The sequence below is a fragment of the Pseudomonas sp. P4_B4 genome (assembly GCF_056402255.1).
Window position 1 is genome coordinate 57672 of record NZ_JBFUHS010000017.1, and the last position, 57671, is coordinate 115342.

A 57671-nucleotide genomic window follows, 5' to 3' on the forward strand; every position below is an offset into this window, starting at 1 on the left:
CATATCGTCGCCGGCAACGCGACCGGGTTGTCCCTGCTGACCATCCTGCGCAACATGGTGCTGCGCAGCGACGCGATCATCAAGGCGCCGTCCAACGACCCGTTCACGGCCCTGGCCATCGCCCGCACCATGGTTGAGATGGCGCCGGACCATCCGCTGACCAAACACCTCAGCGTCGCCTACTGGAAAGGTGGCGACCAGGCCTTCGAAGAACGCCTGTACCAGCCGCAGAACCTGGAGAAGATCGTTGCCTGGGGTGGTTTCAATTCGATGAAGCATGTCACCCGCTACATCCAGCCGGGTCTGGAGCTGATCTCCCTCGACCCGAAACGCAGCGCCAGCATCATCGGCAAGGGTGCCTTCGACAGTGAAGCGACCATGCGCGAGGCCGCCCTGCGCCTGGCCAGCGACATTGGCGCACTGAACCAGAAGGCCTGTGTGTGCGCCCGGGTGGTCTATGTGCAGAGCGGCACCGATGAGGCCGGCCTGGCGAATCTGAACACCTTCGGCCGTTATGTCTACGACGCCATGCAGACCCTGCCCAACACCCTCAGCACCGTGCCCAAACGCTACGACCAGGGCCTCAAGGCCGAAGTCGACGCGCTGCGCCTGGATGATGAGTGGTACCAGGTGATTGGCGGCCAGGACGGTGAAGGCGCCGTCATCTGCTCACAGATTCCGGAGTCGGTGTCGTTTGCCACCCGGCTCGACGACCGCACCGCCAACCTGGTGCCGGTCGATGACCTGACCGAGATGATGGATGCCGTGGATGCCTACACCCAGACCGTCGGCGTCTATCCGGAAAGCATCAAGGAAGATCTCAAGGACATTCTGCCCCTGTATGGCGCTCAGCGAATCGTCTCGCTGGGCTACGCGGCGGGGCTGAAATGGGCGGGTCCGCAAGATTCCATCGAGCCACTGCGGCGCATGGGCAAGTGGATCGTCAACCAGATCGCCTCGCCGGAAACGACCCCGGCGCCATGGTTGCGCCCGTCGATCTAACCCCTCCTGTACCCCTGGCCATTGCCGGGGGTACGCGTTGATTCTTACAGGACTTACCCATGACCACTTGCCTGGGATTTGCCGCCTTCGAGCCCCACTCCGCCCTCACGCCGTTTCGTTTCGAGCGTCGCGACTTGCGTGCCGATGACGTTGCTATCGATATCGCCTATTGCGGCGTCTGCCACTCCGACGCCCATCAGGTGCACAATGACTGGAACAACACGGTCTACCCCATCGTGCCAGGCCACGAGATCGTCGGGCATGTCACTGCCGTCGGCAGTAACGTCAGCCGCTTCAAAGTCGGCGACCGGGTCGCCGTCGGTTGCCAGGTCGATAGCTGCCTGCAGTGCGCCCCCTGCCACGAGCATCAGGAACAACTCTGTGCCCATGGTCCGACGCCCACCTATAACGGCAAGGATCGTCACACCGGCGAGATCACCTATGGCGGTTACTCCGAGCATATTGTCGTGCGTGAACAGTTCGTACTGCGCATGCCCGAAAGCCTCGATCCGCGTTTCGCCGCACCGTTGCTATGCGCCGGCATTACCGTGTGGAACCCGATGCGCCGCTACGGCGTGGGCGAGGACTCGAAAGTCGCGGTGGTCGGCCTCGGCGGGCTCGGGCACATGGCCGTGAAACTGGCCGTGGCGCTCGGTGCCGAGGTGACCGTGATTACCACCTCACCGGGCAAGGCCGACGATGCCCGCGCCCTGGGTGCCAAACACGTACTGCTGTCCAACGATTCGCCGGCCATGACGGCGGCGGCCAATGCCTTCGAATTCATCATCGACACCATTCCCAGCCGGCACAACGTCAACCCCTACCTTATGCTGCTGGGTCGCGAAGGCGTACTGGTGCTGGTCGGCGCCATCGAACCGCTGGAGCCCATCCATGGTGGCTTGCTGATTCGCAACAACCGCAGCATCGCCGGCTCGCTCATCGGTGGCATCCAGGCGATCCAGGAACTGCTGGATTTCTGCGCCGAGCATCAGGTATTGCCCAGCTGCGAAATGATTGATATCAAAGACATCAACACGGCCTTTGACCGCCTGCAGCGCAACGACGTGAAGTACCGCTTCGTGATCGACATGAACAGCATGCGTGACGTTATGCGCTAATCAAGCTCAGGCTGCGGTGCGCATCGCCGCAGCCTCCCCTTGAGGCAAGGTGCTGTAGGTGGGTACGGTTGTCGCAGACGAACAAATTCCAATCCTCCCGTCGCACGGACTGACTCAAGGACCATCATGAAAGCCATTCAACTCCAACACCCCGCTGGCCTGGACAACCTGCGCCTGGTCGACATGGCCGCCCCCGGTGCACCCGCAGCCGGCGAGATCCAGGTACGCATCCATGCCAGCTCGCTCAACTACCACGACCTGGGTGTGGTCACCGGCCACGCCCGTGCAGAGGATGGCCGCATTCCCATGTCCGACGGCGCCGGCGTCGTCACTGCCGTGGGCGAAGGCGTGACGGAATTTGCCGTGGGTGATTGCGTCGTGTCGTGCTTCTTCCCCCACTGGCAATCCGGCCGCGCCGTGCCCACCACCTTCCAGACCGTGCCGGGCGATGGCGTGGACGGATTTGCCCGCGAACGGGTCAACCTGCCCACCGAGGCCTTCACCCTGGCGCCCAAGGGCTACACCCATGAAGAAGCCGCCACGCTGACCACCGCCGGTTTGACTGCCTGGCGTGCATTGGTAGTCGATGGTCACATCCAGGCCGGCGATACCGTACTGATACTGGGCACCGGCGGCGTGTCGATCTTTGCCTTGCAAATGGCCAAGGCGATGGGCGCACGGGTGATTGCCACGACGTCGTCCGAGTCCAAGAAAGAGCGTCTGCTGGCATTGGGGGCCGATCAGGTCATCAACTACAAAGACCAGCCCGAATGGGGCGATGCGGTTCTGGCCGCCACCGATGGCCGCGGTGCCGACATCGTGGTGGAAGTGGGTGGCCCGGGCACGCTGCCGCAGTCCATCCGCGCCTGCGCAGCGGGTGGCCACATTGCGCTGATCGGCGTGCTCACCGGGTTTGCCGGCAGCGTGCCGACCCTGGAGTTGATGCGCAAACAGCAAACCCTGCGCGGTCTGATCGTCGGCAGCCGTGAGCAGCAGCAGGACATGGTGCGTGCGCTGGAGAACTTCAGCTGGCGCCCGGTCATCGACAGCCGCTATCCGCTGGAACAGATTGCCGAGGCCTTTGCCCATCAGCAGACTGCCGGGCATTTTGGCAAGATCTGCCTGCACTATTAACCCTGTAGGAGCGAGCTTGCTCGCGATGGTCTTCAACGATAACGCGTGTTTACTGGTAAAACGCGGCGCTCTTGAGTCCATCGCGAGCAGGGCTCGCTCCTACAGATGCGCCGCTGGCAGGCAGATACTTCAGCGCGAGGTTTTGCGCGGGCTGCGTTCTTCGAGGATGTCGCCCATGCGCACCTCGATCAGGCTCTTGATCTTTTGATGCGGCAAAATGTAGAAGCGGTTTTCCTTCACCGCATCAAGGGTGATGCGCGCGATATCGTTCGCACTGAGCTTGCCGGCCTGGGTCGCCTTGCGCGTCTGTTCTTCGTACTTCTCTTTCAGCGGGTTGGCGACAGCCAATTCGGCCGGCCTATTGCGTCCGGCATCGGCGATGCCCGTCGCTACGAAGGCCGGGCACAGCACCGACACACCGATCGATGCGTTTTCCTCCTGCAATTCAAGCTGCAGGCATTCAGACATCGTCACCACCGCATGCTTGGTCGCACAGTAGATGCCGTTACCCGGCACCGACAGCAAGCCGGCGACCGAGGCGGTATTGACGATGTGGCATCGATCCTTTTGCGCCAGCATCCGCGGCACAAAACTGCGGATGCCATGGGCGACACCCATCACGTTGATGCCGAACATCCACGCCCAATCCTGTTCGGTCGTGGTCCACAGCGGGCCGCCGACCAGTACGCCGGCGTTGTTGAACAGCAGGTGCGCGGCGCCGAAGCGCGCGTAGGTGGCAACCGCCAGCCGCTCGATTTGCTCGGCCTGGGCGACATCACAGGTCATCGTCAGCACCTGCGTGCCCGCCGGCAGTAGCTCAACCGTGCCTTGCAGGTTCTTCTCATCGATATCGGTCAACGCCAGGCGCATGCCTTCGTTGGCGCAGGCTATCGCCAGTTCGCGACCGAAGCCGCTGGCGGCCCCGGTGATCACCGCGACTTTTTCGTGCAGTGGGTTCATGTTGGTTTTCCAGTCCTATCAGTTCAAGGCGTGCGGCATTCGTTAAAAATCCCGCTATAACGTGCTACACAAATGCCCTGCATCCACGACAATTTCACTGCCGGTCATGCCACGGCTGGCATCAGAGGCAAGCAGTAGCAAGGCACCGTCCAGATCGGCCGGCGTGCAAAAACGCCGGGTGGGAATACGGGCGCGCAACTTTTCGCCTGCCTCACTGCGCAGGAAATCGCTGTTGAGTTCAGTCATCACATAGCCAGGGGCGATGGCATTGACCCGGATCTCGTGACGCGCCAGTTCCAGGGCCAGGGAACGGGTCAAATGGCTCAAGCCGGCCTTCGCCGCGACATAGGGGCTCAGGCTGCCGGCAACGCGGCTGGCCAGGATCGACGTCACGTTGATCAGACTGCCGCCGCGCTGCGCCTCGACCATGCGCCGTGCCACTTCCTGGGCGACGATCCAGGCACCCTTGAGGTTGGTGCCGACCACCCGGTCCCAATCATCATCGGTGTACTCCAGCACGTGGAGGCTGTCGCTGACGCCGGCGTTATTCACCAGAATGTCCAACGGACCCAGTTCCTCGGCAATCCGCGCCAGGCAGCTGTTGACCGAGGTCCGGTCGGTCACGTCCAGGGTGAACGCACGGGCGCACCCGCCCTCTCCTTCGATTTCTTCGACCAGGGTTTGCAACTGCTCGACCCGACGCGCCGCCACCGCCACCTCGGCGCCCGCCGCCGCCAGCGTCCGGGCGAAATGCCGGCCAAGCCCGCTAGAGGCGCCAGTGACCAAGGCTCGACGGCCAGTCAGATCGAAAAGCTGAGTGATTGCAGGTTTCATCAGGAAAACTCCTTGTGTCCTTCGAGGATTTTTTTCGCCAGGCTCATGCGGTGCACCTCGCTTGGGCCGTCGTAGATACGGAACGGGCGGATGTCGCGGAAGATGCGCTCGACCACGGTTTCCCCGGTCACACCGCGTCCCCCCAGAATCTGTACGCAGCGATCGACCACGTGCCACAAGGCTTCAGCACTCAGCACCTTGGTCATGCTCGACTCGACATTGCCCCGACCGCCTTCATCCAGGACCCAGGCGCAATGCCAGATGGCCAGGCGAGTGCTGTGCAGCGCCATCTGGTTGTCCGCCAGCATGAAACCGACACCCTGGTGCTCTCCCAGGGTTTTACCGAACGAATCGCGGGTCCTCGCGTAGTCGCAGGCGATATCGTGGGCACGGCGGGCAGCGCCCAGCCAGCGCATGCAGTGGGTCAGCCGCGCAGGCGCGAGGCGCACTTGCGCATAACGAAAACCCTTGCCGATTTCGCCCAGCACATCGGTGGCCGGAATCCGCACATTTTCGAAACGCAGTATTGAATGGCCGCCTGCGAAGCAGCTGTCCAGGGTCTTGAGTTGCCGTTCATGGATAATTCCGTGCGTGTTCATGTCCGCCAGGAACATGGTTGCCGAGCCATCCTCCATGCGCGCCATGATGATCGCGAACCCGGCCCCGTCGGCCCCGGTAATCAGCCATTTACGACCGTTGATGACGTAGTGGTCGCCGTCGCGCACGGCGACAGTCTGCATCATCGACGGATCGGAACCTGCACCCGGCGCTGGCTCGGTCATGGCAAAACAGGAGCGGATCCGGCCACTGACCAAGGGACGCAACCAGCGGTCTTTCTGCGCCGCGGTGGCCACCTCGTCCATCAGGTGAATGTTGCCTTCGTCCGGTGCATGGATGTTCAACGCAATCGGACCTAGCGGCGAATAACCGGCTTCTTCGAAGACGATTGCCTTGGCAAAGTGGCTCAAGCCTGCACCGCCCATTTCACGACTGGCGTGCGGGCACAACAGACCGGCGCGACGGGCCATGTCCAGCAGCTCCTGGCGCAACGCTTCGCTGGGACCGTGTGCTGTGAGGCGCGGATCGGTCTCCATGGGGATCACCTGTTCGGCGATAAAGGCGCGAGTCTTTTCGCGCAGGTCCAGCAACTCTTGGGGGATGGTGAAGTTCATGGTGGTCCTGGTTTCTGTTCGACTAGGGTCGTTGTTCGGCAAGAGGCGCAAGCTGCGCGTAGATGCGCTCCATCACGGTTTGTCGCTGGCGGGTCTTGGGGAGGTCGTAGGGCGTCAGGTTCACGACACGCACGTAGCAGCGCAGGACGCGACCGGCCTGCATGTCGATATCGATGATGTTCAGGCAGGCGTTGTCCTGTTCCAGGGCCGCGGCGCAACCGCTCGGGCCACCCAGAGCCCAACCCAGCAGCAGGCGATTGACGGCGTCATGACTGACCAGCAGCAAGCTCTGCCAGTCGGGCTCGGCCAGGACCTCTTCGAAGCGGGCCATGATGCGGCGGTCGAAATCGCTCCAGCGCTCCCCACCCATGAAGCTGCCCTCAGGATCGGCAAAGCTGTCGTAGGCGTAGCTGACCTGCTGTCGCAGTTGCTGCGGGGCAATCTCGCGCAGACGGCCGGCACGCACTTCCCGTAGCTGCGCGCACGCCTGCAGTTCGATCTGGCGATCGCCCAGCAGCCCTTCAGCGGTCTGCCGCGCACGTGGGTAATCGGAGCACAGCGCACGGTCGAAACTGATCGACTTCATCACCTGCGCCAGCTGCCGCACCTGATCTTCTCCCAGGTCGGAAAGCGGCACGCTGCGCGGATCCAGCGGCTGGCCTTCGGGGGAGAAATAATCCACATGGCCATGGCGTACCAGGTAGCAACGACGTCGCAAAACCGCTGGAGCACTCATTGGCCAAGCGCCTTCGGATTGCTGATGGACAGCCGTGCACGGGTGATCGCCGAGAGCGCCAATAACAGGTGATCCTGTTCACTCCCGGGCTCATCGAAACGGCCCAGGCGAATAGCCCGGCACAGCGCCTGGCGGGCATCCGTCAGTGACGCCTGGTCATCGTCCAGCAGTCCCGCGAGCAGTCGAGCCTCGGTAGCCTGCGCGGTCTCGCCCTCAAGGTATTCGCGCCCGGCAATGGCCATGGCATTGGCGACCATCAGCGCCTGGTAGCGCAGCCTGCCTGGTAGCTGCGGCAACAACTCGTCGAGCAGGGTCTGGCGGGCTATCGCCAACAGTTCATTCGCGTCGGGCCGGATATTCATCAGCGCAGCCCTCCGGTCAACCGCAATATGTCCAGTTCCAGTTCGGGGACCCGCGTTCCCGTCAGGGCCAGTTCCAGCGAAGGCTCCTCACCGGACAAATGCCGCTGGGCCTGCTGCTGGGCGATGATCGCCCAACGCAACGTGGCCATGACCTGCCAGAAGACCAATTCTTCAGGCTCGATATTGAGGGGAGACACCTCGGTGTAACCGCGCATGAAGTGCTCCAGCGTGCCGATGCCGCCGGCCTCCAGGTCAGGCCGGGCGAACCGCCAGCAGCGGGCGGTGAACCAGCCAATGTCCTGGCGCGGATCGCCCCAGCCGGTGAATTCCCAATCCAGTACCGCCTGCAACCTGCCGGATTCGGCCAGGTAATTGCCGGTGCGGAAGTCACCATGGAGCAAACACCGGGCGGTGCTTTTTGGCGCGTTGGACTCACACCAACGCAGGCCCCACTCCAGCACAGGCTGAACCGCCCCGAGGCGGTCCAATACGGCACGCAGGGCATCAATCGACGCTTGCACCGAGACCCGCTGCGGATCACCAAGGAAATCCAGGCCGGCCTCGCCAGGCGCGATGCAATGGATACGTGCCAGGTTGGCGCCCAGGTCGGACACCAACTGCATATCGCCTTGCGCTCCCAGCTGACTGGTGAGCCGATGGCCGGCCGTGATACCGGACACCCACTCCATGATGAAAAAGGCCCGCCCATGCACCGCGGTGTCTTCACACAACCAGAGTGGTCTGGGCACCTTCACCCCGACACGGTGGACCGTGCTCAACACCGCGAATTCCTGGGCGCGGCTCAGGCTCTCCTGCACGGCCGATTGAGCGTCGCTGCGCAGGACCCAGCGCTGGCGGCCGGCATACGCGCCGCCCTCCACATTCACGTCGAGCAACCAGTTTTCCTGGATGGCGCCACCAGACAGGCGCTGCTGATTGTCGACGGTCACCCGTTGCGCGCCGGCCTGGGCGCACAGGAAGGTTTCAAGCCTGGTTTTTTTCAGTTGTGCTTCGGGCTGCGGCACTGTCACCGCTGCTACGTTCGGATCACTCATTAGACGCCGCACCTGACCTGTTGGAATTGTTGTTGAAGAGGATGGCTTCACTTCAATCATCGACGGAGCAATTGCCGGGCCAGCTTTTGCAGCACGTCCTGATCGTCTGCTGGACGCCAGGCAGCGCAGGCGCTGCAGCCATTTCAGCGGGCGGCGGCGAGGCTTTATAGCGCCGACAAACGTTGCATTTCTGCAACACCTGCATTCAACTATGAAACCCTCTTGAAACACTCATCAGAGCTCGCTCGCCATGCAGCCCCGCCAACCCCAGATCATCGTTCTCATCAGCCACCTGGAATGCCCGTTGCAACAAAGCCGCCTGGCGCGCGTGGTGAACAGCGTGATGGCTGACTATTCGGCCGAAACCAGCATCCGCGTGCTGGACACCACCGTCGCCGAGTCATTGCAACTGGCCCGCGAGCTGGAGCAGAACAACGAAGTCGAAGTCTTTATTTGCGCAGGCGCTACCGCTGCCTACCTGCGCAGGCACCTGACCCGCCCGGTGCTGTCGATGCGCGTGGGCGGCGCCGATCTCCTGCGCGCCCTGGAACAAGCACGCCTGCGTTCACCGCACATCGCCGTCATCAGTTATGCGCGAATCAACGCCGACCTCGAGTCGATGGCAGCGCTGTTCACGGTGCAGATCCACCAGGCGTGCTACCTCACGTTCGAAGAGGCTCGACAGGCGGTGGAGCACGCCCGCAGCCTGGGTTACCGGACGGTGATTGGCTCATCGACCGTGGTTGAACTGGCGGAACGTGTCGGCTTGCACGGCGTGCTTTCATTGAGCCAGGACACCGTGCGCAAAGCGCTGGAAGAAGCGCTGGGCATCTTGCACAGCCAGCGCATGGAAATTGCCAAACGCCGGCATCTGAACGGTGTGTTGCAGCACATTCCGACAGGCGTTGCAGCCGTGGACAACCGGGGAATCGTGCAATCGGCGAACCCGGCACTGGAAGCCCTGTTGGGCATGCCGGCAAACCTCATGCTGGGCCGTCCCCTGCAGGAGCTCTGTCCGGAACTGGCGCTGGACGAAGTGCTGCGCAGTGGAGTCGGCGAAGAGAACACCGTCATCCGCCTGGGCCAGAACCTGGTCGTCAGCAATATCCTGCCGATTCTGGAAGACGGCCAACGCACCGGGCTGGTGTTGACTTGCCAGGATACGTCCGCGGTACAGCGCGCCGACCAGCGCATCCGCTCGACGCACCGCCCTGGCGGGTTCTTGGCCAAATACCGCCTGGAGCAAATCAACGGCAAAAGCCTGGCGACCCGACAGCTGCTGAAACTGGCCGAACGCTATGCAGCCACCTCCTCTACCGTGCTGATCACCGGCGAAAGCGGTACCGGCAAGGAGTTGCTGGCGCAAGGCATGCACAATGTCAGCAACCGCCAGCGCGGTCCTTTCGTCGCGATCAACTGCGCGGCGTTTCCCGAATCGCTGCTGGAGAGCGAACTGTTCGGCTATCAGGAAGGTGCCTTCAGCGGCTCACGCAAAGGCGGTAAACCCGGGCTGATCGAAGCCGCCCATCGCGGCACGTTGTTCCTCGACGAAATCGGCGACATGCCGGTGTCACTGCAGACCCGCCTGTTGCGCGTCTTGCAAGAGCGTGAAGTCCTGCGCCTGGGCGCAACAGAACCGATCAGCATCGACATCCGAATCATCGCCGCCACCCATCAGGACCTCTCCCGATCCATCGAGGCCGGAGAATTTCGCAGCGACCTTTACTATCGCCTGAACATCCTGCGTCTGCAGACGGTGCCTTTGCGGGAACGCGGTGAAGACATCGCAGACATCGCCCGCGCCATTCTGCTGCGTCTGAATGCAGACAAACGCCCGCCGCGATTGCAGGAACGACTGCTGGATGCATTGCTGCCCAAGCTCATGGCGTATGCCTGGCCAGGTAACATCCGTGAACTGGAAAACATCGTTGAACGTGCGGCGCTTTCGGCACAGGACCTGCTGCAAGGCGCCGCGATCGATGAGTTGAGCCTCGCCCTGGTGATCCCCGAACTGCTGAAAAGCCAAGCCTTGCCCCAGGCACCAGGTCAGGCAACACCGGCAGTCAGTGACTTGAAAAACATCGCCAAGGAAAAGGAAAAGCAATACATACGCGAAACGCTTCTGGCCTGTAACGGCAATCTGGCGCAAACGGCTATTGAACTGGGTATCAGTCGCTCCACGCTGTGGCGGCGCCTGCAATAAAGACACTGCGCACAGGGTGTGAGCCGTGTGCGCAGTGATTGGATTTACCGTCGGCGTTGCCGCGGGCCTGGCACCCAGGTGCTTACTGGAACACCTCGAAGAGTCCCGCCGCGCCCATGCCGCCGCCAACGCACATGGTCACCACCACATACTTCACGCCGCGTCGGCGGCCTTCCAGCAAAGCGTGCCCGACCATACGTGCGCCACTCATGCCGTAAGGGTGGCCGATGGCAATGGAGCCGCCATTGACGTTCAATCGGGCGTCGTCGATGCCCAAGGTGTCGCGGCAATAAAGCACCTGGCAGGCAAACGCCTCGTTGAGCTCCCACAGGCCGATATCGTCGACCTTCAGGCCGTGTTGCTTGAGTAGCTTGGGAACCGCCAGCACCGGGCCGATGCCCATCTCTTCCGGAGCCAGGCCGGCGACCGCGATACCGCGGTACAGGCCCAGCGGCTTGAGGTTGCGCTGCTCGGCCAGACGCGCATCCATCAGCACGCAGGCGCTGGCGCCGTCCGACAGCTGACTGGCGTTACCGGCAGTGATGCAGCCGCCCTCGATCACCGGCTTGAGGTTGATCAGGTCTTCCAACCGGGTCTGCGGACGGTTGCCTTCATCCTGACGCAGGGTGACTTCCTCCAGGCGCGCCTCGCCAGTGGCTTTGTCGATCACCTGCCGAATGCTGCTGACCGGAACGATTTCGCCGTCGAACAGCCCGGCCTGCTGCGCCGCTGCGGTGCGTTGCTGCGATTGCAGGGCGTAGGCGTCCTGCGCCTCGCGACTGATGCCATAGCGTTGAGCAACCAGCTCGGCGGTTTGCAGCATGGGCATGTAGGCGTGGATGGCGTTGCGCTCCACCTGCGGGTCGCGCTCGGCGTAGGCCCATTCCATGTTGCGGTTCTGCACCGCGCTGATGTTTTCTTGACCAGCACCGATCGTGGCCGGCATGCCGTCGACGATAATCTGCTTGGCGGCCGTGGCGATGGCCATCAGGCCCGACGCGCACTGGCGATCCAGGGTCTGCCCGCTGACCGACAACGGCAGGCCCGAGGCCAGTGCCGCCATGCGTGCGAGGTTCAAACCGGCAGTGCCGCTGGTCAGTGCGGTGCCCATGACCAGGTCTTCGATCTCCCCGGCTTCGATACCGGCACGTTCGACCGCCGCACGGATCGCGTGGCTGGCCATGGTCGGTGACTTGATGGTGTTGAACGCGCCGCGGAAAGCCTTGGCGATGGGGGTACGGGCGGTGGAGAGAATGACGGCTTCTTTCATGTTGCAATTCCTTGCGTGACGGGTCGGGGCGGCCAATGTGCAGTGGCCGCCGAAAAGTCAGATGCGTTCGATGCGGGTCTTGCCGCTGGTCACCAGGCGCTCAAGCAGTGCTGCCGGCTGGAACCACATCGCTCCGTATGCGCCGAGTGTCTGGCGGTAATGGCCGATACGTTCCAGCGCCTGTGCCAACCCCAGCCCTTCGGCGTAGTGCAGCGGGCCACCGCGCCAGGCCGGGAAGCCGTAGCCGTTGATCCAGACCAGGTCGATATCGCTGCTGCGCCGGGCGATGCCTTCGTCGAGCAACTGGATGCCTTCGTTGATCAGCATCAACAGGCAACGGTCGTGAATTTCCTGATCGCTGATGACGCGGCGCTGAATGCCCAGTTCGCCTGCGATGCGCTCGGCCAAGGCAACCACTTCAGGGTCATCCTTGCGCTCACGGCCTTCGTAGCGGTAATAGCCGCGACTGCTCTTCTGGCCAAAACGGCCCAGTGCGTAAAGCGCATCGGCAAGCTTGCAGTAGCCGGGATCGTGGGCGATGACGTCACGGCGCGATTCGCGCACCAGGAAACTGACATCGATGCCCGCCAGATCGTGCATGGCCATGACCCCCATCGCCAAACCAAGACCGGTGAGCACCTTGTCAATCTGCGCAGGCGTGGCGCCTTCCAGCAGCAGACGGTGCGCTTCGCGGGAATAGGGTTCGAGCATGCGGTTGCCGATGAAGCCGAAGCACACCCCGGACACCACCGGGATCTTGCCGATGCGCTTGGCGACCTTCAGCGTGGTGGCCAGGACATCAGCGGCCGTGGCCGTGCCGCGCACCACTTCGAGCAGGCGCATGACGTTGGCCGGGCTGAAGAAATGCAGGCCGACGACGTCCTGCGGCCGGCGCGTGACGGCGGCAATGGCGTCGACATCCAGAGTGGAGGTATTGCTGGCGAGAATCGCCCCGACCTTGCACACCTCGTCCAAGGTTCGGAACACCTGCTGCTTGATCGACAGGTTCTCGAAAACGGCTTCGATCACCAGGTCCGAGTCGGCGATATCGGCGTAGTCCAGGGTGCCGTGGATCAGCGCCAGGCGCTCGTCCATCTGCCCGGCCGTGAGCTTGCCGCGCTGGACACTGGTTTCGTAGTTTTTGCGAATCAGCTCAAGGCCACGTGCCAGGGCATCGGCCTTGAGCTCCAGTAGCGTCACCGCCATGCCCGCATTGGCGAAGTTCATGGCAATCCCGCCGCCCATGGTGCCGGCGCCGATCACCGCAACCTGAGTGACAGGACGGATCGGCGTACCAGCATCCAGACCCGGCAATTTGCCGACTTCACGCTCGGCGAAAAACACATGGCGCAGGGCCTCGGACTCGCTGGAAGCCTCGGCCTCCTTGAACAGCTCGCCCTCCCTGGCCAAGCCCTCGGCCAACGGCAGGTTGCAGGCTGCTTCGATCGCCGTCACCACTCGCTGCGGCGCGCTCTGGCCTTTCCAGCGAGACTGATTGGCGGCGCGATAGTCGGCGAAATAATTCACCGGCAGGGCTGCGCCCGGACTCGCCTGCGGCCAGGTCGGACGCGCCGGTGCCTGTGCGGCAATCAGTTCTGCGGCCAACGCCTTGGCCGTGTCGAGCAAGCTGTCAGCGCTTTGTGCCACGCGATCAAGCAGTCCCAGCGCCAGTGCCCGATTAGCATTGATCGGCTGACCGGAGGCAATCATATCCAGCGCCGCCTCGGCACCGATCAGGCGCGGCAGGCGCTGAGTGCCACCGGCACCTGGCAGTAAACCAAGCTTGATTTCCGGCAAGCCCAGGCGCGCCCCGGCTTCAGCCACGCGATAGCCGCAGGCCAGGGCGAGTTCCAGCCCACCACCCAATGCCAGGCCACCAATGGCGGCAATCAGCGGCTTGTCCAATTCAGTCAGACGGGTCAGCAGCCCTGGCAGGTCCGGCCTGGCGAACGACGCGGCGCTACCGAACTCGGAGATGTCCGCACCAGCGCTGAACACCAAGCCCTCGCCGTAGAGCACAATCGCTTTCACGCTGGCATCGGTGGCGGCGCGGTCACAGGCCTCCAGCAATTGTTCGCGCAAAGCCTGGCCCAGGGCGTTGACGGGGGCACGGGCGAGGCCGATCAGGGCCAGAGGACCTTCGTTTTGATAATGGATCAAGTCATTCATGGATGTTTTCTCGTTCGGAAAAAGGAGTGGGTGCCGTGGAATAGCTCGATTCCCTCAGCTCAACTCGCTTTCCCGAATCAGTTTCTTGTTGATCTTGCCGACGCTGGTCTTGGGAATTTCCGCGACGAACTTGAACTGCTTGGGGATTGCCCATTTGTTGATGCGGCCACAGGCCACGAACTGTTGCAGGTGGGCTTCGAGCATCTGTTTGTCGACGAACTGCCCCGGTTCACACACCACCAGAGCCATGGGCCGTTCGCCCCATTGCTCATCGGCAATGCCCACCACGGCAACAGAAGTGACCGACGCGTGCTCGCTGATCAGGTTCTCCAGGTCCAGTGAACTGATCCACTCGCCACCCGTCTTGATCACGTCCTTGATGCGGTCCTTGATTTCCACCCTGCCTTGCGAATCGATGGAAGCCAGGTCGCCGGTGTGCAGCCAGCCGCCGTGCCACAGTTCTGCACCCTTTTCCGGGGCCTTCAGATAGCCTTGGGTCAGCCATGGCGCGCGGACGACAATTTCGCCCAGGGACTCGCCGTCATGGGCGACCGCATGGCCGTTGGCATCAATGATGTTCATGTCGACCATGGGTATCGGCATACCGGTCTTGATGCGAGTGGGTAACTGCGCCGGCATGGACTGTTCAAGTTCCTCGCCCCGCAGGAAGCTCAGGCAAAGCATCGGACAGGTCTCGGACAGGCCGTAGCCACTGTGGACCTGAATGCCTTTGGCACTTGCCTGACTGGCGATGCCCAACGTCAACGCACTGCCGCCCAGGAGCATTTTCCAGCCGTCGAACCGGGTCGCCTTGCCTTCCTCACAGTTGAGGACCATTTGCAGGACGGTCGGTACGCAATGAGAAAAGGTGACCTTCTCTTCACGAAAAAGCCGCACCAGGCTATTGGGCTCGTAACGGCCGGGGTACACCTGCTTGATGCCCATCAGGGTCGCGACATAGGGCACGCCCCAGGCATGCACGTGGAACATCGGCGTGATCGGCATGTACACATCATTCGAACGCAGCAATGGCAGGCTTTGGTAAACGCCCAGGGTACCCACGGCATTCAAGGTATGCAGCACCAACTGACGGTGAGTGAAATACACCCCTTTCGGCGTGCCGGTGGTCCCCGTGGTGTAAAACAGGGTCGCCACCGAGTTTTCATCAAAGTCGGGGAAGTCGTAATGGTCCGATGCCTGGGCCAGCAGTTGCTCGTATTCGCCCAGCACTGCCAGCGACGTGCTGGCTGCGGTGTCGTCAGTGAGCTGGAGGAAGCCTTTGACGGTGGTGAGTTGCCCCTGAATCTGCTCGATCATGGGCACGAAATCATCATGCACCAGCACCAGGTCATCCTCGGCGTGGTTCATGGTGTAGAGCACCTGCTCCTGCGACAGGCGAATATTCACCGTGTGCAGCACCGCGCCGATCATTGGCACGGCGAAGAAACATTCCAGGTAGCGATGGCTGTCCCAGTCGAGCATGGCCACCGTGTCCCCGGCCTTGACCCCGGCCGCCGTCAGCGCATTGGCCAGCCGATGGATTCGTTCGATGAGGGTCCTGTAGCTATATCGGAGCTTGTCGGCGTAGATGATTTCATTGGCAGGTTCGTATCGCACCCCTGACAGCAACAAGCTCTTGATCAACAGCGGGTAGGTGTATGCGCCTTGTGCCGGTGGAATTATTTTTGTCTTCAGCATGGTTATACCTTCCTGATTCAGAACTGCGCCGCATCCAGCGAGTAGAGGCTGTCGCTACCGGCTTTGACCGAAGTGCTCAGTGAGTGGATACGCGGTAGCAGGCGGGCGAAGTAGAAGCGTGCGGTGCCCAGTTTGCTGGCGTAAAAGTCATCGTCGGTCTGTTTGCCCAGGGCCGCTTTGGCCATCAGGGCCCACATGTAGGCATAGGTGGTGTAGCCGAATACCTGCAGGTACTCGACTGAGGCCGCGCCGATTTCATTCGGGTTGCCCTGGGCCCGGTCGAGCAGCCACGCCGTCAGTTCGTCGAGGGTGTCCATGGCGGCGTTCAACGGTTGGGTGAACTCGCCAAGCTCTGCGCTGGCGTTGGCGGTGAAGTGGCGAACTTCAGCGGCAAACAAACGGTAGAGCGCCCCGCCGCTGCCGACGATCTTGCGCCCGGCCAGGTCCAGGGACTGGATACCATTGGTGCCTTCGTAAATCTGGGTAATGCGCACATCGCGCACCAACTGCTCCTGGCCCCACTCGCGGATGTAGCCATGGCCGCCGAAAATCATCTGCCCGTGCAGGGTGGTTTCCAGGCCCATGTCGGTAAGAAACGCCTTGGCGATCGGGGTCAGCAAGGCCACCAACTCTTGGGCGCGGGTACGCGCCGTCGGGTCTTCACTGTACTTGGCGGTGTCCAGTTGCAGGGCCACGTAGCTGGAAAACGCCCGCCCGCCCTCGTTCAAGGCTTTCATGGTCAACAGCATGCGCCGCACGTCCGGATGCACGATGATCGGGTCGGCGGCCTGATCCTGGTGCTGCGCACCGGTTGGCGCACGGCTCTGCAGACGATCACGGGCATACTCGACGGCGCTCTGGTACGAGCGTTCGCCCTGCGCCAGGCCCTGGATACCCACGCCCAGGCGTTCGTAGTTCATCATGGTGAACATCGCCGCCAGGCCCTTGTTCGGTGCGTCGACGATCCAGCCCGTCGCCCCGTCAAAGTTCATCACGCAGGTGGCGGACGCCTTGATGCCCATCTTGTGTTCGATGGAACCGCAGGACAGCGAATTACGCTCGCCCAGCGAACCGTCGTCATTGACCAGCACTTTCGGCACCAGGAACAGCGAAATGCCTTTGGGCCCCGCGGGTGCATCCGGCAGTCGCGCCAGCACCAGGTGGATGATGTTCCCGGTCAGATCGTGTTCGCCACCGGTGATGAAAATCTTGCTCCCGCTGACCTTGTAGCTACCGTCGGACTGGGGCTCGGCCCGGGTGCGAATCAGCCCCAGGTCAGTGCCGGCATGGGCCTCGGTCAGGCACATGGAGCCGCTCCAGACCCCGGCATACATATTGGGCAGGTACTTCTTTTTCAGGCCTTCGCTGGCATGCGCATCGAGCGACAGGCAGGCACCGGCGGTCAGCATCGGGTACTGGCCGAACGACAGGTTGGCCGAGGTGACCATTTCCTCGACCTGGGCGCAGATCACCTTGGGCATGCCCATGCCACCGAACTGCAGGTTGCCACCGACACCGACCCAACCGCCGTCGGCGAAGGCTTGATAGGCCTCGGCAAAACCCTCCGGGACTTTCACTGTGCCATTGTTCCAGGAGCAACCTTGCTCGTCGCCACTGCGGCGCAGCGGTGCGATGCTGCCAGCACTGATCTTGCCGGCCTCTTCGAGGATGGCGGCAGCCGTTGCTTCGTCGACTGCCTCGGCCAGACCGGGCAGTTGTGCCCAGAGCCTGGACACCTCGAGGACTTCATTGAGTACGAAGCGCATGTCGCGCAATGGGGCTTTGTAATCAGACATGGTGGGCTTGCTCGGTCAATGTGAGGGCATGAGGCATGCCTGTTTTTTGCGGATGGCCGGTCTCACTGACGGGCAGCAGCGACTCATGCACCACTGGCTCATCCGAGGCCGTACGACGGTTCAGCGAGGGCCCGCGCAACAGGAAGTACGACAGAGCGGGAATGAGGATCAGCGCGCCGAGCATGTTCCACAGGAACATGAAGGTCAGCAGGATACCCATGTCGGCCTGGAACTTGATCGGCGACCAGACCCAGCACACCACCCCGGCAGCCAGGGTGATGCCCACCAGCCCGACCACCCGACCGGTGAACGACACCGCTTTTCGGTAGGCATCCGCCAGCGACAGACCCTGGCGCTGGTGGTACAGCTGAACGCTGAGCAAATACAGCGCGTAATCCACACCGATCCCGACGCCGAGGGCGATCACCGGCAGGGTCGCGACTTTCACGCCGATGCCCATCACCACCATCAAGGCTTCGCAGAGGATCGAGGTCAGCACCAGCGGCAACAGGGCCACCAGCGTGGCGCGCCAGCTACGGAAGGTGATCAGGCAGAACAGCGTCACCGCGGCATACACGTAAAACAGCATGGTGCGGTTGGCTTCGCGCACCACGATGTTGGTCGCGGCCTCGATGCCGGCACTACCGGCGGCCAGCAGAAACTGACGATCCTTGGTGCTGTTTTCCTTGGCGAACTTGTCGGCAATCGCCACCACCGCGTCCAGCGTCTCAGCCTTGTGGTCAGTGAGAAAGGCAATCACCGGCATCAGCGAGCAGTCGTTGTTGAACAACTCAGGCGAGTTGACCGAGGCTTGTTGCGCGGCATAGTTCAGCACGTCCTGGTTGCGCTGGATGCTGTTGAGCTTGGGATTGCCTTCATAGGTGCCGGCCGTAATCTGGCGCACCGCGTTGACCAGCGAAGACGTCGCCTGCACGCCCGGATACTGTTGCAGCTCCCAGGCCAGACGGTCGGCGAGGACCAGTGTCTGGTAGTTCAGGCAGCCTTCCGGCGCCGTCTTGATCATCACCGCGAACATATCGCTGGACAGTGCGTAGTGGCTGGTGATGTAGGCGTTGTCGCGGTTATAGCGCGAATCGGCACGCAACTCCGGCGCCCCGCTGTCGAGGTCGCCGATTTTCAGTTGCAGGCTGATCATGAAGCCGCCGATGCCCATCAGCGTGGCCACCAATACCGCCCCCGTGGCCCACTTGCGCGTGGTGAAGCGATCGAGCGCGTCCCACAGTTTGCCGAAGCCTTTGTGCTTCTCTGCACGAGTGTCGATTTTCAGCGCACGCTCGGCGGCCTTGGCGCCGACACCGATGTAAGACAGCGCCACCGGCATCAGCAGCAAGGAGGTAAAAATCAGCACCGCGACGCCAATGCTGGCGGTGATCGCCAGATCCTGGATCACCGGGATATCGATCAGCATCAGCACGGCGAAACCCACGGCGTCGGCCAGCAGCGCGGTGACGCCGGCAATGAACAGGCGGCGAAAGGTGTAGCGCGCGGCAATCAGTTTATGGGTGCCACGGGCGATGTCCTGCATGATGCCGTTCATCTTCTGTGCGGCGTGGGACACGCCGATGGCGAAGATCAGGAACGGCACCAGCACCGAGTACGGATCGATGGCATAACCCAGCCAGGCGACGATGCCCAATTGCCAGACCACCGCGATCAGCGAGCAGCCGACCACCAGCAGGGTGCTGCGCACGCAACGGGTGTAGGCATAGATAATCAACAGCGACGTGACGACCGCCAGACCGAAGAACATCATCACCTGGATCAGGCCGTCGATCAGGTCGCCCATCAGTTTGGCGAAACCGATCACCCGCACCTTGTACTGGCCCGTGCCCTCTGCCCCGGCCTTGCGCGCCGCACTGTCACCGGCGAACTCGATCTTGTCGCGCAGCTGTTCTTCGAGTAACCGCGAGAACTGGTGGTAGTTGATGCTCTGGCCAGTGGCCGAGGCCTTGTCCAGCAATGGCACGATCAGCATGCTCGACTTGTAGTCGCTGGCCACCAGGCTGCCGACGATGCCGGCGCGAGAAATGTTCTGGCGCAACTGTTCGATTTGCTCAGGCTTGCCCTGGTAGGCGTCGGGCATCACCGGCCCACCCTGGAAGCCTTCCTGAGTGACTTCGGTCCAGCGCACCCCTGGGCTCCATAGCGACTTCATCCAGGAGCGGTCGACTCCTTCAGTGAGGAACAACTGGTCGTTGACCTGCTTGAGTACGTCCAGGTAACCGGGGTCGAAAATATCGCCCTGGGTGTTTTCGACCACCACCCGCACCGAGTTGCCCAGGCCGCGCAGCGACTGGCGGTTCTCCAGGAAATTCTGGATGTACGGCTGGCTCTGCGGAATCATCTTCTCGAAGCTGGGCCGCAGTTCCAGACGGGTCAGCGCCATGTAGCCCAGCACCACGGTGGCCAGCGCCATCAGCAGCATGAACAGCGGGCGGAAGTTGAACACCAGCCGCTCCAGCCGGTTGCCAGAGCACCGATCGAAGTCACGCAGCTCGCGGATCACCGGCATGGCGTCTTGTTTGATATTGCCCATGTCTGGGTTCTCGCTCTTAAGGTTCGAGGGCTGGGTCGACGGACAACGTCCGCGCACCACGGCTGCCGGCCAGCACCAAGGCACCAGCGGCGGACTGGGTGGCGCCGGCTATCGGCGTCGGTGCCGGTTGCTGCACCAGATGCAGTTGCGCGCCAGTGCCCTGGCTGACCAGCATCTGCCCACCCTGGGTGAACAGGCGGTAATGACCACGGGCATCAATCAGGCCGGCGGTGATGCTGACGTGCAGGCTGGTGTCCAGCGCGGTCCAGTTCTGGCCGCCATCGGTGCTGCGCAGCACATTGCCGCGCAAGCCGTAGACCAGCACTTCGCCAGGCTTGCCGAGCACGCCGAAGAAGCTGCCCTGATAAGGCGTTGGCACGGCGGCGAAGCGTTGGGCGCTGTCGTCCCATTTGAGCAACAGGCCTTGCTCGCCGGCGATGTACAAACCGTCGCCGGTGGAGGCGATGGCGTTGAGGTGGAAACCCTGGGGGTTGTCGGTGCGGTCCTGGAATGGGGTCCAGGTCAGGCCACCATCGTCGGTGCGCAGGATCAGGTTGAACACCCCGACCACATAGCCGGTTTTGTCGTTGGCGAACCACACATCGAGGAACGGCTTGTCGGCGCCCTGCTCGACCAGGCGCTGACCCTCGGCGACCAGCAACGGCCACTGCTCGTTGGCCGGCTGGGCACTGGCCAGCGCTTCATAATGCTTGACCAGCAAGGCGCCGATCTGACGACCATCGAGCTGCTTGTGCCAGGTGGTGCCGGCATCGCTGCTGTGCAGCACGACACCGTCGTTACCGACCGCCCAGCCCTGTTTCGCGGAAGGAAAAAACACCGCTGTCAGATCGCTGCTCAGCGGAACGCTGGCCTGCAGCCACTGCTTGCCAGCGTCATCGGAGTAAAGAATATGGCCACGCTGGCCAACGGTGACCAGGCGCTCACCGGCGCGAGCGATGCCGATCAAGGGGCTACGCACGGCCAAGGGACTCGGCTTGGCTGGCAGATCCAGCACATCGGCATAACCGGCCGCCTGAGCGACACCCTGCGATAACGCCAGCATCGAGCACAGCAGCGCCAGCACGAAATTTTTCAAGGAACCCATACCGCACCTTCTAGGAAAACGGCACCGGAAAGCACACGAGGTACAGCCCGGCGTCGGAGTCGGCAACCCAGGACGAACGACGCTCAGGCCGTCCATCTTCCAGTCACTCTGCCGGGGGATCTCTACCGATCGCCCCGGACTGTTATCGCCTGACGCTTAGCGGATGCCGGACGCTGCCAGCGCATCCGGAGCCCACTGCGCCTTCGACAGAGACTCGATGTACTTGATGCCGCCGTACGCGCCCGTGATGCCGTTGATGTTGTAGGAACCGCCCACCAGGTCGTAGATCATGAAAGGCGAGACATCGGGGATGTTTTTGTCGTAACTCTGGCTGAGGAAGGCGAAGGAGCCACGGTAGAGCTTGCCGCTGGAGTCATACTGGTCAGAAGCCAAAGCGATCCAGCTGTCTTCATCCAGGTACATGCGGCGCTTCTGGTAGATGTGCCGCGCGCCGGATTTGAGCGTGCCTTCCACCACCCAGACGCGGTGTTTCTCCCAGCGCACAAAGTCAGATGCGATGTGGTTGGGGGTCGTCAGTTGCTTGGCGTCCACAGCGTAAGTCAGCTTGTAGGTGTTGTAGGGCACGACCATTTCCTGCTTGCCCACCAGCTTCCAGTCGAAGCGGTCCAACGCGCCGTTGAACACGAACACGTCGTCGTAAGTACCGGCACCGCCCGTACCAGGGTTAGGCGTGTCATAGGCCAAGTCCGGCGCCAGCTTCACTCGACGCTGGCCAGGCAGGTACTGCCAGCTGCGGCGTGGCTGCTCCAATGGGTTGGCAGTGTCCTTGAGCATGATTGCCTCTCCCGCACGGCGCGCGGGACCGGTGTAATACAGCTTCATCTGAAAGAACACGTCAGTGCTCTTGAACGGCTTCGACATGTCGTCGTAGATCGGATAGTTCGAGAACGACAGCGCCGTGGTGGACAGTGTCGGTACACCCGCCGAGTCAACATTCCAGGAGTCATATTTGACATTGCGATTGCCCCCTACGCGCAGCAGGTGGTTCCACATGGCTTCACTGCCCGAGGTCGGGATCGGGAACGGCACGCCGGGCAGCAAGTTATCGATGGACAGACCGCCATTGATGGACTGGGTACCGGTGGCATTTTTCACGCTGTTGTCCAGCACTGCCTGAGGCAGGGCGACAGTGCGATGGGTCGGATACACATTGATGTGGTAAGTGGGATAGCGCCTGGCAAGCTCTGCCGTGGTGGCGGTCAACTGGCTCTTGTACTGGTCAACGTTCTTGCCATCGATGACCAACAGCGGCTTCTCGTCGGCAAACGGGTCCGGACGCATGCCGTCGCCCGCCTTGAAGCCGGCTGGCGGGGTGGTCAGGCCGCCTTTGTAGGCAGGAATCGAACCATCGGCATTAGCTGCCATCTCGGCGCCCACATTGGTCAGGCTGGTGCCCAACCTGGCTGCTTCCTGAGCCGATACAGCCGCTTGGGCCTGACCGGCAATGACAGCCGCCAGGGAAGCTGCCAACACGCTATTTAGCAATTTCATCTGAATTCTCTCCACTTGTTTTTGTGATCTGAGCGTCAATCAGAAGGTGGTTTTGAACGAGGCCGTGAGCATCCCGCGATCCTTCAGCAGCGGCGCCAGGCCTGCCTGCGAAGTGATCTGGCCGGGAATGCAGCGGTACTGCCCACTACTGCCGGGGGTGTTGTTATCGAGCCCGGTTTCACAGGTATTGAAAGGACCAAAAGAATCCACGTACTTCAGGTCGAATTTGTACTTTTGATAGACGTCCGCGGCGATGCCTACGGAGTAGCTGCCGGCGTTCTCGCTGCCACCCAACTGGACAGCCGAGTTGCCCTTGAGGCCGACGTTGTAGGAGACGGGCATGGACATATCGACACCCGGGAATACCTGGAACCAGGTCGGGGTGAAGTTGGTCGCGATGGAGTAGGCATTGGTGTCGACTTTGTCGATGCCCCGGTAGCTGGAATTGCCCTTGAAGGACTGCTCGCCCTTGTCGACGCTGACCAGATGAGTCATGGAACCTTCTACAGCCAGCGAGGACGAGTCCCACAACGGGGTATTGCCGAAACTCACCAGGCCATTGAGTACCACGTGGAAAGTCTTGCCACGGGCCGTTCCGGTGTCACCTCTGCCCGGCACGGCACCGATAAGGTTGTCGCCGTTGACCAGCCCCTGCGCAGCCTGTGCACTCAAGGTCGGGTTGATGGTGGTGAAATTGCTCAGCAGCGGCATGTTCTCGCGATAGTTCACATCAAGCCCGACGCTGACCGGACCCACATTTTTCGACAGGCTGATGCCGTAGATGTCGATGTCATCGGCATAAGCGGCCAGGTATTCGGCACCCGCGAGCCCCGGCAGACCTGGCTGTTGCAGGTTGGGCGCATTGACCAGCACCACTGGCATCGGGTCCGAGGTGTTGCGGTAGTAGAAGCCCAAGGTGCCGTCCAGCCACTCCGGACTCCACTTGGCCATCAGCCCGAAGTCGCCGGAGTTGTTTGGCTTGACGTCATGCCCGCGCGGCGTACCGAAAAAAGCACCGGCCCCGTTCAGCGCCGTCGGTACCGGCAGCCAGAACACCTCCCCACCTTCGCCGAACATGTCGTAGCCGCCCATATAGGTCCCACCCTCAGGCAGACGGGTGTTGCGGAACTCCAGGAAGTACTGCGCGCCCAGGGTCAGTTCTGGATTGACGGTGAACGACATGGAAAGCTGGTTGCGCGGGAGGAACAGTTCCTTGGTTTCGGTGCCCGGCACGTTGTACAACTTGGCCAGGTCCAGGGCCGACTGACCGTAGTTGATGCCGTTGGCCGCGTTGAACAGGGTCTCGCCCCAGAACATGTTGTGCCTGCCGAGCTTGCTGCTGAACATCGACTCCTCGCCGACCTCGGTACTGTAGAACACAAAGGCATCAAGGATCTCACCGGAGGGGCCGTTGTAATAACGGTCGCTGTAGTTGCTCAGCCCATGCTTGCGTGCAACGTGGCCGTTCAGCGAGTCGCCAGGCTGAATAGAGCCGGACTGACGAGCCGCAACCAGGTTACCCGCATTGCCCGCCTGCCCTGGAAAAGGGTTGGAGTTGGAACCGACATCGTCATAGGCATGGTCATACCAGCTCGCGGCGCTGACACGAAAACCCATCTTCCGTTGGTAGACCACATCGAGCTCGGTCAGCAGATCGACCCGCTGGGTCACAGCACTGCCGACGCTGAAGTTTTTGTCGCCGTCGTTATAGTTGGCGGCGTTGGCAATCTTCGAATTCTGACCTTGCACCCGTTGACCGTAACTGGCCTTGAGGGTGTTATCGAAGCGCACGGCCCAATCTTCACTGCCATTGTTCAGTTCAAAGGCATAGGCAGCCGGCATGGAAGCGAGCAGCGTGGCGGTAGCCAGCAGACTGCGACGCAGAGGGTTCTGCCCTGTCGTGGTGTGCATTACGTTGTCTCCGTTTTTTGTTGTTTTTGTTTTTTGGCTCTAACAACGGCCCACATCAGGTCCTGGCGGTGATGCGAGCTTCTTCAGGTGGTTTTATTCAGGTGCTTGCGTCTAGCGATCCAGCGTGCGGATAAAGTCTTCGGCCTGCGGCCACTCGCCGTATCCGGCTGCTGGATTGAGATGGCCTACGGCACCGAGGTTGACCAGTTCGCTGCCCCAGTGACGGGCCATTTGGGTCACCGACTCCAGGCTCGCAAGGTGGTCGTTGGTACTGGCCGCGACGATCGCAGGGAATGGCAGAGGCCCTTTTGGCAGCGGATCCCAGCCATTGGCCCGCAGGCTCTCGGAGGTCGGATAACCTATTGGCCATGTGGCCTCAAGGTCAGGCGGTGCGGCCAACAAGGCGCCCTTGATCGGGCGGTCATGACGGGCGGCCCAGTGCACCACCATCAGCACACCGGCACTGTGAGCCACCAGGATCACCGGGCCGGAAATCTTCTCCAGCTCGTGCTGGATCGCGTCCACTCGTGCCGCCAGACTGAGCTTGTTGTCTTCCAGTGGCGGTACTGAGCGAACCTTGTCCAACCTGGTTGCCAGCAGCGTTTGCCAATGTGCCGGCACATGATCGCGCAAGCCCGGAACTATCAAAATCGTGGTGTCATTCATCGCGCTATTCACCCTTGAACAATCCATCGAGCGGGTCCGCCAATATTTCGAACCCTGCCAGCAGCACAGTAGGATTCGCCTTGTCGGAGCGGGTTACATTTAGCGTCAGCCACTTCCCTTTTGATGACAGCGCCTCAGAATCGACCCGACAGCTTTACGACGCCAAGCGCTTTTCATTTCACGGCCAAGCCTCTATAACTGGCAGGCAACTGCGACAGCGAGATCTCATTTGTCACAACATGGAATGTATCCACGCCATGCCCGTACAAGCACGAACCGCCGTACTGACCAATTACCTGGATGTGGCTCGCCATCTACGGCTGAACGCGATCACCCTGTTAGCCGAAGTGGGCTTGAGCCCTGCGCTTTTGAGTGATCCGAGTCAACGCATCCCGGCCACCGCCAGCATCATCCTGCTGGAGAAGTCGGCGCGCCTGAGTGGTTGTGAAACCCTCGGCCTGCGCATGGCCGAGCTGCGTCAACTCGCGGACTTTGGTGAAGTGAGTCTGCTGCTCAGTCACCAGAACACGCTGCGCGATGCGCTGAATGTGATCGTGCACTATCGTCAGCAGATCAATGAGTCACTGGCGATCTACATTGAGGAAACTGGTAGTACGGTGATCATTCGCGAAGAACTGGTTACCGACATGGGCACCAACAATCGCCAATCCATCGAATTGGCCATCGCCGTGATGCACCGCTTTTGCGCAGCCCTGCTCGGCGCGCACTGGCACCCGATCAATGTCTGTTTCTCCCATGAAGCTCCGACAGACCTGTCCGTGCATCGACGGATCTTCGGCTGCAAGGTGGAGTTCGGCTGCGAGTTCAACGGCATCGTTTGTCATGCCGCCAACCTCGACACCGCCAACCCTCTGGCCAATGCGGCCATGGCCCGTCACGCGCAGCGCTACATGGATTCGCTGCTGGGCAAAAACGACCACTCCGTGGCATTCGACGTGCGCAAATCCATTTACATGTTGCTCCCCATGGGTCGCGCCACCATTGCGCAGATCGCCCAGAGCCTGGGTATGAACGTACGCACCCTGCAGCGCCGCCTGGACGAAGAAGGGGCCAGCTTCAGTGAGTTGATCAGTAGCGTGCGCCGCGACCTGGTGGTTCGCTACCTGGAGAACCCCGGGTACTCGCTGGGACGGATCGCCGACATGCTCGGCTACTCCATGCCCAATTCATTCACGCGCTGGTTCATTTCCCAGTTCAACATGCCGCCAGCCGCCTGGCGCAGTGAGCGCAAGATCGTGCCGCGCAAAGACAGCTGATGCGCCCCGCAGCAAAAAAAAACGGTCATCTGCTGGAACAGACGACCGTAAATGGAGCACTTGCGGGGTACGACACTTGACTCACGTTCGCGCTGTCCAGTGAGTCGCGCAATCCTCGATAGCGCGTAGGTTTACAAACCCCAGCGCATCAGTAACAGCACCAGAGCAATCAGGAAGACCGTCTCCCCCACCATCAGCAGGATGGGCTTGATACCCACCGCGGCAAGCTCCTTGAGCCGGGTCTTCATGCCCAGGGCGCTAATGGCGATGACCAGGCACCAGCGCGACAGTTCGTTGGTCAATCCCTGCACTGCCGGGACGACCCAGCCAGTACTGTTGACGCACGCGAGAATCAGGAAGCCCACGGCGAACCAGGGTAGCAACGGCGGTCGTTTACCCGTCGGATCGACGCCCTGCGTACGGGAAATCATCGCTGCGCAAACGATCACCGGCAGGAGCATGGCCACTCGCATCAACTTGACCACAGTGGCGGTATCGCCAGTCTCGGTAGACATGCTGTAGCCGGCACCCACCACCTGGGCAACGTCGTGAATGGTGGCGCCGAGGAACACCCCGGCCAACTGGGGATTCAGCTCGAGCCAGTTGGCGATCATCGGGTAGACGATCATGGCCAGGGTCGACAGTGCCGACACGCCAATTACGGTGAACAGCGTGGCGCGCTCTTTCTGCGGATGGTTGGGAAAAGACGCCGCCAGCGCTAGCGCCGCGGAGGCACCGCAAATGGCCGTAGCGCCACCGGTGAGCATGCCGAACAGACGCTGGAACCCCATGGCCTTGGCCGCCACCATCGAGACGAGGATGGTCACCACGACCGAGATCACCACCAGGGCCGCCGGTTTCCAGCCCAGCGCGGCGATCTGTTCGAGGGTGATACGCATGCCCAGCAACGCTACGCCGATGCGTAGCACGGTTCGTGAGGTGAACTCGATACCGGCCTTGCACTTGCCGTCGCTGGCGAGAAAATTCAGTGCCATACCGAGCAGCAGCGCGAACAGCATGACCGGCGCACCATAGTGCTCGGATAGAAAACTCGCCGCTGCAGCAACTATCAGGCTGACGATAAAACCGGGGAGCCGTTCTTGTACGCGGCCATGGACATAGGCCAGAGCAATGGCACTCATAACGCGGTCTCCCTGGAAGTGATGACAATGAACACTTGGCCGTCGACCACCTCGACCGGGTAGTTGGCAACCTTCACGCTGTTTGAATTGAGCAGGTAGCCGCTCGCCAGGTCGAAGCGCAGGCCATGGGCACAGCACTGGATCACCCGGCCCTCAAGTCGGCCACCGCACAGTGAAGCCCCCTGATGCGGACAGCTGTCGTCGATGGCGTAGAGCTGGCCGGCGACATTGAACAATGCCAGGCTGCTGCCCGCCGGCTCGAACAGCGTGCGCATGCCAAGTGCCGGGACTTTCTCGGGCGGCACCGCAATGCGCCGGCTCATGCCGATTGACTCCCGGTCACGTCTTGCGCAAGGGCTTGGTGCATGGCCTGCAACAGCACCTCGGCCGACTGCGCACCGGACACCACCTGGCGCCGGTTGAAGATGAAATAAGGCACCCCCCGGGCGCCCATCCCGTCATCATCGAAGGGGCAGCGAGCACCCAGCAGACAGTCGGCCAGGGCCGCGCGCGGATAGCCACAGGACTCGGCGATCGCCAACAGGGTGGCACTGTCTGCGAGGTCCTTGCCGCGATGAAAATAGGCGGCGAACAGCTGCTCCAGCAAGGCGTCACGCTGCGCCACGCTCCCCAGTTCAGTGGCGCACTCCAACAGCCGATGGGCATCGGCGGTATTGGGCATCGTCTTGATGCTACTGAAGTCGATGCTCAAGCCTACGGCGGCTGCGGCCTGCCGGACTTGCGCCTGGCGTGCTTGCACGGCCTCGGCACTGCCCAGGCGCTTTTGGTAGAACTCGACAAAAGGCACACCCTGCGCCGGCAGGTGCGGCAGCAACTGCACGCCATGCCAGACTAGCTCCAACTCGATCTCCGGGTGGCTGGCGCGCAACTTCGCGAGTGCGCGATTGAGCTGACGCTTGCCGATCAGGCACCAGGGGCAAATGAAGTCGAAGAACGCATCAACACGCAATACCCTCGTCACGGCGACACCTCCATCACCGCTTTAGCGGGCGCTTGATCGACCGCCTCACCCTGCACACGGGCCATGTCATCGAGATAGTGACAGCGGATATAGAAGAACACCGCCGCTGCCGCAATGCTCATCAGCGGTACCAGCTGGAAGGCCCCGTGCAGTCCGATAAGATCGGACACCCTGCCGGTGACGAAAGGCCCCGGGGCCAGGCCGAGCATATTATTGACCAGGGTCAGGGTGGCAAAAGCGGTGCCGTGCACCTTGTAGTGAGTCAGGTTCGCAATCGTGGCAATGGTCGGGCCGTTGGTGCCCGTCACGAACAACATGGCCAGGCCGATCAGCCCCAACTGGACAGGACCGACCGACTGAACCAAAGCCAGCGACATCAGCAGGCAACTGCCCAGGCAGAACACCATGGAAATCTCGATCTTGCGCAGCGGCGATTGACGGCACAGGCGATCACTGAGCATGCCGCAGAGAATCGCCCCGGTACCGCAGCACAGCACCATGACGCCTGCCATGGCACCGGCCTTGCCCTCGCTCATCCCGTAGTAGCGGTTGAAATAGCTCGGCATCCACACAATCATGCTACCGGCAACGAATGTCTGCAGGCCGCTGGCGATATACGCGGCAATAACCGAACGGGTGCCGTACAGGGTGCGCAGCGGACGCTTGACCGCCACTTTAGTCTTGCTCCCGACTTCGGCGAGGCGCTGCGGGGCAATTCGCGCTTCCTTGACGATGATCGGGTAAAGCGCCGCCAGCAGCAGGCCAAACAGCGCCATACTGGCGAACGACCAACGCCACCCCAGCTTGACGGCTACCGCCCCGCCGATGGATATGCCCAACACCGAGCCAAACATGGCGCCCGCCATGAAGGCACTGGCGAGGGTCGCACGCATGTTCTTGGGGAACACCGACACCACCACGGCAATGCCGACGCTACCGTAGGCAGCCTCGCCGACACCCACCATGAAGCGCGCAATCAACATCTCCTGATAGTTCTGTGCCAGGGCACAGCCCAGGGTGGCCAGGCTCCACAGCAAGGCCATCAGCGCCAGACTCTTGACCCGGCCAAAGCGGTCGGCCAGCATCGACAGGGGAATAGTGAGCAGGCCAACCATCAGGGCGACAATACCGCTCAGCAGACCGAGTTGGCCGTCGCTCAGCGTCCACTCGTTCTTGAGAATCGGGAACACGGCATTGAGTACCTGCCGTGACATGTAATCGGAAATCAACAAGCCAAAGGTCAGCACAAACACAATCCAGGCGTACCGTCGCGGAATGCCAATCGAAGTATCCATTTCATCGGCCACTGTACTGTGGTGAATCGCCATGCTGCCTCCTCGGTGTCTAGCACCCGTTTTGTTATTGTTTTTGGTCTTGCTCACGCGTTCAGGTGGGTAAGGGCAGAACGCCACTGGCTTCCTGCCCCGCCATCTGGATTACCCGCGCTGTGGTACGCCCTTCTGACTCGGCTTGCGGTTCGGTGCCATGCCGTTGGCCAACAGGGTTTCTTCAACAGTCTTGTATTGCACACCGATACGGTAGATGTCGCGCGCCTCTTTACCGGTGGCGATTTCACGCCCCAGCTCGTGAGCGATACGCACCGTCTGCTTGACCTGCTCTACGGAAGAGAAGCGCTTGCCGTGTTGATCGATAATGGTGTCTTCATTACCGAGCCGTGGGTGCAAGCCCATGGCCAGGGCAATGGTGTTAAGTGGCAGGACGTTCTTGAGCAGCGACTCGGCAGTCAAGGTACAACGATCCGGTACGCGATTGATGAAGTTCATCAGGTTCATCGGGTTCGGGCCGTCGAAACCACCGCCAATGCCGATCCAGGTCAGGTTCAAAGGGCCCTTGTAGATGCCCTTGCGCACCAGGCGCTCGAGGGTTTCGTAGGCATGAATGCCGGTCAGCTGGAAGTGCGGCTGGATATTGCTGGCTTGCAGGCGCTTGAGGTGTTCGGCGACCCAGGCAGGACCTGCCGGTACGGTCATTTCGCTATACGCGGCATTGGTCACCGGATCAAGCAGGGAGGTGCCTTCAATGCCTTGCGGGAACAGCAGCTCCGCGATATTCATCTGAATGGTGTTGATGGCGATGGTGACCTGATCCGGCTTCGGCGTCAGCTCCGCCAGCATGTGCCGGGTATCATCGGAGAGCCACAGGGCTTCCGCGCCTTCGCCTTCAGGGGCAAAGGAAATCGAGCCGCCGACCTGGATGATCATGTCCGGCACGGCTTCACGCACACCGGCGATCAACTCGTTGAACTTGGACAGGCGCTTGGAGCCTTTACCGTCCAGTTCGCGCACATGCAAGTGCAGCACAGTGGCGCCTGCTTCATAGCAGTCGACAGCCGCCTGCACGTGCTCGTCCATGGTCATCGGAATGTCTTCAGGGAAGTCTCCCGGCATCCACTGTGGGGCGTAAGGGGCGACAGTAATCACCACTTTTTCCATGTTTTCCGGGTGCAGGGAATCGTCGAAAAACTGCATGCTTATCTCCTGTTTTTATTGTGGCCCGCCCGACGGACTGTACGGAGCGAGCGCTGGCACGGGTGTCGGTGAGGTTGCTCAGTAGGTCTTTTCGCCAATGATCCCGGCACGCTCCATCTTGCGATGGCAGGGTGGGTAATCCATCACGGCGTAGTGCTGAGTGCTGCGGTTGTCCCAGATGGCGATGCTGTTAGGCTTCCAGCGCCAGCGCACCTGATACTCCGGAATGTGGGCCTGGCTGGTCAGGTGACGCAGTAGCTCGGACGAGCCCTGGGTGAAATCCTGGCCGACACGCACACGTTCGGCCGTGTGGAAGTTGGTGAAGTGAGTCGTGAAGGAATTGACGAACAGCACCTTCTCGCCAGTCTCTGGATGAGTGCGCACCACGGGGTGCTCAGCGTCCGGGTACTGGGCCTTGAGCGCCAGGCGCCGTTCGATCGGCATCGCCGCACCGAAGGTCGCCTCGATGCTATGACGGGCACGAAGGCCTTCGATCTTCGCTTTTATCTCGTCTGGCAGATGCTTGTAAGCCTCCACCATGTTGGCCCACATGGTGTCACCACCAACTGGTGGGCACTCCAGGCATCGCAGCACGCTGCCCATCGGCGGCGCCTCGCGCCAGGTGGCGTCGGTGTGCCAGGAGTTCTCGTAACGGTCGATCGGGCTGTCCGGACTCTTGTAGACCTGGACCAGGCCAGGATAATCCGGGTGGCTGCCGATGACCGGGTGATCCTCCAGTTCGCCGAAGCGTTGGGCAAAGGCCACATGCTCGGCGCGACCGATGTCCTGGTCGCGCAAAAACAGCACGCGATGCTTGAGCAACTGGACGCGGATCTCGGCGAACAGGCCGTCGTCATGGACGGCATCGGCAAGGTTGACGCCCGTCAGCTCTGCGCCAATGCTGCAGGTGAGTTGTTCGACTTGCATGGCGGCAGACCTCCTCAGATGACGAAAATCGATGAGCCAGTGGTCTTGCGCGACTCCAGATCACGGTGAGCCTGCACGGCGTCCTGCAAGCAGTAATGCTGGTTGATCCCGATCTTGATCTTGCCGCTCCCGACCAGGCCGAACAGCTCACCGGCCAGGTCAGCCTTTTCTGCCGGGTCGGCGATGTAATCTGCCAGTGCCGGACGCGTCATGAACAGCGAGCCTTTCATCGCCAGCTGCGCTGGACTGAAGGGAGGAATCGGACCGGATGCAGTACCGACGCAGACCATCAGGCCACGACGCTTGAGAGAGTCCAGCGAGCCCTCGAACGTGCTCTTGCCAACGCTATCGAACACCACGTTGACACCCACGCCGTCGGTCAACTCACGCACGCGCCTGGCCACATCCTCATGACTGTAATTGATCACATGGTCGCAACCATGGGCACGGGCGAGCTCAGCCTTGGCCTCGCTGGACACGGTGCCGATCACCTTCAGGCCTTGCAGCTTGGCCCACTGCGAGACGATCAGGCCGACACCACCGGCGGCAGCGTGCAGCAGGATGCTGTCACCGGCCTTGAAGTCATAGATGCGACGCATCAGATACGCCGAGGTAAGCCCGCGCATGGTCATGGCCGCCGCTGTCTCGAAAGAGATGTTTTCCGGCAGCTTGATCAACGGCGCAGCCGGGATCAGGCGCTCGGTGCTGTAGGCGCCGAGGGTGTTGGTAAAGCCGGTATAGGTGACCCGATCCCCGACCACCACATTGCTCACGCCCTCGCCCACCGTCTCCACCACACCGGCGGCTTCAACGCCGATGCCATTGGGCATCGGGATCGGGTAAGTGCCATTGCGAAAGTAGGTGTCGGCATAGTTGAGGCCGACCGCTACGTGGCGAAGTCGAACCTCACCAGGACCAGGGTCGCCAACCTCGACCTCTTCAAAACGAAGAACCTCGGGACCACCGGTTTCATAAAATCGTACGACTTGAGCCATGCTTTTTTTCTCCAATCAGCGTTCTGGGTGCACTGCGGCGATTACGTTGACTGGAATGTAAGCTGCAGGCTTTCCGAACGCGTCTCATCAAACGACAGCGCCGTCACATTTGATGACAAACGGCGTCATTGGGCACCTTCCTCCCCCGGTGACTTCCCTATCTGCATATTTGACTCAGGCGTGGCGCTCGACAGCGGCGGCTTCACCGACTGGAGGCTGGCCTGACCACCCACCTGTACGCATGCCGCATCAGAACAGGTCGTCGTTCTCATCCAGGGGTGATGATTGACGCGCGCATTCTCGTAGCCAGTTCATGAAAACCAGCAATCGCTTGGGAACAGTACCGAGCGGTGGGTGAACCAGATAATAATCGTAGTGGCCTGAGCGGCTGAATTCAGCGAGCGGCAGAACGAGCTCGCCGCGATCAACTCGCTTCTGCACAAGCTGTTGACGGCCAATCGCAATGCCGGCGTGGTTCATGGCCGCTGTCACACTCAAATCAGAGCGATCGAAGGTCAAGCTACGCTTGGGAAGTGCCGCGAGCAGGTTGTGTTGCTCTGCCCAAAGCGTCCACTCGGCATCATAAGCCGCATGATCCCAGGCCAGGGAGTCATGCAAGGTTGTGCAGTACCTCAGGTTGTCCGGGTTCTCCTCCAGGCGATGGCGTCGCGCATAGTCAGGACTGCACACGGGGGCCAGCCGTTCGCGCATCAACCGATGGCTCGTCAGCCCGGGAAACTCGCCATTGGCGTAGTACAGGGCCAGGTCAATTTTACGGGTTCGAAAATCGACATTGTCATTGCCTGACCGCAGGTCCAGTGACACCAGAGGATAACGCTCAATAAAGTCAGCCAGCCTCGGAACCAGCCAGCATTGGGCGATGGAAGGCCTTACATAGAGCGCGATCGAGCCGGCAATTTCCGCCTGTGACGATTGCTCCAGTGCCTCGGACAACTCTCCCATCGCATTCTGGAGTATTTCGAAGATACGCTCGCCTTCGTCGGTCAGGCTGACCTGCCGGGTCAGACGCTGGAACAGTTTCATCGATAACGCGGCTTCCAGCCGACTTATACGGTGGCTCACGGCGCTTGCAGTCAAACACAGTTCCTGCGCCGCACGGGTGAAGCTCAGATGACGAGCGGCAACCAAAAAGGTGTGAAGGTTCGCGAACTGGCTGCTGTTGAGCCTGGAGCTGATACGAGGAGGAAGGTTGAGCACGACAGTTTCCCTCAAACCCAAAAGCCGCTTTGCGTTGTACGCCTTTGCAGCGGTCAAACGTACCGAATGTGGCAAGACGTTCATCTTGCCACATTCGGTTTACGCTTAAATCGGCGATAACTCTGTCGAGGCTTGGCCATTGCGCTCCATTCAGGCCCGATCAGCCGTTGGCGAGCAATTCACGACCCTTGGCCAGATAAGCGTCCATCTCGTCGCAAGGCACCATATTGCCGCCCGTTGCCCACACCAGATGGGTGGCTTGCGTCATGGCCTGGCTGTCCAGGTGCGCGCGAGCCAGGTAGCCCTGCCGGTCGGCATGGACTCTGGCAATGCCGGGCACACCGGCGAGCGCGGATGGCTCCAGGCGCACACCTTCGCTGCGCTCCATCAGTGCCAGCAAACTGTACATTTCCTCGTCGCTGACCGTGTAGAAACCGTCAAGCAAGCGCTGCATGGCCTTGCCGACAAAACCTGAAGCGCGTCCGACGGCGAGGCCGTCAGCAGCCGTCACGTTGTCAATGCCGAAGTCTTGCACGCTCACTTCGTCGTGCAGGCCGGTATAGACGCCCAGCATCATGCATGGCGAGTGTGTGGGCTCGGCGAAGATGCAATGGACAGCATCGCCAAAGGCCAGCTTCAGGCCGAAGGCCACGCCGCCAGGCGCGCCACCTACCCCACAGGGCAGATAGACAAACAATGGATGTTGCGCATCCACGGTGATGCCAGCCGCTGCCAATTGCTTTTTCAGGCGCTCGGCAGCCACCGAGTAGCCCAGGAACAGGTTGACCGAGTTTTCATCGTCCACAAAATGGCAGGCTGGATCGGACTCCGCTTGTTGGCGGCCTTGCGCAACGGCCACGCTGTAATCGGAGGAGTACTCAACAACGGTAACGCCGTGTGAGCGTAACTTGTCTTTCTTCCATTGCCGCGCATCCGCCGACATATGCACGGTCACCTGGAAACCCAATGCCGCCCCCATGATGCCGATGGACATGCCAAGGTTGCCGGTCGAGCCGACGGCTATTTTGTATTGGCCGAAAAAGGCCCGCGCCTTATCGCTGTCCAGCACGGCGTAGTCGTCGTCAAGCGTCAACAGATTCGCGGCCAACGCCAGGTCTTCGGCATGCTTGAGCACCTCATAGATACCACCGCGCGCCTTGATCGAGCCCGAAATCGGCAGATGGCTGTCCCGCTTGAGCCACAGCGCCCCTTCCAGTGCCTGACCATAGCGCTCGCCAAGCAACTGCTGCAGTTGAGGCACGGGCAGAATGTCCGACTCGATAATGCCGCCACTGCATTGCGTTTCCGGAAACGCTCGCTGCAGGTAAGAAGCAAAACGCGCCAGTCGCGCGCTGGCATCGGCGACGTCTTCGGCCGTCAACCCCACATCGCCAATCGATTCCGCGACCGGCGCCACGGCAGGGTTGAACCAAGTGGTTTCTTGCAGCGCGACCAGATCGCGAATCAAAGGATAACTGGTGTACCAGCTTTCAAGGGGTCTTCCCAAAATCATGACGTGGTCCCTTTAAATAATCAGGATGAAAATACGGGTGAGATCAAACGAATTGCGACAGCAGCAGGGTCAGCCCCAGCGCAATCAATGAAGCCAGTACGGTGGCCGAGGTGAACTTCTTCAACGCATCGGCTAGCGAGACACCCAGGTACTCCTTGACCACCCAGAAGGCAGAGTCCGTCACATGGGTCCAGCCAATGGCGCCGGCACCGATGGCAATGCAGATAATTTCCTTACTCACGGTTGGATGAGCGCTCAGCATCGGCATCACCATGCCGGCGGCACTGATCATTGCCACCGTCGCTGAACCGACGGCGAAGTGCATCAAGCCTGCCACCAACCACGCCAGGACGATGGGATTCATGTTCAATTGCGTCAACGAACCGGACAGCGCGTTACCCACGCCGCTGTCGACCAGGATGCCGTTGAATGCCCCACCGGCACCGATGATCAGCAGAATGCTGGCCAGCGCAGGAAAGCTCTTCTGAGTGTGCTTGAGCAAGTCAGGCATGGATAAGCCGCGGCGCAAACCCAGTGCCCAGTAAGCGAACACCACAGCAATGGACAGTGCTATCAGCGGCGTCCCCAGGAACGAAACGATGCTGAAGAGCACGGAGTCATGGGGCAGTCCGGCTGCAAGACTTTTGCCGACCATCAGCAGAAGTGGCAACAGGATGGTCAGCAGCGTCAAGCCAAGGCCTGGCAAGTCCCGGGTCGCGCTGTCAACGCAATGTTCTTCCAGAAAAGCCTCTTGAGCGTCAGGCGCTTCACTCTTGCAGACCAACTTGATCCACAGCGGCCCGGCAATGATGGCGGTAGGCAGCGCGATAATGAGGCCATACACGATAACCTTGCCGACATCGGCTCCCAGCAGCCCGGTGATGGCCATGGCGGCAGGGTGCGGGGGCAACATGCAATGAACCGCCATCAGCGATACGGCCAAGGGCACGCCCAGGTACAGAAGGTTGATCCGGGTCTCTTTGGCGACCACATAGATCAGGGGAATCAGCAGAACGAATCCAACCTCGAAGAACACAGGTATGCCCGCGATAAACCCTACAAGCATCATGGCCCATGAGGCACGCTCTTTACCCAGGGCGCTCAATAGCGTCTGGGCAATGCGCTCCGCGCCACCGGACTCTTCAAGCATCTTGCCGAGTATGCCGCCAAGGCCAATGATCGTTGCCAGGAACCCGAGTGTTCCACCGACACCTTTTTCATATGAAGAGACAATTTGCGCCAGTGGCATGCCTGAACCGATGCCGACCACAAAGCTCGCTGCGGTCAAGGCCAGGAATGCATGGACACGAACTTTGACGATGAGAAAAACGATCAGAATGATGGCGCAAAACAACACCAGCAAAAGAGTGGGACCACTGTGCATACAATCTCCTGAAGAGCTTTTATTGTTGAAATGAGTGATCTGGGCCACTCAGCTTTTCGGCATTAGAGAGTGCGACACAGGGACCTGACAAAGGATGGATTTTCAAGGGATGGATGACATGAGGTCATCTATGGTGAGTGTGTGGCGTGAAGCGATGAAAGTTCGCGCCTCACCTTCCATGAAGTCGCTTGGGAGTCTTCAAAATGATGCCGTAATAGTGGCATCTCTCGCTAATAGCCAACGCAGACACGTACTCGCCCTCAAAACCCCTCCTGGCCAACGGGATAAGTAGCTAGCTATTTGTTAATGAAAGTCTGAAGTATTCATTTGAACTTTCAGATTCTTTCAGTGCGCGGCCTGTGCCTAACATCGGCTCCACAGCGAACCAGCCTCCTGGCAGCCTGGCGCCGTCGAAGTGCATTTGCAGTAGGCCTTGGGATTTTTGAGGATCACCGATGAAGCTGGAAATTTTCCGCACGCTGTGGGGTTACACCGCCAGTAAGGCTCAGGCGCTCGAGGAGTTGCTGCAAGCGGGCTTTGATGGCATGGAGGCACGCCTGCCACTGGACGCCCGTGAGCGGGCCGAGTTCGGCGCCTTTCTCCAGGCCAATCGCCTGGGCTATATCAGCACAGTCTTCACCGCGTACGACGTGCTGCCGGACCAGTCGGCAACGCCCGTCGTCCACCTCAATGACCTCGACCAGAAACTCGCCTGGGCCGCCGAACTCGGCCCGCGCTTCGTCAACGTGCTGGCGGGCAACGATCGCTGGTCCTTGCCACAACAAGTGGAGTTTTTCGGCCAGGCGCTGGATCTGGCGCGCAAGCACGGCCAGCTCTGCAGTTTCGAAACCCACCGTTCGCGTTCGCTGTTCAACCCCTGGGTGACCCTGGAGTTGATTCGGCAACTGCCCGATCTGTTGTTCACCAGTGACATCAGCCATTGGGTGGTGACCTGCGAGCGCCTGTTGAATGACCCGGCCGATGATCTCAGCGCCTTCATCGAGAGGGTGCACCATATCCAGGCCCGGGTCGGTTATGACCAGGGGCCTCAGGTTCCGCACCCGGCGGCTCCCGAATATGCAAGGGAACTGGCCTTCCATCAGCAGCACTGGGAAAGCATCTGGCGCTCGCAGCAAGCCCGCGGTTACCGGGTCAGCACCCTGACCCCGGAGTTCGGTGCCGACGGCTACCTGCATCATTTGCCCTTCACCAATGTCCCGGTCGCCGACCTGTGGTCATTGAACGTGTGGATGGGCCAGACCGAGCGCGAACACTTCGAGCGTTTCAGCCACTCAAGCAATCCTTAGGGAGCCGATGCGTCATGCCTGACAACAAAAATAACAGCGCCAGCACTGACACACACAAAGCCAACTTCAATAGCATCCCGGTGGTCAACATCGCCGGTCTGTTCAACTTTGAACTGGAACACCGCCTGGCCGTAGCCGAACAATTGGGCCGCGCCGCCAGCGAGGTCGGGTTCCTCTACATCACCCATCACGGTATCGACCCGCAACTGATCGCCAACCTGCGCCAGGCTGCCAAGGACTTTTTCGACCAGCCCCTGGACGCCAAGATGCGCCACTACATCGGCACCTCGCAAACCCACAAGGGCTTTGTGCCCGAAGGCGAAGAGGTCTACTCCAAGGGCAAGCCGGACCACAAGGAAGCCTTCGACGTCGGCTTCGAAGTCCCGGCCGATGACCCGCTGGTGCTGGCCAACACCCCATTGCTGGGGCCCAACGACTGGCCGCAATTGCAAGGTTTCAAGGCGTCGGTACAGGCCTACTATGAAGCCATCTTTGCCTTGGGCCGGCGCTTGTTCGGTGGCTTCGCCCTGACCCTGGGCCTGGAAGAAAACTATTTCGACAGCCTGGTCACCCGTCCGCCGTCCAAGCTGCGCCTTATCCACTACCCCTTCGACGGCGCCGCCCATGACGCACCGGGTCTTGGCGCCCATACTGATTACGAGTGCTTCACCATCCTTTTGGCCGACAAACCGGGCCTTGAGGTGATGAACAATCTTGGCCAATGGATCGATGCACCACCGATTGCCGATGCCTTTGTCGTCAACATCGGCGACATGCTGGAAGTGATGACGGCAGGCGCTTTCGTTGCCACCGCGCACCGGGTGCGTAGCGTGAAGGAGGAGCGCTATTCCTTTCCGCTGTTTTATGCCTGCGACTATCACACCCAGATCAGACCGCTGCCCGGGTTCGCCCAGGCAGGCAACGACTACGAAGAAATCACCATCGGCGAACACATGTATGGCCAGGCGCTGCAGACCTATCAGTATCTGCGCCAAAGGGTGGCCAATGGGGAAGTTCAACTGCCAGGCAAGGCACGCAAGCCCGCCAGTTTCGGACATTTGAAAAATCAGGCTCAACCGTCCTGATTGAAGTTTTCAACTAAACCCCTACCTACGCCGGAGTCAGCACATCATGAAAAACAACAAGAAAAACCTTTTGAGCCTGGCTGTATTGGCAGCCGGTATGTTCGGTGCCTCGGTGAGCATGGCCGCGCCAGACACGCTCAAGGTCGGCATGGAAATCACTTACCCTCCCTTCGAGTCCTATGACAAGGACAAGAATGTGGTGGGTTCGGACCCCGAGCTGGCAGCGGCACTGGCCAAACACATGAACGCCAAGGTGGAGTTCGTCGACACCAAATTCCCGAGCCTGATCCTCGGCTTGAACTCCGGCAAGTACGACGCGGTCATTTCCGGCATGTACATCACGCCGGAGCGCCAGACCCAGGCCCAGACCATCGCGTATGCCAACACTGGTGCCGCGGTCATGGTGCCCAAGGGCAGCGAGATCAATGCAAAGAAGCCTGAAGACCTGTGCGGCTTGAAACTGGGCCTGGAACAGGGCACTACCTGGGTCAAGGAATTCCGCAAGCTGTCCGATGAATACTGCGTGCCGAACAACAAAGGCGCGATCACCGTCAGCGAATACCCCTCGGCACCCGAAGTGACCCAGGCCCTGCTGTCCAAAAACATCCAGGCCCAGGTCGAAATCGCTGGCGCGGCAAAAATGATCGCGGAAAAGACCAACGGCCGGGTAGTGATCACCACCGAGCATCCGATTTATCAGCAAACCCTGGGCATCTTCGTCAAGAAAGGTAACGACGAAACCTTCCAGGTCGTGCAAAAGGCCTTCGAAGAGAGCAAAAAGAGCGGTGAATACGCCGCAATTCTCCAGAAATATGGCTTGGAAGAACCGACTGCCAACTAAGAACCTGTCCTTGTAGTCTGGTCATCTGCCTCCCTGCACCGGGGCGGCAGATCGAGGTGCCCCATGCAATTCGATTGGTCGTATTTCTTATCCCTGTTCTCCCTGCCGGACTTCTGGAAGGCCTGCGTCACGGTGGTCCAGCTCAGCGCCCTGGCCTGGTTCATCGGCATGCTGCTGGGTTTTGTCCTGGCCTCGGCCAAGCTGTCCCAAACGCCCTTGCTGCGCATTCCCGCAGCGGTCTACATCTGGTTCTTCCGCAGCATCCCGTTGCTGGTGCTGGTGGTCTTCGTCTACAACCTGCCGCAATTGTTTCCCGGCAGCGGACCGATTCTGTCCAACCCCTTCTACGCAGGGTTGCTGGCCCTGGTGGTTACGGAAGCTGCGTACATGGCGGAAATCCATCGTGGCGGCCTGATCTCCGTGGCCAAGGGCCAGAAGGAAGCCGGGCGCGCGCTGGGTGTCGGCCTGTTCGGCATGCAACGCCTGATCGTGATCCCCCAGGCTTTCCGTATTTCGCTGCCCACTTTGATCAATGAATACATCACGGTGGTCAAGCTGACATCGCTGGTTTCGGTCATCTCCCTGACCGAAATCCTCACGGTCGGCCAACGCCTCTATGCCACCAACTTCCTGGTCATGGAAACCCTGGCGGCGGTAGGCGTCTATTACGTGTTGATCGTCACCGTGTTCGGTTATTTCCTGCAGCGCCTGGAGCGCTACCTGGACCTGAACTTCCGCAAGCCGCACACACTCGACACGGCCACCATCGACCGGTTCAGGGCTAGCGCCGAAGCGTTGCCCGACACTGCGCGCAAAGCCGCCGGCAACAACGCGACGCCCATCCTGCAACTGAAGAACATCCAGAAGAGCTATGGCACCCACAAGGTGCTGATGGGCATCGACCTGAATGTCGAATATGGCCAGGTGGTCTCGATCATCGGGCCATCCGGCTCCGGCAAGACTTCGTTGATCCGCACTGTCAACGGCCTGGAAACCATCGATACCGGCGACATCCTGTTGTTCGGCGAAAAATTCATCGACGCGTCGGATAAACCCAACAGCTCCCGCCTGCGCAAAGGCGTGCGGCACATCGGCATGGTGTTCCAGAACTTCAACCTGTTCCCGCACCGCACCATTCTCGACAACGTCACGCTCGCACCGCGTTACCACGGCCAGCCGGGCGAGCTGAGTGAACATCGTGCCTATGCACTACTGGACAAGGTCGGCCTGCTGGCCCATGCCCACAAGTACCCGCACCAGCTCTCCGGCGGGCAGCAACAGCGCGTGGCGATCGCTCGAGCCCTGGCGATGGAGCCGCAGATCATGCTGTTCGACGAGCCGACCTCGGCCCTCGACCCGGAACTGGTCAACGACGTGCTGAACGTGATCCGCGACCTGGCCAAAGAAGGCATGACCATGCTGATCGTGACCCACGAAATGGACTTTGCCATGTCGATATCCGACCGGGTCGTATTCATGGAGAACGGTAATATCCAACTGGATGCCGCACCGCAAACCATACGATGCGATGCCATAGGAGAAAGAGTACGGCGCTTCATGGGCATCAGTACTCGATCGCCGAGCCTGTCTACAACGCTGGATCATGCATGAACATGGTGCTGCCATAGGCAACCCCTTACATTGAGCTTCCTTCTTTCAGGAAAACGCACATGAATCTGGGAATAGCAGGACGCTGGGCGCGGGTGTGCGCCGCCAGCAAAGGTCTGGGCAAAGCCTGCGCACAGGCACTCGTCCAAGAAGGCGTGAACGTGGTGATCACCGCACGCGGCGAACACACGCTCAATGAAACAGCCCGTCAGCTCAGGGCGATCAATCCTGAAGTGACGGTCATCGCCGTCGCCGGAGACATTTCGACGCCCGAGGGTCGGGCGGCAGCGCTCACGACCCATGAGCATTTCGATATATTGGTCAACAACGCGGGTGGCCCTCCCCCCGGGGATTTCCGCGAATGGAATCGCGACGCCTGGCTCAAGGCGCTGGATGCCAACATGCTGACGCCTATCGAGTTGATCAAGGCCACGGTAGACGGTATGGCGACACGTGGATTTGGTCGAATCATCAACATCACGTCGAGTGCCGTGAAGTCCCCTATCGAAAGCCTGGGCCTGTCCAACGGCGCGCGCAGTGGTCTGACGGGTTTCATCGCTGGGCTTGCCCGGCAAGAAAACATTGCCAGTCGCAATGTAACGATCAACAACCTGCAACCGGGCTCATTCGACACCGATCGACTGCGTGACAACCTGGTCGCTGCTGCTCAGGAGGCGGGGCAGGACAGCGAGGTATTCCTTGACCAATGCCGCAGCGAAATTCCCGCCAAACGCTTCGGCTCAGCCGAGGAATTCGGTGCGCTGTGTGCCTTCGTTTGCAGTAGCCATGCGGGCTACCTGACCGGGCAGAATCTGTTGATTGATGGAGGGGCCGTTCGCTCCAGCCAGTAATGGGCCGCCAACCGGATCGGCACCCCATGGCGGTGCCGGACGGCCTGGTGAAGACCGTCGCTCACACAGCTAACTAATCAGGGTTTGCGCGCAATGATCACCTGACTTTTCGCCACCACCGCATCCAGCGCCTGCTTGATCTGCGTGCCCCGTGGCGAAGCCAGGATCGCCTGCCAGGTATCCGCCCAGTGGTTGAGCAACGGATGGTCCGGGTTGCTGAAATCGACCTTGGCTTCCCAGAACAACAGCATCCACATCGACCAGTAGAATCCGTACTGGCTGTGGCTGATCACTTCCAGGCCGGCATCGCTGACCATGGCCTTGAACTGCTCCTCGCTGATGATGCGGATGTGGTTGGGCTTCTGGAAATACTCGGCCGCCGCGATATCTTTCTGCAGGTCTTCGGAGCTGGGATGCGGGACGCTGAGCAGATACAACGCGCCCGGTTTGCCGACGCGCACCAGTTCAGCGAGGAACTGCGCCGGATCGTCCACGTGTTCGATGACTTCGGTCGACACCACCCGCGTGGCGGTCGCATCGGCTATCGGCAGCGGGTTGCAGTCGGTGACATGGCATTCGACGTCGCGGGCCGGTGTATCGCCCAGGCGCTGGCGGGTCGCTTCGACCTTGGCCGCGTCGATATCGGCGATGATGATCTTCGCCCCGCGCATCCCGCAGAAATGCACGTTGCCGCCGTCGCCACAGCCGACATCCAGCAGTGTGTCCTCGGGGGTCACCGGGAATCCGGTGAACAGTTCGCCGGTTTGCTGATTGAACCAGCCGCTGAGCATCGCATCGTGCAGGCCGAGCATGTAGGGGTCGACTTTCTCCGCCACTGGCGCCGCTGGCGGTGTCTCTGGCTGCACAGGCGCGGGCGTGCCCGCCGTGAGTTTCTTCAAAAGGCTCAGCATGAGGTGGCTCCAGAGGATGAGACGGCAATACGGGACGGGGTCAGGCGTTGTACCAGCGAGGCACCGCGCTGGCGCATGGGCATTTCGATGAAGCGGTGGTTCAGTTCGCTCAACAGGGCGATCAAGCCGAATGCAATGAGCAACGTCGGCACAGGATGACCCGCCGGGTTCGGCAGGTTGGCCTCCTGCAAGCGGAAGGTGAATTCGCGGACCAACAGATAGGCCGGAATGTGGATCAGGTAGATCCCGTAGGAGCGGCTGCCGACCCAGGTCATCAGGCTCTTGAACATTCCCTTGGGCATCAGGTAATCGCGGTTGTAGGAAGCGATCCACACCAGAAGCGCACACAACAGCGCAATCACACCGATTCGGTAATGGGTAAAGGTGAAACGGTCCGTCGCCATGAAACCGAGCACCAGTGAAACCCCGACCAATGCCGACAAGCCGGCCCAGGGGCGACGCAGGAAAGTCGGCTCCCAGCGCCGGTACGAAGGCTGTACGCTCCACATCGCCAACAGCACGCCAAGGGCCAGCGCGTCGGTGCGCACCACCATCAGGATCGGCGTGCGCAAGGTCAACAATTGCAGCGCAACCAGCGCCAGCAACGCCCACACCAGGTGCTTGCGAAACAACACGATCATCAGCGGAAACAGCAGGTAGAACTGCTCCTCCAGCGACAGGCTCCAGTACACGAAACTGGTGCCGTACTCGTAGCGATAAAAACTGTCGGCAAAGCGGAAATTGGCGTACTGGGCGACGCCGGCCAGGGTCGCCTGAATGTTCGCGTGCAGGGTGCCGAACGCGCCGGAGCGATTGAGAAAAAGGCATGCCAGCAACATCAGCGCCAGCCATAACCAGGCCGACGGCAGTAAACGAAAGGCCCGGCGCAACCAGAAATTGCGCGTCTGTTGCCAATACTCCTGACGCGTGGTGCAGCGGCGCAAGGCCGGGATCAGGCTGCGGGCAATGACGAAGCCCGAGATCGCGAAGAACAGATCCACGCCCCACCACGGCTGGCTGTACAGCGTGATGGTCTGCAGCAATGGCACAGCTGCTGCGAACAGGCTGTCCTGCAGGTGATGAAACAGCACGCCGAGCACCGCAATGCCGCGCAGCAACTCGATGTCCATGATCCGTTTTTCGTTGCTCATGCGCCCTCCTGGACATGAGGTTTGCGAGCAATGATCACCTGGCTCTTGGGCATGAACTGATCCAGCATCTGCTTGATCGCCAACCCGTCGGGCTGGGCCAGCAAGTCCTGCCAGGTTTTCGCCCAGCTCTCCATCAGCGGCGGATACGGCGCCTGAATCCGGTCGCGAACCGCCCCACCCAATTCACGCCCGGCAGCCCGCTCACTGGCCCAGAAAAAAATCATGCCCATGACCCAGAAAAACCCGGATGCCTGGCGATGCTCGATGACCAGCCCCGCGTCTTCCACCAGCGCGGCGAATCGCTCGGGGCTGAAAATCTGCACGTGATTGGGCGACTGAAAATAGCTGGCCGGGGCGATGCCTTTCTGCAAATGCTCGCCCACCGGGGATGGCACGCTCAGCAGGTACAGCGCGCCGGGGCGGCCCATGCGCACGAGTTCCGCCATGAAGGGTTCTGGTTGATCGATGTGTTCGAGCACTTCCATGCACACGACTTTGCTCGCGCAACCATCGGCCAGAGGCAGCGGCAGGCTGTTGCTGACCAGACCGAGATTCGCTTTATCCGACTGCGCTTGCACTTGCCGCGCCAGGTCGCGGACCTTGTCGTGCTCACTGTCGGTGAAGATCACCGACGCGCCTTGACGCACCGCAAACAAGGTCGCGACCCCTTCGCCGCAGCCAACATCCAGCAAGGTGTCGTCGGCGGTAATGGCAAACCCTTTGAGCAATTCGCCGCTGTCGCCGAGAAACCAGCCGTCGAGCAGGGCGTCGTATAAACCGATATCCCTGGGCGATACCCGCGTTTCTGGCTGGGCGACCTCTACCGGTGCGGGCCGCAACTTCGCAAGCAGGCGCCGAATCATGTGCCCGACGCTTGTGCGCAGTTTGCTTCACGCCGTTCCAGCAACTGCTCGAACACCGCCTTCAGGCGCTGCTCGGCAACGGCCTGGCTGCAGAATCCCTGCAGGCTGCCCACGGCATGGGCCGACATCCGTTGATAGCGTTCGACGTCCTGTCTGGCGACGTCATGGCTGGCGGAAAAAGCCGTACACAGCGAGTCCCAATCCGTAACGTAACGCAAGGTACGATACGCTGCGCGAGGATCGTGGGGCCAGGATGTCAGTTCGTCGGTACTGTCGACGATAAACGCGTTGTCACGGTCGATGTAGTCGGCCATGGCGGTGTTCAGCGGCGCAATCGCCGGCTTGCCGCAGGACATGAACTCCATCAACGGCAGGCATTGCCCTTCGCCGTAGGAGCAGTTGACGACGTAACTGGTGGCCTCGACCAGGCGCTCGTAGTCGATGTCGGACAGATAGCCGTGGACCAGCACGATGCGGCACTGATAGGACTGATTCTTGTAGACGTGGTGCAGCATGTCGTTCAGCGCATTGGCGATGTCATGGTGCGTGAGCTTGAGCACCAGGGTCGCGTCGGGCGTGTCGCGAAAGGCGGTGCAGAACGCACTGATCATGTCCTTCCAGTTCTTGCGTCCGTCGTAGGGATTGAACACCGAGGTGTAGACCACGCCCTCGAGCAGCAGCTCACAGTCGCGCGGCGGTTGGTCGAAGGCGATCGGCGTGCCCTCGCGCAAGCGTTCGGGGCCGTAGGGGCGCAAGTCCGCGGTGCGACTGTCGATCAACAGCCCGCGCAGGTTCAGACGCGTGGGGCCCACGACCGGACGCTTGTCCAGAAGCCCGCCACGGGCGGCAAAACGGTCCCAGACAGGCGCCGCAATCGCGCTGATCGGGTAATCTGGGCCCATCACATCGCGTACGGCATTCACGGTAAAACTGGAGTGGGTGATCGCCGTCCCGCTGGAGCCCAACACCGTCCGCCAGTCATGCCGTGGTTCGCCCTGCCAGCTCTCGGTGGGAATGGTGCTGAACTCCCAGGCGAACACCGGAATCGTCGGGCACGCGTAGTGGACCGGCGTGCGATGCGGCGGAGAAAAGGACAGGAACACACAGTCTTCGCCCCGGCTCAGGCAATCGAAATACAGCCGATCGACCAACTCGTCCGGGTTGCTGACCTCGATCACCTGCCCCAGCCGTTCGAGCACCGGGCGGAACTCCTTGAGGACGAAGTAATAGCTGTACTCGGGCCGTCCCAGGTTCTGCTGGATGTTGCTCTTGTTGGTTTCCGAATGAATGATGATCAGCACGATGCAGCCCCCGTTTCGGCAACCACCGGCACGACGTCACGGACAGGTTCCTGTTTGAAGAACAGCGCCAGTCGCTGCTGCACTGGCGCGAAGCTGCAGTACTGGTGCATGCGTTCGCTGGCCGCATCCGCCATGACCTGCCAGGCGTCCGGCTGGTTCTTTGCCATCGCGTAGCTGTTCTCATAAGCTATTTTCAACGAACCCCAGTCCGGACGGTGGCGCAAGGTGCGGTACAGGATGCGCGCGTCTTCCGGCCAGATCGTCGGCTCCTGGCTGGACTTGACGACGAAGGCCACACGCTCGTCGATGTAGTCGCGCATCGCCGTGTGATTCGGGGCGATGACCGGCCGGGCACAGGACATGAACTCCATCAGTGGCAGGCACAGGCCTTCGCAGCGTGAAGCGTTGACGTAGTAACTCGCCGCACCATAGAGCCGGGCGAACTGCTCGTCCTGCAGATAACCGTGCATGACCACCACGCGACAGGCGAAGGGCGAGAGCTGGGACAGCAAGGTGATGAGTTCGACGTAATAGGTCGACAGGTCGTTCTGGGTCATCTTCAACACGAGCGTGGCGTCTTGCACATCACCCAGCGCCCAGCAGAACGCCGTGATCAGGTGGTGCCAGTTCTTGCGACCATCATCAGGGTTGAACACGCTCACGTAGATGACGCCATCGACCTCGATTTCGACCGTTTGGCTGGTGTCGGGGAAGGCCGCTTGTGGATGCTCGTCCTGCGCGGAGGCTTCGCTGACGACAGGTTCATCCGCCACAGGGACTTCGCTGATGGCAGGTTCATCCGCCACGGGCGCTTCGCTGACTGCGGGTTCAACCGGCAACGGTTGAGGCGTCCGAAATCTGGCCAGCCATGGGCGAACGGCATCCGGCACCAGATCGCGAACGGCTTCGCGATACCACAACAGCAGGTAATGCCTGGTAATGAAGAGGCGTCGACGCAGGGTCAACGGCGGCAACGGCGGTTCAGGTTCAGGTTCAGGTTCGACGATTTCCTGCGGCGGTTGCTCGATGAGCGGTGCGATCAAGCCATCGGCGGACAACCCCATCGAGCGACTGTCCAGGATGCAACCCTTGATCTGCAGTGTGGCACCCGCGTTCACCGGTGAACCGGGATATTGCTGGCGAATGTCGGCGAAACGTTCCCACAAAGGCGTCGGCAGCACCAGCACCGGGAAGTCCTCGCCCAAGGTCCGGCGGATGGCTTCGGCGGTGTGGGTGGACAAGGTGATCACCCGCCCCAGACGTGCCAGTGTCTGGCTCCAGTCTTGACGCGGATCGTTATCCCAGTGCTCGGCGGGAATGGTGTCGAATTCCCAGGCGACCACGCACACCATCGGGCATTGCAAGTCGGTGGGAGTCTTGTGCGGTGGCGCGAACGAAATGAACAAGCAGTCCTGACCGGCCTGCTGCAACTGCCGATACAGCGGATCGACCTCCGCGGCCGATGACACCACATGCACCGGCCCGAGGCTTTCAAAGAGCGGTCGATACGCCTTGAGCACGAAGTAGTAACTGTATTCGGGACGACCGAGGCTCTGGCTGATGGAGCTGTCGTTGACGTCGGAGTAAAGAATAAAATTCATGGCACTCCACGGTGACGCCGCCATTCCGGCAGCCTCACGCTATGACGGGGAGGACAGGGTTCGAGCCAGTGTTCACTGGCGCTCGTCCATTGTCTTGCTGCCCGTCTTCGTTCTTGTTTTAGTGGTCAGTTTCTCGCAGTTTCGAAGCGACGCTGCCGAACCCTGGATCATCGTGACGAGGGGCATTCTAAACACATCCATCGAGGGTTCGTGAACCGCCCGGTGAGAATAAATCGGGCCACGCTGACGAGAACTGATCAGTCACGTTTGGACTTGTTGAAATTGCCGAACAAATGGCACAAATTGGCTACCAAACAACTACAACAAAACATTTCACCTGTCTTTGCGAGCGATCCTGTTGATTCGCGAGACCCCTCCATTAATTCTGTTGGAATGGATGAAATGTATGACCAAGGGGTCGCTGTTTGAAAAAGCGTCTGTTTGTCACGGGTCTGACTGGATTCGTAGGACAACACATCCAATCGCGCATGCAGGCTGATGCCTCGGAATGGGCGCTTCTGCCAGTGCCTTGCCAATACGATCTCGGTGTACCGGAGAGCCTCGAAGGCTTGTGGCCGGAAATGCCCGATGCAGTGATTCACCTGGCGGGCCAGACGTTCGTTCCGGAGGCCTTTCGTGATCCGGCGCGCACCCTGAACATCAATCTGCTGGGCACCCTGAACCTGCTGCAAGCCCTCAAGGCGCGCGGCTTCACCGGCACGTTTCTGTACGTCAGCTCCGGTGATGTCTATGGCCAGGTCACTGAAGCCGATTTGCCCATCACTGAATTGCAGCCACCCTGCCCGCGCAACCCATACGCCGTGAGCAAACTGTCGGCAGAGTTCCTGAGCCTGCAATGGGGCCTGAGCGAAGACTGGCCCGTACTGGTCGCCCGCCCGTTCAACCACATCGGAACCGGGCAGAAAGACTGCTTCGTCATCGCCAGCGCCGCACGTCAGATCTGCCGGATCAAGCAAGGCCTGCAAGGGCCACAACTGGAGGTCGGGGACATCGACGTCACGCGCGACTTCCTTGATGTCGGGGACGTGGTCTCGGCCTACCTGGCATTGCTGGAGAAAGGTACGCCGGGGCAGGTCTACAACATTTGCTCGGGACGCGAGCAGAGCATTCGCAGTTTGATCGAACAACTGGTAGATCTTGCCCAGGTCGACCTGCAACTGGTCCAGGACCCTGCGCGACTTCGCCGCGCGGATCAGCATCGTGTGTGTGGCAGCCCTGCCAGGCTGACCCAAACCACCGAATGGAAGTCTGAAATCACAACACAACAATCCCTGCGGGCGATCCTGTCCGACTGGGAGAAGCGAGTACGACAAGAATGACTAAAAGTGCATTGATCACAGGTATCACCGGCCAGGATGGCGCATATCTGGCCAAACTGTTGCTCGACAAGGGCTACAAAGTCCACGGCCTGGTGGCGCGTCGCAGCAGCGACTCACGCTGGCGTCTGCGTGAGATGGGGATCGAGGCGGACATCGTCTACCTGGACGGCGACATGGCCGATGCCTGTTCAGTGCAGCGCGCGGTGATCAAGTCGGCTCCGGACGAGGTCTACAACCTCGCCGCGCAAAGTTTTGTCGCGGCCTCCTGGGATCAACCGGTGACCACTGGCATCGTCGACGGCCTGGGCGTTACCCACCTGCTCGAAGCAATCCGTCAGTTCAGCCCGCATACGCGTTTCTACCAGGCGTCCACCAGCGAAATGTTCGGCCTGATCCAGGCCGAGCAGCAGGACGAGAACACACCCTTCTATCCGCGCAGCCCTTATGGCGTGGCCAAGTTGTACGGCCACTGGATCACCGTGAACTACCGCGAAAGCTTCAACCTGCACGCCAGCAGCGGCATTCTGTTCAACCATGAATCACCGCTGCGCGGCATCGAGTTCGTGACGCGCAAAGTCACCGACGCCGCCGCCCGCATCAAGCAGGGCAAGCAGCAGGAACTGCGTCTGGGCAACATCGACGCCAAGCGCGACTGGGGCTTTGCCGGGGACTACGTCGAAGCCATGTGGCTGATGCTGCAACAGGACAAACCCGACGACTTCGTGGTGGCCACCGGCGTCACCACCACCGTGCGCGAGATGTGCCGGATCGCCTTCGATCATGTGGGCCTGAGCTACCGCGATTACGTGAAGATCGACCCGGCGTTCTTCCGCCCGGCCGAAGTCGAAGTGCTGCTCGGCAACCCGGCCAAGGCCCAGCGTGTGCTCGGCTGGAAACCAAAAGCCGATCTGGATACCTTGATCCGCATGATGATGGATGCGGACATGAAACGCGTCGCCAAGGAGTAGGCCATGCTGATTCCCGTGATTCTTTCCGGCGGTGCCGGGACCAGGTTGTGGCCGGTGTCGCGTGAAGGCCATCCCAAACCGTTCATGGCCTTGCCTGACGGCCAGTCGCTGCTGGGCAAGACCTATCGGCGTGCCGCGGAGTTGCTCGACGGCTGGGGCGATATCGTCACGGTGACCAACCGCGAGTACTACTTCCAGAGCAAGGATCACTTTCGGGACGCGCACCTGGGCCGTCATCGCGGGCACTTCCTGCTGGAGCCGACGGGGCGCAATACGGCACCGGCCATTGCCGCCGCCGCCCTCTCCCTGCAGGCCCTGCATGGTGACGACGCGATCATGCTGGTCATGCCCGCCGACCACCTGATCGTCAATGTCGACGCGCTGAAGGACGCTGTCGAGCATGCCGTGACATTGGCCAGGCGCGGTCACCTGGTGACCTTCGGTGTCGTGCCGACCGCTGCGGAAACCGGTTTTGGCTACATTGAAGCCGGCACATCGCTGGACGATAAAGGCGCTGCCAGCGTGCGGCGCTTCGTCGAAAAACCCGACCTGCAAACCGCGTCGCATTACGTGGAAAGCGGCAACTTCCTGTGGAACTCCGGGATGTTCTGCTTCTCGGTCGCCAGCCTGCTGGCCGAACTGCAAATCCATGCTCCCGCCCTGCTGGAGCAGACGCAGACCTGCATGGCCGCCAGCGCTGCGGTGGAAAACGCGGGGAGCCTGCAACAGGAACTGTCGCTGGCCCTGTTTGGCGAAATCATGGATATTTCCATCGACTACGCGTTGATGGAACGCTCCGACAAGGTGGTCGTCGTGCCGGCCCGTTTCGACTGGAGTGACATCGGTTCCTGGGGTGCGGTGGCCGCGCTGGTACCGGCGGATGCACAAAACAACCGCGCCGTCGGCGAGTCGATTTTCATCGACAGCCACAACAACTTCGTCCAGAGCGAAAACCGTCTGGTCGCGACCGTGGGTGTGGACAACCTGATCATCGTCGACACCGCCGACGCGGTGCTGGTGGCCCACGCCGACCGCGCCCAGGATGTGCGCCGGGTGGCCAGGCAACTCAAGGACAAAGAGCACGAAGCCTATCGCCTGCACCGTACGGTCAGCCGGCCATGGGGCACCTACACCGTGCTGGAGGAAGGCCCGCGCTTCAAGATCAAACGCATCGTGGTCAAGCCCGGCGCCAAGTTGTCGCTGCAGATGCACCACCATCGCAATGAACACTGGGTGGTGGTCGAAGGCATGGCCAAGGTCACCAACAATGGCACCGGCACTCATCTGGTGGCCAAGAACGAGTCGACCTTCATTGCCGCCGGTCACAAGCATCGCCTGGAGAATCCCGGCGTGATAGACCTTGTGATCATCGAAGTGCAAAGCGGCGAATACCTGGGAGAGGACGACATCGTCCGCTTCGAAGATCAATACGGCAGGACGGTTTGAATGCTGCGCAATCTTTATCAATCGCTGTGGAGTTACCGGGGTTTCATCTTCGGCAGTGTCAAACGGGAGTTTCAGGCGCGTTATCGCAACTCGCTGTTCGGTGCCTTGTGGACCGTACTCAATCCGCTGTCGATGATCCTGGTCTACACAGTGATCTTCTCCACCATCATGCGCGCCCGCTTGCCGGGCGTGGATGACGGGCTGGCCTACAGCGTCTACCTGTGCGCCGGCCTGCTGACCTGGGGACTGTTCGCCGAGATCACGACGCGCAGCCAGAGCATGTTCCTGGAAAACGCCAACCTGCTGAAAAAAATCAGCTTCCCGCGCATCTGCCTGCCGGTCATCGTGCTGCTCAATGCCGGGATCAATTTCGCGATCATCCTGGGGTTGTTCCTCGGTTTCCTGCTGATCAGCGGGCGGCTGCCCGGCTTGGCGTTGCTGGCGCTGTTGCCGTTGCTGGTCCTGCAAGTGATCTTCGCCGCGGGGCTGGGGATGATTCTGGGCGTGCTCAATGTGTTCTTTCGCGACGTCGGGCAGTTTTTCGGCATCTGCCTGCAATTCTGGTTCTGGCTGACGCCGATCGTTTATCCGTTGTCGATCCTGCCGCCGGGTATCCAGCACTTTATCGAGCTGAACCCGATGACGGCGCTGATGAACAGCTACCAGAACCTGTTTCTCTACAACCAATGGCCAGACTGGAACTCGCTGGTGCCGTTGCTGGTGATCGGCCTGTTGTTCTGTGGGATGGCGCTGCGGCTGTTCCGCCAGCGTGTCGGTGAAATGGTGGACGAGCTCTGATGGGACATATACGTGTCAGTGGCCTGGGCAAGGCCTACAAGCAGTACCCGAATCGCTGGAGCCGGCTGTTCGAATGGCTGGTACCGTTTTCCCGCACCCGACATCAACTGCACTGGGTGCTGCAAGGGGTCGATTTCGAGATTCAGCCGGGCGAAGCCGTGGGCATCGTCGGGGTCAACGGAGCCGGCAAAAGCACGCTGTTGAAGATGATCACCGGCACCACCCAGCCCACCTGCGGCAACATCCGGCTGCAAGGTCGCGTGGCGGCGCTGCTGGAGCTTGGCATGGGCTTCCACCCGGACTTCACCGGTCGGCAGAACACCTTCATGGCCGGGCAGTTGCTCGGCATGCAGGTAGAAGAAATCGAAGCACTGATGCCGCAGATCGAGAGCTTCGCCGAAATCGGCGAGGCCATCGACCATCCGGTTCGCACCTATTCCAGCGGCATGCAGATGCGCCTGGCGTTCAGCGTGGCCACCGCGCGGCGGCCCGACATCCTGATCGTCGATGAAGCGCTGTCCGTAGGTGACGCCTACTTCCAGCACAAAAGCTTTGATCGCATCCGCAACTTCCGCAAGGCCGGCACCACATTGCTGATCGTGTCCCATGACCGCTCGGCAATCCAGTCGATCTGCGACACCGCCATCCTCCTGGAAAACGGGCGCATGGCCATGCGCGGCAAGCCCGAAGAAGTGATGGACTACTACAACGCCATGCTCGCCCAGCGCGAGGGCCAGACGGTGCGCCAGGAAATGCTCGCCAACGGGCAGGTGCAAACCATTTCCGGGACAGGCGAAGCGGGCATTCTCAGTGTCCGCCTGCTTGACCCCAAGGGCCGTTCGGTGGAGGTGGCTGAAGTCGGTCAAGCGATGGTCCTGGAAGTGCAGGTCGAGGTACGCCAGGACATCGAACGGCTGATTCTCGGTTTCATGATCAAGGATCGCCTCGGGCAGCCCATGTACGGCATCAATACCCACCGGGTCGACAAAGCCCTCACCGACCTGAGTGCCGGCGAACGCATCACCTACCGTTTTGCCTTCGACATGCGCCTGGGCAAGGGCAACTATTCGGTGGCCCTGAGCCTGTCGCGGCTGGATTCGCACCTGGATCGCAATTTCGAATGGCGTGACTACGGGCTGGTCTTCCACGTGATCAACAATCGCCAGGAGGACTTCGTAGGCTGCTCCTGGCTCGAAGCACAGACCAGCGTGACCCGTTCCAGTGAGAGTCGGGTGGAATCCATTGGAGAAATACGATGACCAGACTGTTGGTGGAATGTACCTACGTCTTCGAACACCCGGATGCCAACTCGGGCATTCAACGGGTCGTTCGTAATGTTATTCAGCAATTGCCGGCCGCAGACACCCAGCGTGAATGCATTCCGGTGGTGATGCTCAATGGCGCGTTGTTCGAGGTGAAAAGCCTGGCGCCCTTGCCGACCGTCAAAGTGGACCTGGTGAGCCTGCGGGTGAAGCTGGAACAGTTCGCCAATCTGTACTGGCTGCGCCATCGCGCACTGGAGCGGCGCCGTCCTTTCAGCACATCGAAGTTCGCCCGCCGGGTGCTTTATGTCGGTTGTCGCCTCACCGCGTTCGCCTGCCTGAGCCTGCCGATGCGCCTGCTCGATCGGGCACTCAAGGGCCAGAAGGTTCCCGAGCGCTGCGTGCCGTTGCAGCATCGCGCCGGCGATCAACTGGTGCTGCTGGATTCGTCCTGGCACGCCAACTTCTTCCCCCTGGCCGAGCAACTCAAGCGTGACGGGGTTGGCATCATTTCGGTCGTCTACGACCTGATTCCCCTGACCCACCCGCAGTTCTGCGACGCAGGATTGGTGAAGGTGTTCAACGAATGGTTCGACTGGATCGCCCGCACCGCCGATGGTTACGTGGCGATCTCGACCACCATCCGCGACCAGGTTCGCCAGGAGATGACCCGCAGGATCGGCTCCACGCAGGTGCAGCAACGCTGGTTCGACTACTTTCACCTCGGCTCCGAACTCGACCTGACCGATGCCCGGTCCGCCGTCGACCCGGGGCTGCTGCAGATGTTCAAGACGCCGGACCCTGTGTTTCTGATGGTCAGCACCATCGAGCCGCGCAAGAACCATGCGTATCTGCTGGACGCGTTCGAGCGCGCCTGGGCGGCCGGGTCCAAAGCCCGGTTGTGCATCGTCGGCAAGATTGGCTGGAAGTGCGAGGCGCTGATCGAGCGTATCCGCCAGCATCCACAATTGAACCAGCGCTTGTTCATGCTCAACACACTCTCGGACAAGAGCCTGGAACACGCCTATTGCCACGCGACATCGCTGGTGTTCCCCTCCTACGTCGAAGGGTTCGGTTTGCCGCTGGTGGAAGCCATGCAGCGAGGCCTGCCGGCAATGGCCAGCGACATCCCGGTGTTCCGCGAAATCGGTGGCGGGTACATGGCGTATTTCGACCTCGCCGACCCGCAGAACCTGGCCGACCTGGTCACCGACATGGAAAGCGGCGGCGCATTTCCCGCCCCCCTCAACCTGGATAACTGGCGTTGGCTGAGCTGGCGCGAGGCGAGTGCGCAACTGGTCGGACGCATCCAGCGCAACCTGCACAGCGATGCGAAGGTGCCTGAGAGTCAGCATGCGCATTGCCCTTAACGCCCGCATCCTCCAGGCCCCGCGCACCGGCATCGGCCACTACGTCGCCGAACTGGCGAACGCCCTGGCGGGTGAGCCGGATATTGAACTGGCGCTGTTTCATGGCTGGGGCTGGAGTGCTGTGCTGCCTGAAGCGGCCATGCCCGGTTATTCCCGACTGACACCATTGCTGCGGCAAATTCCGGGGGCCTATCAGGCCCGACGGTGGCTGGAGCAGAAACGCTTCGATCAAGGCCGCGGGCAAGCCATCGACCTTTACCACGAACCAAGTTTGTGGCCGCTGTCGTTCGACGGCCCGACCGTCATCACCCTGCATGACCTGACTCACCTGCACTATCCGCAAACGCAGCCACCGGCGCGCTTGCGAGAAATCGAACGGCGCGTGGCCGACGGCGTGCGACAGGCAAGCCTGATTCTTACCGTCTCGCAATACATTGCTGACGAAGCCCAGGCGCATTTCGGATTACCGGCCGAGCGATTTGTCGTCGCACCGCTGGGTGTAGCCGCGCGTTTTCGCCCGCGGTCCCCTGAGGCTATCGACGCCGTACTCAAGACCCATGGCGTCGTAGCGCGGGAATACTTCCTCTGTGTCGGTACCCTGGAACCGCGCAAGAATCTGTCCCTCGCCCTGCGCGCCCATGCCCGATTGCCGGAATCAGTCCGTCAGCGTTTTCCATTGCTGATCGTCGGCATGGCCGGCTGGCAGCGCGAGCAGTTCAGCGAAGAATTGCACCAGGCCCTGTCCTGCGGTCATGTCTGTTTGCTCGGCTATCTGCCTGACGAGCACGTTGCACAGCTACTGGCCGGTGCCCGGGCATTGATTTTTCCATCGCTTTACGAAGGTTTTGGCCTGCCGGTGCTGGAGGCCATGGCCTGCGGCACACCGGTCATTCTGACCAGACGTTCGGCCATGCCCGAAGTGGCAGGCTCTGCAGGTAACTATGTTGAACCGGATGAAACCGACGGCTTGTGCGATGCAATGAGTCGTCTGATCGAGGATCTAGCGCATTGGCAGGCATGCCGAGAGGCCGGATTGCTACAGGCAAGGCTTTTTACCTGGGAACGCTGCGCGCAAGTCACGGCCAGCGCTTACCGCCAGGCAATGGGAGGTTGAATGCGAGTTCTTCATTTTTTCAAGACGTACCTGCCTGACTCGGTCGGCGGGATCGAACAAGTGATTTTCCAGTTGTGCGAAAGCGGTGCCCTGCACGGCGTTGAAGGCAAGGTGCTGACACTCAGTGCCGATCCGACACCGCCGGTGATGCAGATCGCCCAACATGAAGTCCATCGAGCCAGGCTCGACATTCAGTTCGCCTCCACCGGGTTTTCCTGGAGCGTCTTCAAACAGTTTCGCGAGCTGGCAGCCGAGGCCGACGTGGTCAATTACCACTTTCCATGGCCGTTCATGGACCTGGTACATTTCACCAGCGGCCTGAACAAACCCAGCGTGGTGACGTACCACTCGGACATTATCCGCCAGAAACAGCTGCTCAAACTTTACCGGCCGCTGATGAATCGCTTTCTGCACAGCGCCGACCGGATCGTCGCAGCATCACCCAATTACCTGCACACCAGTGATGTGCTGCAACAGTTTCAGGACAAGACCCGAGTGATTCCCTATGGACTGAACAAGGCAGGTTACCCACAGCCTGACAGTGATCGAACGGCCCACTGGCGACAACAACTCGGCGACAAGTTTTTTCTGTTTGTCGGTGTGATGCGCTACTACAAAGGTTTGCACATCCTGCTCGACGCCCTGAAGGACCTGGATTACCCGACGG

48 protein-coding genes (2 of these 48 cut by a window edge) are annotated in these 57671 nt (G+C 60.9%); 18 read left to right on the forward strand and 30 right to left on the reverse strand.

Features of this window, described 5'->3' with window-relative positions; translation table 11 throughout:
* From AC1DVE_RS18845 to AC1DVE_RS18855, 3 genes are all read left to right on the forward strand, one after another.
* A protein-coding gene (locus AC1DVE_RS18845) for an acyl-CoA reductase (RefSeq protein WP_046038015.1) crosses the window boundary here: on the forward strand, window positions 1-1002 show its 3' portion. The gene continues 456 nt to the left of window position 1, outside the view; 1002 of the gene's 1458 nt are visible here — the last part of the coding sequence; its start codon lies off the left edge, out of view; the stop codon is at window positions 1000-1002.
* Window positions 1003-1061: 59 nt separating this feature from the next.
* Window positions 1062-2120, forward strand: coding sequence for an NAD(P)-dependent alcohol dehydrogenase (locus tag AC1DVE_RS18850; protein WP_223454567.1), 1059 nt, complete (start codon window positions 1062-1064; stop codon window positions 2118-2120).
* 126 nt (window positions 2121-2246) lie between these two features.
* Window positions 2247-3254, forward strand: coding sequence for a zinc-dependent alcohol dehydrogenase family protein (locus tag AC1DVE_RS18855; RefSeq protein WP_223531918.1), 1008 nt, complete (start codon window positions 2247-2249; stop codon window positions 3252-3254).
* 129 nt (window positions 3255-3383) lie between these two features.
* On the opposite strand, the gene AC1DVE_RS18860 is transcribed toward AC1DVE_RS18855, so the two are convergent.
* From AC1DVE_RS18860 to AC1DVE_RS18885, 6 genes are read right to left on the reverse strand one after another with little or no spacing between them, the layout of a single operon-like run.
* Complete coding sequence (locus AC1DVE_RS18860; protein ID WP_223454571.1) at window positions 3384-4214, reverse strand: SDR family NAD(P)-dependent oxidoreductase; 831 nt, start codon at window positions 4212-4214, stop codon at window positions 3384-3386.
* Between the two features lie 54 nt (window positions 4215-4268).
* Window positions 4269-5048, reverse strand: a complete 780-nt coding sequence (locus tag AC1DVE_RS18865; protein WP_223454573.1) for an SDR family NAD(P)-dependent oxidoreductase — start codon at window positions 5046-5048, stop codon at window positions 4269-4271.
* Window positions 5048-6220 carry an acyl-CoA dehydrogenase family protein gene (locus AC1DVE_RS18870; protein ID WP_223454575.1) on the reverse strand — a complete coding sequence of 391 codons (1173 nt, stop codon included), beginning with the start codon at window positions 6218-6220 and terminating at the stop codon, window positions 5048-5050. Before AC1DVE_RS18870 ends, AC1DVE_RS18865 begins: the two co-directional genes overlap by 1 nt.
* 22 nt (window positions 6221-6242) lie before the next feature.
* Window positions 6243-6956: a histidine phosphatase family protein gene (locus AC1DVE_RS18875; protein WP_223454576.1), complete on the reverse strand. Its 714-nt coding sequence runs from the start codon at window positions 6954-6956 to the stop codon at window positions 6243-6245.
* Window positions 6953-7318: a DUF6285 domain-containing protein gene (locus tag AC1DVE_RS18880; RefSeq protein ID WP_223454578.1), complete on the reverse strand. Its 366-nt coding sequence runs from the start codon at window positions 7316-7318 to the stop codon at window positions 6953-6955. Before AC1DVE_RS18880 ends, AC1DVE_RS18875 begins: the two co-directional genes overlap by 4 nt.
* Window positions 7318-8373 carry a phosphotransferase family protein gene (locus AC1DVE_RS18885; RefSeq protein ID WP_223454580.1) on the reverse strand — a complete coding sequence of 352 codons (1056 nt, stop codon included), beginning with the start codon at window positions 8371-8373 and terminating at the stop codon, window positions 7318-7320. Before AC1DVE_RS18885 ends, AC1DVE_RS18880 begins: the two co-directional genes overlap by 1 nt.
* A gap of 250 nt (window positions 8374-8623) precedes the next feature.
* Between AC1DVE_RS18885 and prpR the strand changes: the two genes are divergently transcribed.
* The gene (gene prpR, locus AC1DVE_RS18890) at window positions 8624-10576 is read left to right on the forward strand and encodes a propionate catabolism operon regulatory protein PrpR (RefSeq protein ID WP_477784121.1); all 1953 of its coding nucleotides are present in this window, start codon (window positions 8624-8626) and stop codon (window positions 10574-10576) included.
* Between the two features lie 82 nt (window positions 10577-10658).
* On the opposite strand, the gene AC1DVE_RS18895 is transcribed toward prpR, so the two are convergent.
* The 9 genes from AC1DVE_RS18895 to AC1DVE_RS18935 all read right to left on the reverse strand — a co-directional run bounded on the left by AC1DVE_RS18895 (window position 10659) and on the right by AC1DVE_RS18935 (window position 25260).
* Entirely contained in the window at window positions 10659-11846 is a 1188-nt protein-coding gene (locus AC1DVE_RS18895; RefSeq protein WP_223454584.1) for an acetyl-CoA C-acyltransferase, read from the reverse strand.
* Between the two features lie 57 nt (window positions 11847-11903).
* Entirely contained in the window at window positions 11904-14015 is a 2112-nt protein-coding gene (locus tag AC1DVE_RS18900; protein ID WP_223543106.1) for a 3-hydroxyacyl-CoA dehydrogenase NAD-binding domain-containing protein, read from the reverse strand.
* Between the two features lie 54 nt (window positions 14016-14069).
* Entirely contained in the window at window positions 14070-15713 is a 1644-nt protein-coding gene (locus AC1DVE_RS18905) for a fatty acid--CoA ligase (protein ID WP_223454588.1), read from the reverse strand.
* A 17-nt stretch (window positions 15714-15730) separates the two neighbouring features.
* Complete coding sequence (locus AC1DVE_RS18910; RefSeq protein WP_223454590.1) at window positions 15731-17509, reverse strand: acyl-CoA dehydrogenase C-terminal domain-containing protein; 1779 nt, start codon at window positions 17507-17509, stop codon at window positions 15731-15733.
* The gene (locus tag AC1DVE_RS18915) at window positions 17502-20066 is read right to left on the reverse strand and encodes an efflux RND transporter permease subunit (RefSeq protein WP_223454592.1); all 2565 of its coding nucleotides are present in this window, start codon (window positions 20064-20066) and stop codon (window positions 17502-17504) included. Before AC1DVE_RS18915 ends, AC1DVE_RS18910 begins: the two co-directional genes overlap by 8 nt.
* Window positions 20067-20082: 16 nt before the next feature.
* The gene (locus tag AC1DVE_RS18920; RefSeq protein ID WP_223454594.1) at window positions 20083-21171 is read right to left on the reverse strand and encodes a WD40/YVTN/BNR-like repeat-containing protein; all 1089 of its coding nucleotides are present in this window, start codon (window positions 21169-21171) and stop codon (window positions 20083-20085) included.
* Between the two features lie 156 nt (window positions 21172-21327).
* Window positions 21328-22683, reverse strand: a complete 1356-nt coding sequence (locus AC1DVE_RS18925) for a DUF1329 domain-containing protein (RefSeq protein WP_223454596.1) — start codon at window positions 22681-22683, stop codon at window positions 21328-21330.
* A 39-nt stretch (window positions 22684-22722) separates the two neighbouring features.
* Window positions 22723-24594 (reverse strand): DUF1302 domain-containing protein, encoded by a 1872-nt coding sequence (locus tag AC1DVE_RS18930; RefSeq protein ID WP_223454598.1) that lies wholly within the window; start codon window positions 24592-24594, stop codon window positions 22723-22725.
* 111 nt (window positions 24595-24705) lie between these two features.
* The gene (locus AC1DVE_RS18935) at window positions 24706-25260 is read right to left on the reverse strand and encodes an RBBP9/YdeN family alpha/beta hydrolase (protein ID WP_477784122.1); all 555 of its coding nucleotides are present in this window, start codon (window positions 25258-25260) and stop codon (window positions 24706-24708) included.
* Between the two features lie 257 nt (window positions 25261-25517).
* Between AC1DVE_RS18935 and AC1DVE_RS18940 the strand changes: the two genes are divergently transcribed.
* Entirely contained in the window at window positions 25518-26537 is a 1020-nt protein-coding gene (locus AC1DVE_RS18940) for an AraC family transcriptional regulator (RefSeq protein WP_223443402.1), read from the forward strand.
* Window positions 26538-26668: 131 nt separating this feature from the next.
* Here AC1DVE_RS18940 and AC1DVE_RS18945 read toward each other — a convergent pair whose 3' ends face one another.
* The 10 genes from AC1DVE_RS18945 to AC1DVE_RS18990 all read right to left on the reverse strand — a co-directional run bounded on the left by AC1DVE_RS18945 (window position 26669) and on the right by AC1DVE_RS18990 (window position 37187).
* Window positions 26669-27679: a YeiH family protein gene (locus tag AC1DVE_RS18945; protein WP_223443405.1), complete on the reverse strand. Its 1011-nt coding sequence runs from the start codon at window positions 27677-27679 to the stop codon at window positions 26669-26671.
* Window positions 27676-28002 (reverse strand): Rieske (2Fe-2S) protein, encoded by a 327-nt coding sequence (locus tag AC1DVE_RS18950; protein ID WP_223454601.1) that lies wholly within the window; start codon window positions 28000-28002, stop codon window positions 27676-27678. Before AC1DVE_RS18950 ends, AC1DVE_RS18945 begins: the two co-directional genes overlap by 4 nt.
* Complete coding sequence (locus AC1DVE_RS18955; protein ID WP_223454603.1) at window positions 27999-28661, reverse strand: DsbA family oxidoreductase; 663 nt, start codon at window positions 28659-28661, stop codon at window positions 27999-28001. Before AC1DVE_RS18955 ends, AC1DVE_RS18950 begins: the two co-directional genes overlap by 4 nt.
* A complete protein-coding gene (locus AC1DVE_RS18960) occupies window positions 28658-29989 on the reverse strand; it encodes an MFS transporter (RefSeq protein WP_223454605.1) in 1332 nt (443 codons plus the stop codon). Before AC1DVE_RS18960 ends, AC1DVE_RS18955 begins: the two co-directional genes overlap by 4 nt.
* 108 nt (window positions 29990-30097) lie before the next feature.
* Complete coding sequence (locus AC1DVE_RS18965; RefSeq protein WP_223454606.1) at window positions 30098-31150, reverse strand: beta-keto acid cleavage family enzyme; 1053 nt, start codon at window positions 31148-31150, stop codon at window positions 30098-30100.
* Window positions 31151-31228: 78 nt separating this feature from the next.
* Entirely contained in the window at window positions 31229-32077 is an 849-nt protein-coding gene (locus AC1DVE_RS18970; RefSeq protein ID WP_223454608.1) for a TauD/TfdA dioxygenase family protein, read from the reverse strand.
* A gap of 14 nt (window positions 32078-32091) precedes the next feature.
* Complete coding sequence (locus AC1DVE_RS18975; RefSeq protein WP_223454610.1) at window positions 32092-33072, reverse strand: quinone oxidoreductase family protein; 981 nt, start codon at window positions 33070-33072, stop codon at window positions 32092-32094.
* A 249-nt stretch (window positions 33073-33321) separates the two neighbouring features.
* A complete protein-coding gene (gene dsdC / locus AC1DVE_RS18980) occupies window positions 33322-34290 on the reverse strand; it encodes a DNA-binding transcriptional regulator DsdC (protein ID WP_223454660.1) in 969 nt (322 codons plus the stop codon).
* Window positions 34291-34450: 160 nt separating this feature from the next.
* Window positions 34451-35803 carry a D-serine ammonia-lyase gene (gene dsdA / locus AC1DVE_RS18985; protein WP_477784123.1) on the reverse strand — a complete coding sequence of 451 codons (1353 nt, stop codon included), beginning with the start codon at window positions 35801-35803 and terminating at the stop codon, window positions 34451-34453.
* A 43-nt stretch (window positions 35804-35846) separates the two neighbouring features.
* Window positions 35847-37187 (reverse strand): GntT/GntP/DsdX family permease, encoded by a 1341-nt coding sequence (locus AC1DVE_RS18990; RefSeq protein ID WP_223454613.1) that lies wholly within the window; start codon window positions 37185-37187, stop codon window positions 35847-35849.
* A 455-nt stretch (window positions 37188-37642) separates the two neighbouring features.
* Here AC1DVE_RS18990 and AC1DVE_RS18995 point away from each other — a divergent pair, with 455 nt between their 5' ends.
* From AC1DVE_RS18995 to AC1DVE_RS19015, 5 genes are all read left to right on the forward strand, one after another.
* Window positions 37643-38494 carry a sugar phosphate isomerase/epimerase family protein gene (locus AC1DVE_RS18995; RefSeq protein ID WP_223531933.1) on the forward strand — a complete coding sequence of 284 codons (852 nt, stop codon included), beginning with the start codon at window positions 37643-37645 and terminating at the stop codon, window positions 38492-38494.
* A 14-nt stretch (window positions 38495-38508) separates the two neighbouring features.
* Window positions 38509-39579, forward strand: coding sequence for an isopenicillin N synthase family dioxygenase (locus AC1DVE_RS19000; protein WP_223454617.1), 1071 nt, complete (start codon window positions 38509-38511; stop codon window positions 39577-39579).
* 46 nt (window positions 39580-39625) lie between these two features.
* A complete protein-coding gene (locus AC1DVE_RS19005) occupies window positions 39626-40420 on the forward strand; it encodes an ABC transporter substrate-binding protein (protein ID WP_223454619.1) in 795 nt (264 codons plus the stop codon).
* 63 nt (window positions 40421-40483) lie between these two features.
* Window positions 40484-42031, forward strand: coding sequence for an amino acid ABC transporter permease/ATP-binding protein (locus AC1DVE_RS19010; protein WP_477784124.1), 1548 nt, complete (start codon window positions 40484-40486; stop codon window positions 42029-42031).
* Between the two features lie 59 nt (window positions 42032-42090).
* The gene (locus AC1DVE_RS19015) at window positions 42091-42879 is read left to right on the forward strand and encodes an SDR family oxidoreductase (protein WP_477784125.1); all 789 of its coding nucleotides are present in this window, start codon (window positions 42091-42093) and stop codon (window positions 42877-42879) included.
* A 77-nt stretch (window positions 42880-42956) separates the two neighbouring features.
* On the opposite strand, the gene AC1DVE_RS19020 is transcribed toward AC1DVE_RS19015, so the two are convergent.
* From AC1DVE_RS19020 to AC1DVE_RS19040, 5 genes are read right to left on the reverse strand one after another with little or no spacing between them, the layout of a single operon-like run.
* Window positions 42957-43790 carry a class I SAM-dependent methyltransferase gene (locus tag AC1DVE_RS19020; RefSeq protein WP_223454623.1) on the reverse strand — a complete coding sequence of 278 codons (834 nt, stop codon included), beginning with the start codon at window positions 43788-43790 and terminating at the stop codon, window positions 42957-42959.
* Entirely contained in the window at window positions 43784-44941 is a 1158-nt protein-coding gene (locus AC1DVE_RS19025) for an acyltransferase family protein (protein ID WP_223454625.1), read from the reverse strand. The genes AC1DVE_RS19020 and AC1DVE_RS19025 overlap by 7 nt, the downstream gene beginning before the upstream one ends.
* Window positions 44938-45804: a class I SAM-dependent methyltransferase gene (locus tag AC1DVE_RS19030; protein ID WP_223454627.1), complete on the reverse strand. Its 867-nt coding sequence runs from the start codon at window positions 45802-45804 to the stop codon at window positions 44938-44940. Before AC1DVE_RS19030 ends, AC1DVE_RS19025 begins: the two co-directional genes overlap by 4 nt.
* Window positions 45801-47105, reverse strand: coding sequence for a glycosyltransferase (locus AC1DVE_RS19035; protein ID WP_223454629.1), 1305 nt, complete (start codon window positions 47103-47105; stop codon window positions 45801-45803). Before AC1DVE_RS19035 ends, AC1DVE_RS19030 begins: the two co-directional genes overlap by 4 nt.
* Window positions 47099-48706, reverse strand: coding sequence for a glycosyltransferase (locus AC1DVE_RS19040; protein ID WP_477784126.1), 1608 nt, complete (start codon window positions 48704-48706; stop codon window positions 47099-47101). Before AC1DVE_RS19040 ends, AC1DVE_RS19035 begins: the two co-directional genes overlap by 7 nt.
* Before the next feature lie 425 nt (window positions 48707-49131).
* Between AC1DVE_RS19040 and AC1DVE_RS19045 the strand changes: the two genes are divergently transcribed.
* The 8 genes in view from AC1DVE_RS19045 to AC1DVE_RS19080 are tightly spaced (at most 3 nt apart) and all read left to right on the forward strand, a layout consistent with a single transcriptional unit that may run on beyond the window.
* Window positions 49132-50046 (forward strand): GDP-mannose 4,6-dehydratase, encoded by a 915-nt coding sequence (locus AC1DVE_RS19045; protein ID WP_223454633.1) that lies wholly within the window; start codon window positions 49132-49134, stop codon window positions 50044-50046.
* A complete protein-coding gene (gene gmd / locus AC1DVE_RS19050) occupies window positions 50043-51014 on the forward strand; it encodes a GDP-mannose 4,6-dehydratase (RefSeq protein WP_223454635.1) in 972 nt (323 codons plus the stop codon). The genes AC1DVE_RS19045 and gmd overlap by 4 nt, the downstream gene beginning before the upstream one ends.
* 3 nt (window positions 51015-51017) lie before the next feature.
* A complete protein-coding gene (locus tag AC1DVE_RS19055; RefSeq protein WP_477784127.1) occupies window positions 51018-52460 on the forward strand; it encodes a mannose-1-phosphate guanylyltransferase/mannose-6-phosphate isomerase in 1443 nt (480 codons plus the stop codon).
* Window positions 52461-53258, forward strand: a complete 798-nt coding sequence (locus AC1DVE_RS19060; RefSeq protein ID WP_477784128.1) for an ABC transporter permease — start codon at window positions 52461-52463, stop codon at window positions 53256-53258.
* The gene (locus AC1DVE_RS19065) at window positions 53258-54517 is read left to right on the forward strand and encodes an ABC transporter ATP-binding protein (protein WP_223454641.1); all 1260 of its coding nucleotides are present in this window, start codon (window positions 53258-53260) and stop codon (window positions 54515-54517) included. Before AC1DVE_RS19060 ends, AC1DVE_RS19065 begins: the two co-directional genes overlap by 1 nt.
* On the forward strand, window positions 54514-55890 hold the full coding sequence (locus AC1DVE_RS19070) for a glycosyltransferase family 4 protein (protein ID WP_223531941.1): 1377 nt from the start codon (window positions 54514-54516) through the stop codon (window positions 55888-55890). The genes AC1DVE_RS19065 and AC1DVE_RS19070 overlap by 4 nt, the downstream gene beginning before the upstream one ends.
* Window positions 55874-57004, forward strand: coding sequence for a glycosyltransferase family 4 protein (locus tag AC1DVE_RS19075; protein WP_223454645.1), 1131 nt, complete (start codon window positions 55874-55876; stop codon window positions 57002-57004). The genes AC1DVE_RS19070 and AC1DVE_RS19075 overlap by 17 nt, the downstream gene beginning before the upstream one ends.
* Window positions 57005-57671, forward strand: the 5' portion of a protein-coding gene (locus AC1DVE_RS19080; protein ID WP_477784129.1) for a glycosyltransferase family 4 protein. 464 nt of this gene lie beyond the right edge of the window; 667 of the gene's 1131 nt are visible here — the first part of the coding sequence; it begins with the start codon at window positions 57005-57007; its stop codon lies off the right edge, out of view.

Coding starts and splice junctions, on each gene's coding strand:
- AC1DVE_RS19030 (WP_223454627.1), bottom strand. CDS start 45,804: ATGATTCGGCGCCTGCTTGCGAAGTTGCGGCCCGCACCGGTAGAGGTC.
- AC1DVE_RS18930 (WP_223454598.1), bottom strand. CDS start 24,594: ATGCACACCACGACAGGGCAGAACCCTCTGCGTCGCAGTCTGCTGGCT.
- AC1DVE_RS19015 (WP_477784125.1), top strand. CDS start 42,091: ATGAATCTGGGAATAGCAGGACGCTGGGCGCGGGTGTGCGCCGCCAGC.
- AC1DVE_RS18855 (WP_223531918.1), top strand. CDS start 2,247: ATGAAAGCCATTCAACTCCAACACCCCGCTGGCCTGGACAACCTGCGC.
- AC1DVE_RS18900 (WP_223543106.1), bottom strand. CDS start 14,015: ATGAATGACTTGATCCATTATCAAAACGAAGGTCCTCTGGCCCTGATC.
- AC1DVE_RS18895 (WP_223454584.1), bottom strand. CDS start 11,846: ATGAAAGAAGCCGTCATTCTCTCCACCGCCCGTACCCCCATCGCCAAG.
- AC1DVE_RS18995 (WP_223531933.1), top strand. CDS start 37,643: ATGAAGCTGGAAATTTTCCGCACGCTGTGGGGTTACACCGCCAGTAAG.
- AC1DVE_RS18950 (WP_223454601.1), bottom strand. CDS start 28,002: ATGAGCCGGCGCATTGCGGTGCCGCCCGAGAAAGTCCCGGCACTTGGC.
- AC1DVE_RS18975 (WP_223454610.1), bottom strand. CDS start 33,072: ATGGCTCAAGTCGTACGATTTTATGAAACCGGTGGTCCCGAGGTTCTT.
- AC1DVE_RS19000 (WP_223454617.1), top strand. CDS start 38,509: ATGCCTGACAACAAAAATAACAGCGCCAGCACTGACACACACAAAGCC.
- AC1DVE_RS18960 (WP_223454605.1), bottom strand. CDS start 29,989: ATGGCGATTCACCACAGTACAGTGGCCGATGAAATGGATACTTCGATT.
- AC1DVE_RS19075 (WP_223454645.1), top strand. CDS start 55,874: ATGCGCATTGCCCTTAACGCCCGCATCCTCCAGGCCCCGCGCACCGGC.
- AC1DVE_RS19060 (WP_477784128.1), top strand. CDS start 52,461: ATGCTGCGCAATCTTTATCAATCGCTGTGGAGTTACCGGGGTTTCATC.
- AC1DVE_RS19010 (WP_477784124.1), top strand. CDS start 40,484: ATGCAATTCGATTGGTCGTATTTCTTATCCCTGTTCTCCCTGCCGGAC.
- AC1DVE_RS18920 (WP_223454594.1), bottom strand. CDS start 21,171: ATGGGTTCCTTGAAAAATTTCGTGCTGGCGCTGCTGTGCTCGATGCTG.
- AC1DVE_RS18850 (WP_223454567.1), top strand. CDS start 1,062: ATGACCACTTGCCTGGGATTTGCCGCCTTCGAGCCCCACTCCGCCCTC.
- AC1DVE_RS18925 (WP_223454596.1), bottom strand. CDS start 22,683: ATGAAATTGCTAAATAGCGTGTTGGCAGCTTCCCTGGCGGCTGTCATT.
- AC1DVE_RS19065 (WP_223454641.1), top strand. CDS start 53,258: ATGGGACATATACGTGTCAGTGGCCTGGGCAAGGCCTACAAGCAGTAC.
- AC1DVE_RS18910 (WP_223454590.1), bottom strand. CDS start 17,509: ATGTCTGATTACAAAGCCCCATTGCGCGACATGCGCTTCGTACTCAAT.
- AC1DVE_RS18860 (WP_223454571.1), bottom strand. CDS start 4,214: ATGAACCCACTGCACGAAAAAGTCGCGGTGATCACCGGGGCCGCCAGC.
- dsdA (WP_477784123.1), bottom strand. CDS start 35,803: ATGATTTTGGGAAGACCCCTTGAAAGCTGGTACACCAGTTATCCTTTG.
- AC1DVE_RS18870 (WP_223454575.1), bottom strand. CDS start 6,220: ATGAACTTCACCATCCCCCAAGAGTTGCTGGACCTGCGCGAAAAGACT.
- AC1DVE_RS18970 (WP_223454608.1), bottom strand. CDS start 32,077: ATGCAAGTCGAACAACTCACCTGCAGCATTGGCGCAGAGCTGACGGGC.
- AC1DVE_RS19005 (WP_223454619.1), top strand. CDS start 39,626: ATGAAAAACAACAAGAAAAACCTTTTGAGCCTGGCTGTATTGGCAGCC.
- prpR (WP_477784121.1), top strand. CDS start 8,624: ATGCAGCCCCGCCAACCCCAGATCATCGTTCTCATCAGCCACCTGGAA.
- AC1DVE_RS19040 (WP_477784126.1), bottom strand. CDS start 48,706: ATGAATTTTATTCTTTACTCCGACGTCAACGACAGCTCCATCAGCCAG.
- AC1DVE_RS18940 (WP_223443402.1), top strand. CDS start 25,518: ATGCCCGTACAAGCACGAACCGCCGTACTGACCAATTACCTGGATGTG.
- AC1DVE_RS18885 (WP_223454580.1), bottom strand. CDS start 8,373: ATGAGTGATCCGAACGTAGCAGCGGTGACAGTGCCGCAGCCCGAAGCA.
- AC1DVE_RS19070 (WP_223531941.1), top strand. CDS start 54,514: ATGACCAGACTGTTGGTGGAATGTACCTACGTCTTCGAACACCCGGAT.
- AC1DVE_RS18945 (WP_223443405.1), bottom strand. CDS start 27,679: ATGAGTGCCATTGCTCTGGCCTATGTCCATGGCCGCGTACAAGAACGG.
- AC1DVE_RS18880 (WP_223454578.1), bottom strand. CDS start 7,318: ATGAATATCCGGCCCGACGCGAATGAACTGTTGGCGATAGCCCGCCAG.
- AC1DVE_RS18965 (WP_223454606.1), bottom strand. CDS start 31,150: ATGCAGTTTTTCGACGATTCCCTGCACCCGGAAAACATGGAAAAAGTG.
- AC1DVE_RS18875 (WP_223454576.1), bottom strand. CDS start 6,956: ATGAGTGCTCCAGCGGTTTTGCGACGTCGTTGCTACCTGGTACGCCAT.
- AC1DVE_RS18915 (WP_223454592.1), bottom strand. CDS start 20,066: ATGGGCAATATCAAACAAGACGCCATGCCGGTGATCCGCGAGCTGCGT.
- AC1DVE_RS18865 (WP_223454573.1), bottom strand. CDS start 5,048: ATGAAACCTGCAATCACTCAGCTTTTCGATCTGACTGGCCGTCGAGCC.
- AC1DVE_RS18935 (WP_477784122.1), bottom strand. CDS start 25,260: ATGAATGACACCACGATTTTGATAGTTCCGGGCTTGCGCGATCATGTG.
- AC1DVE_RS18905 (WP_223454588.1), bottom strand. CDS start 15,713: ATGCTGAAGACAAAAATAATTCCACCGGCACAAGGCGCATACACCTAC.
- AC1DVE_RS18990 (WP_223454613.1), bottom strand. CDS start 37,187: ATGCACAGTGGTCCCACTCTTTTGCTGGTGTTGTTTTGCGCCATCATT.
- AC1DVE_RS19025 (WP_223454625.1), bottom strand. CDS start 44,941: ATGAGCAACGAAAAACGGATCATGGACATCGAGTTGCTGCGCGGCATT.
- AC1DVE_RS19055 (WP_477784127.1), top strand. CDS start 51,018: ATGCTGATTCCCGTGATTCTTTCCGGCGGTGCCGGGACCAGGTTGTGG.
- gmd (WP_223454635.1), top strand. CDS start 50,043: ATGACTAAAAGTGCATTGATCACAGGTATCACCGGCCAGGATGGCGCA.
- AC1DVE_RS19020 (WP_223454623.1), bottom strand. CDS start 43,790: ATGCTGAGCCTTTTGAAGAAACTCACGGCGGGCACGCCCGCGCCTGTG.